The organism is Variovorax sp. 350MFTsu5.1 (assembly GCF_048302515.1).
GTDB classification, from domain to species: Bacteria; Pseudomonadota; Gammaproteobacteria; order Burkholderiales; family Burkholderiaceae_C; genus Variovorax; species Variovorax guangxiensis.
On record NZ_CP157620.1, the window covers coordinates 6259948 to 6314531 of the forward strand.

Below are 54584 nucleotides of genomic sequence, written 5' to 3' on the forward strand. Positions count from 1 at the left end.
GGCTCGAGCTACATCAACGACTTCCCCAACCGCGGCCGCCTGCAGCGCGTGGTGGTGCAGGCCGACGCTCCGGCGCGGATGCAGCCGGACGACCTGCTCAAGCTGAACGCCAGCAACACGCAGGGCCAGCCTGTGCCGCTGTCGGCCTTCGCGACCACCAAGTGGGTCACGGGCGCCACGCAGACGGTGCGCTACAACGGCTATCCGGCGATCCGCATCAGCGGCGACGCGGCACCGGGCTACAGCACCGGCGCGGCGATGGCCGAGATGGAGAAGCTCGCATCGCAGCTGCCCGCCGGCTTCGGCTACGAATGGACCGGCCAGTCGCGAGAAGAAAAGCTCGCCGGCTCGCAGGCCATCATCCTGTACGGCTTCGCGATCCTGGCGGTGTTCCTCTGCCTGGCCGCGCTGTACGAGAGCTGGTCGATCCCGCTGTCGGTGATCCTGGTGGTGCCGCTGGGCGTGCTGGGCGTGCTGGTGGCAACGATGCTGCGCGCCTATTCGAACGACGTGTACTTCCAGGTGGGCCTGATCACGATCATCGGCCTGTCCGCGAAGAACGCGATCCTGATCATCGAGTTCGCGAAGGACCTGCAGGCGCAGGGCAAGGGCATCATCGAATCGGCCCTGGCCGCCGCCCACCTGCGGTTCCGCCCGATCATCATGACCTCGCTGGCCTTCGGCCTGGGCGTGGTGCCGCTGGCGATCGCCTCGGGCGCCGGCTCCGCCAGCCAGCGTGCCATCGGCACCGGCGTGCTGGGCGGCATGGTGACAGGCACCGCGCTGGCCGTGATCTTCGTGCCGGTGTTCTTCGTGGTGGTGCGCAGCCTGTTCAAGGGCAGCGCGCGCCAGCACGAGGCCGACAAGCGGCATGCAGAAGCCGCGGGCATCTCCGCGGAGGAAACCAAACATGACTGAACTCGGGCACACCCCCAGGCTTCGCGCACTGCGTGTCGCTACGCCCACCCCCTTGCAGGGGGCAACACCTGCGGCCCGGCAGAGCCGGTTCCGTGGTGTTTCCCGAACAGGCCGCGCAGTGCGTGCAGCGCGAGCGGCCATGGAGTCGCAATGACAATGACGAAATTCATTCCAACGGCACTGGCCGCGGCAATGCTGCTGGCCGGCTGCTCGCTGATCCCGACCTACGAGCGCCCCGCCGCGCCGGTGCCCACCACCTACCCGGGCGACCCGTCGCAGCCTCCGGGCCAGGCCGCGGCCACCCTGCCGTGGCAGGACTTCTTCACCGACCCGCGCCTGGCGGGCCTGATCCGCACGGCGCTCGCGAACAACCGCGACCTGCGCGTGTCGGTGCTCAACATCGAGCAGGCGCGCGCGCAGTTCCAGATCGAGCGCTCGAACCTGTTCCCCGCGCTCGGCCTGACGGGCACGGGCTCGCGCTCGAGCCCCAACGCCTACCAGGCGATCAACCCGAGCCAGGGCAGCGTTTCGTCGCAGTACGCCGTCAACTTCGGCTTCACCTCTTGGGAGATCGACTTCTTCGGCCGCATCCGCGCGCTGAAGGACCAGGCGCTGGCCCAGTACCTCGCCACGGACGAGACCCGCAAGGCGGTGCAGATCAGCCTGATCGCTTCGGTGGCCAACGGCTGGCTCACGCTGCTGGCCGACGACGAGCTGCTGGAGATCACGCGCCAGACGATGGTCACGCGCGAGGAGTCGGTGCGCCTCACGAAGCTGCGCTTCGACAACGGCGTGTCGTCCGAACTCGATTTCCAGTCGGCGAACTCGGCGCTGGAAACCGCGCGTGCCGCCTATGCGCAGCAACTGCGCGCCCGCACACAGGACGAGAACGCTCTCGCCCTGCTGCTGGGCGCGCCGGTGCCGGCCGATGCCACCGCCGGCGGCGCCAAGGGCCTGGACGGCATCAAGCCGATGCCCGACGTGCCGGCCGGCCTGCCTTCGGACCTGCTGGCCGAACGTCCCGACATCCGCTCGGCCGAGCAGCAGCTGATAGCGGCCAACGCCAACATCGGCGCGGCGCGCGCGAACTTCTTCCCGCGCGTGTCGCTGACGAGTTCCATCGGCACCGCGAGCAGCGAGTTCTCGGGCCTGTTCGACCGCGGCTCCAAGGCCTGGTCCTTCGCGCCCACGGTGACGCTGCCCATCTTCGACGCCGGCCGCAACATCGCCACGCTCGACTCGGCCAAGGCCGGGCGCGAGATCGCGGTGGCGCAGTACGAGAAGTCGATCCAGACGGCGTTCCGCGAAGTGGCCGACGCACTCGCGGGCCGCGCGACGCTGGGCGAGCAGGCGCGCGCGCAGCGTGCGCAGGCCGATGCGGAAGCCGTGCGCTTCAAGCTCTCCGACCTGCGTTATCGCAACGGCATCGCCAGCGCGCTCGACCTGCTCGACGCGCAGCGCTCGCTGTTCACTGCGCAGCAGTCGGCTGTGACGACGCGCCTGCTGCAGCTGCAGAACCAGGTCACGCTGTACAAGACGCTGGGTGGCGGCTGGGCCACGCGCGACAGCAACGACGCGGCGGGCGGCAAGGGCTGAGGAAGCTCCCGGCGTCCCGGAGTGGCCGAGACGCCAAGGCGTCCCATAAGGGAGGTCCCTTGCTCCTGCCGGCAAGGGCTCTCTCTATAATCGCCGGTTGGTTAGGAAAAGCCCCCCGACGAGCCCCCGATAATTGAGGACGCGAATGAGCGCAGACCCGCATTACCAGGCCACAGAAGAAGCCCACACCGGGCCGATCAAGAACCCGAAGCAACTGCTGCTCGCGGTATTTTTTTCCTTCATTGCCCCGATCCTGATCATCGTGGGTCTTGTCTCCTACGTGGTCTCGGGCAACAAGCCCGCCGGCACCGCCCAGGGCGACAACATGGCGCTCTACGGCGTCACCAAGGAGGCGCGAGACCGCGAAGTGGCCGAGCGCCTCAAGAAGGTCGGCAGCATCGAGATCCGTGACGCCAACCGCCCGCTCGCAGCCGGCGAGGCCGTGTTCAAGGCCCAGTGCGTCGCCTGCCACGGAGCGCCCGGCATCCCCGGTGCCCCCCACCTGAACGACGCGGCAGCCTGGGGCCCGCGCATCGGCCAGGGCTACGCAACGCTGCTCGAACATGCCCTGAAGGGCAAGGGCGCCATGCCTCCACAGGGCGGCGGTGACTTCGAAGACCTCGAAGTCGGCCGTGCCGTGGTCTACATGGCCAATGCCGGCGGCGCCAAGTTCCCGGTGCCGGATCGCCCTGCCGCAGCCGCGGCGCCTGCCGAAGGCGCTTCGGGCGCGGCGCCTGCCGCACCGGCGAGCGCGCCAGCCAAGTAAGCGTTTTCCCTAATCAGCCAAAAGAAGAAAGCCGGCCCAGCGCCGGCTTTTTCTTTTCCGCTCAGGTGTGCGGGACGGCTGCGTGGCGTCCGGCCGGGCTCAGCACGTGTCCGAAACGCGCGGGCAGATCGCTGGCCTGCACCGTCTCCGGCGTCCAGATTCCGCGTTCGACAGCCTCGGCTGCGATGCCCACGTCCTGCGTGTGCACCAGCCCGAGCCCCAGCGGCGAGGCCAGATAGAGCCGTCCGTCCTCGTCGAGCAGGCAGCCCGACACCGTGACCGCCGCGCCCGTATGAGCGGTGACGGCGAAGCCCCCGCTCGCATCCTCGGCGACACGCCATACCAGCGGTGCCGCCTCCAGTTCCACGTACACGCGCTGCGGTCCGTTCTGGAAGAACCACTGTCCTTCGTCGTCGTGCTCGTAGTTGCGGTGGATGAATTCGATCAGCTTGTCGTGCCGCAGCATCGAGCCCTTGGCCGTGCGGAACGGGCCCTGCGCCTGGGTGCGGTCGTCGCGCATGTACCAGTTGCCGCGCGCATCCAGGCCCAGCCAGCCGTAGCAATGCGGCACGTTGGGCCATTTGGCGAGCGCCTGCTTGACGATGTCATCCATGGCGTCATTCTCGTCCCGGCGGCAAGCCCCCGCCGTCAGCGGAGGCGCCGCCGTGCAGCTGCAGCCAGCCACCGACCTGTTCCGGCATGCCCCGCACATGCCCTGGCGGCAGCCCCATCGGAAAGCCGACGTGCCCGCCGTGCTCGGGCTGCCACAGCGTGACGTGCGAACCGACTTCGCCAGGCCTTGGCAGGCTGCGCGCCGGAATGAATGGATCGTTGCGCGCATTCACCACCAGCGCCGGCACGCGGATCGAGGCCAGGTGCGGCTTGGCCGAGCCCCGCGCCCAGTAGTCGTCGGCATCGCGAAAGCCGTGCAGCGGCGCGGTGAAGACGTTGTCGAATTCGTAGAGGTTGCGCGTGGACACCAGCCTCTCGCGGTCGAACAGGCCCGGAAACTGCGCCAGCTTGGCCAGCGCCTTGGGCTTCATGGTCGACAGGAACATGCGCGTGTAGACCAGCTTGTTGAAGCCCTTGCCGATGGCTTCGCCGCCCGCGGCGAGGTCCAGCGGCGCGCAGACCGAAGCCACGGCGCTCACCACGCCCGTGGCGGTTTCTCCCGCCTCGGAAGCCCATCGCATCAGCGCATTGCCGCCCAGAGACACGCCCGCGGCCAGCACCGGGCCGCCGCCCTTTTTCACATGCTGCTCGCGAATGCGCGCGAGGATCCAGCCGATCTCCTCGAAGTCGCCCGAGTGGTACGCGCGCGGCGCGAGGTTCATCTCGCCACTGCAGCCGCGGAAATGGGGTACCGCGAAGGCCATGCCGCGCGATGCCGCGAAGGTTGCGAAGGCCTCGGCGTAGTGGCTGCGCGACGAGCCTTCGAGCCCGTGGAACAGCACCAGCAGCGGCCGCGCGCCGGGCATCGGCGCGTCGACGAAATCGACGTCGATGAAGTCGCTGCCATCCGGCGTCGACCAGCGCTCGCGCCGGTAGGCCGGCGCCTGGCCTTCGAAGCGGCGGGCATAGAGCGCGGCCCAGATGGTCTGCAGGTTGCCGCCGGGCAGCCAGCGCGGCGCGGCGTAGTCCATCGGCTGGAGGGAGGTTCCGGCAGAGGCAGCCGGAGAGAAGGAAGCGACCGGAGAAAGCATCAATCGATCAATGCAGGACCTGGGGCGGATCGTTGGCGTCGTCCGGCTCGCGCGCGGTGCCGGGGCTCGCATGGTGCGCCACCATGCGCCAGCCCTGCGCGGTCTTGTGATAGACGTTGGTGGCCAGCACGAAGGCATGGCGCGGGCCTTCGGCAGTGAGCACCTCGATGCGCTCGAGCACGTTGTGCACCGCGCTCGCGAGCGAATCGATCTTGCGCACCCGCGCGGGCATGGCGTGGATCGCGCCGTTGCCGAACATCTGCTCGAAGGCCGCGCGGATCGCCACGGCCCCCACCAGCCTCGGGCCGCCGGGGTGAACGCAGAACACCTCGTCCTCGTCGGCCCAGCAGGCCATCAGCGCGTCGATGTCGCCGCGCTGCAGCGCTTCGTAGAAAGCCGCCTCGACGTCGTCGGCGGTGCCGCCGATGGCCGCGGCGGCACGGAGTGGGGTCTTGGGCATGGCGTGATTTTGCCGCGTGCTCCGTGACGCGGGCGCTGCACCGCTTTGGCCCCGGCCGCACCGCGGTGCCGCAGCCCGGCCGAATCTTCTGCTCCGTTTTGGACCAAATGGTCAAAAGGAAAGCGAGGATTTTCCGTAAGCCATTGATATCAAAGAACTTATTCATCTGGCACGGCGCATGCAAGGAGCCTCCCGAACCCGCAACAGGAGCCCTTCCAATGAACGTCGGCATCTTCATTCCCATCGGCAACAACGGCTGGCTGCTTTCCGAGAACGCGCCGCAGTACAAGCCCAGCTTCGAGCTCAACAAGCAGATCACGCTGAAGGCCGAGCGCTACGGCGTCGACTTCGCGCTGTCCATGATCAAGCTGCGCGGTTTCGGCGGCAAGACGGAGTTCTGGGACCACAACCTGGAGTCCTTCACGCTCATGGCCGGCCTCGCCGCGGTCACCAGCAGGATCAGGCTCTTCGCCACCGCGGCATCGCTGGTGATGCCCCCTGCCATCGTGGCGCGCATGGCCTCCACCATCGACTCCATCTCCAACGGCCGCTTCGGCCTGAACCTCGTCACCGGCTGGCAGCGGCCCGAATACTCGCAGATGGGCATGTGGCCCGGCGACCAGTTCTTCGGCACGCGCTACCAGTACCTGTCCGAATACATTCAGGTGCTGCGCGACCTCTGGGGCAAGGGCTCGTCCGACTTCAAGGGCGACCACTTCAAGATGGACGACTGCCGCCTCAGCCCGCAGCCGCAGGCCGACATGAAGGTGATCTGCGCGGGCCAGAGCGACGCGGGCATGGAGTTCTCGGCGAAGTACGCCGACTACAACTTCTGCTTCGGCAAGGGCGTGAACACGCCCAAGGCCTTCGCCCCCGCGGCCGACAAGCTCATCGAGGCCACCGCGAAGACCGGCCGCAAGGTCACCACCTACGTGCTGATGATGGTGATCGCCGACGAGACCGACGAGGCCGCGCGCGCCAAGTGGGAGCACTACAAGGCCGGCGCCGACCACGAGGCCATCGCATGGCTGGGCCAGCAGGGCGCGGCCGACACGAAATCGGGCGCCGACACCAACGTGCGCCAGATGGCCGACCCGACCTCGGCTGTGAACATCAACATGGGCACGCTCGTCGGCTCCTACGAGAGCGTCGCGCGCATGCTCGACGAAGTGGCCGAGGTGCCCGGCACCGAGGGCGTACTGCTGACCTTCGACGACTTCGTTCAGGGCGTCGAGGCCTTCGGCGAGCGCATCCAGCCGCTGATGAAGAGCCGCGCGCATGTGCAGAGTCCCGTGCCCTCGCAGGCGGTGCCCGAGCGCCTCGCAGCCTGAGCAGGAGCGCCACGTGACCACTCCTGCACGCAACACCACCCTCACGTCGAACACGCCCGTGGGCGCGCCGCGCGCACCCGGTGCGCCCGCGCCGCTGGTACTGCCTGCGCGCCCCGAGCCGCTGGCGCTGCACGCCACCGACTCCGCGCTGATCGTGGTCGACATGCAGAACGCCTACGCCTCCATCGGCGGATACGTCGATTCGGCCGGCTTCGATATCTCCGGCGCGCAGGGCACCATCGCCAGCATCTCGCGCAGCATCGCGGCGGCGCGCGCGGCCGGCATGCTGGTCGTGTTCCTGCAGAACGGCTGGGACGCGAACTACGTGGAAGCCGGCGGCCCCGGCTCGCCCAACTGGCACAAGTCGAACGCGCTCAAGACCATGCGCGCCAGGCCCGAGCTGCAGGGCAAGTTCCTCGCCAAGGGCGGCTGGGACTACGAGCTCATCGAGCAGATGAAGCCCCAGCCCGGTGACATCGTCGTGCCCAAGACGCGCTACAGCGGCTTCTTCAACAGCACGCTCGACAGCACGCTGCGCTCGCGCGGCATCCGCCACCTGGTGTTCACCGGCATCGCCACCAACGTGTGCGTCGAATCGACGCTGCGCGACGCCTTCCACCTCGAGTACTTCGCCGTGATGCTGGAAGACGCCACGCACGAGCTCGGCGGGCCCGCCATCCAGAAGGCATCGGTCTACAACGTGGAGACCTTCTTCGGCTGGGTGTCCACGACAGAGCACTTCTGCAGCACCTTCGCGCCCTCGTTCGCAACCCGATCCGCTCCGGCCGAAGCGGCCGTTGCCTGATTTCCCTTCCCCATCTTCTTCACCAAGGACTTTCCACCATGCCCAAGCAAGCCATCATTCCTCCCGGCACCGGCGTTCCCATCGCTCCCTTCGTCCCCGGCACGCTCGCCGACGGCGTGCTCTACGTGTCGGGCACGCTGCCCTTCGACAAGGACAACAACGTGGTGCATGTGGGCGACGCGAGCGCGCAGGCAAGGCACGTGCTCACCACCATCAAGGGCGTGGTCGAGGCCGCCGGCGGCACCATGGACGACGTCACTTTCAACCAGATCATGCTCAAGGACTGGGCCGACTACGCGAAGATCAACGCGGTGTACGCCGAGTTCTTTCCCGGCACCAAGCCCGCGCGCTACTGCATCCAGTGCGGCCTGGTGAAGCCCGACGCGCTGGTCGAGATCGCATCGATCGCGCACGTGGGCAAGAAGGCCTGAGCTTCATGAGCGCACTGCACTACGAGGTGCACGGACCGTCCGATGCAGCGGCCACGGTGCTGCTGTCGTCGGGCCTCGGCGGATCGGCCGGCTTCTGGCAACCGCAGTTCGGCGCGCTGATCGCCGCAGGGCACCGCGTCATCGCCTACGACCAGCGCGGCACCGGCCGCAGCCCCGCCGCGCTGCCCGAGGCCTACGCCATCGCGCACATGGCGCAGGACGTGCTAGAGATCCTCGACGCCACCCACACCTCGCGGTGCCACTTCGCGGGCCATGCGCTAGGCGGCCTCGTCGGGCTGCAGCTTGCGCTCGACGCGCCTTCGCGCATCGCGAGCCTCGCGCTCGTCAACGCGTGGTCGAAGCCCAACCCGCATTCGGCGCGCTGCTTCGATGCACGGCTCGCACTGCTGGGCGCATGCGGTCCGCGCGCGTACGTCGAGGCGCAGCCGATCTTCCTGTACCCCGCCGCATGGGCCGCCGAGAACGCGCAGCGCGTGGCCGACGAAGTCGACCATGCCTTCGCGCACTTTCCCGGCGAAGCCAACATGCGCGCGCGGATCGCCGCCCTGCGGGCCTTCGACGTGGATGCGCGCCTCGCCGACATCTCTGCGCCCACGCTCGTGGCCGCAGCCAGGGACGATGTGCTCGTGCCCTGGACCTGCTCGCAGCGCCTGGCCGACGGGCTGCGCGACGTCACGCTCGACTTCGTGCCGCACGGCGGCCACGCGCACTGCGTGACCGAGGCCGAAGACTTCAACCGCAGCCTGCTCGACTTTCTTTCGCGGGTCAGCGCACCCGCCGTTCCAGCATGACCACTACCATCGCTTCCACCCTCGACGACGCCGCGCTGTCGCTGCTCTTCACCGGCGCGCGCAGCCACAACGGCTGGACCGACGAACCCGTTACCGATGCCCAGCTGCAACGGATCTACGCACTCGCGAGCCTGGGACCCACCTCGGCCAACTGCTCGCCCGCGCGCTTCGTCTTCGTGCGCACGCCCGAGGGCAAGCAGCGCCTCGCGCCGGCACTCTCCAAGGGCAACCTCGACAAGACCATGGCAGCGCCCGTCACCGTGATCGCCGCGTGGGACCGCAAGTTCTACGACAGGCTGCCCACGCTGTTCCCGCATGCCGATGCGCGTAGCTGGTTCACCGGCAGCCCCGAGGCCGCGCACGAGACGGCCTTTCGCAACGCCAGCCTGCAGGCCGGCTACCTGCTGCTCGCGGCGCGCGCGGTCGGGCTCGATGCGGGGCCGATGTCGGGCTTCGACAAGGCGAAGGTCGACGCGGCCTTCTTCGAGGGCACCGACTGGACCGTCAACTTCCTCATCAACCTCGGCCACGGCGACGCGTCGAAGGTGTTCGGCCGCCTGCCGCGGCTGTCCTTCGACGAGGCCTGCCTGCTGGCCTGAAGGAGTCACGCGAGATGCTGCACAACGCCATGGCCTCGAATCCTGCTCCATCGTCACCCAACCCTGCCCTGCTGCCGCAGGGCCTGCAGAAGGCCGACTACCGCAATGCGATGGCGCGGCTGGGCGCGGCGGTGAACATCATTACCACCGACGGCCCGGCCGGCCGAGCCGGCTTCACCGCATCGGCAGTGTGCAGCGTGACCGACGAGCCGCCGACGCTGCTGGTGTGCCTGAATCGCTCGGCCTCGGTGTACCCGGCGTTCAAGGCGAATGGCGTGCTGTGCGTCAACGTGCTGGCTGCCGGGCACCAGTCGCTCTCGGCGCTATTCGGCGGCAAGACGCCGATGGACGAGCGCTTCGCCGCAGCGCGCTGGAGCAGCAAGAGCACCGGCTCTCCGGTGCTCGACGACGCGGCCGTGTCCTTCGACTGCCGCGTGGTGCACGCGACGAGCGCGGGCACGCACGACGTGCTGTTCTGCGAAGCCGTCTCCATCGCCATCGGCGGGGCGGCGCAGGGGCTCATCTACTTCGATCGCCGGTATCACGAGATCGCTGCGCCACCGCAGCACTGACCCGTTTTGTCCCCTCTCCCCTCGGGGAGAGGGTTAGGGTGAGGGGGGCACCGGCGCTCGCAAGAGCAGCAGTGACTTTCAGGCCGCCACCCTCACCCCAGCCCTCTCCCCAAGGGGAGAGGGAGCAAGACTCAGCGCGGCACGATGCCCTGCAGCACGATGCGCTGAACGTTCTCGACGGTCTGCTCGAAGAACCCTTCGTCCTCCAGCGTATGCCCCGACAGCGCCTGCACCTGCACGCCGAAGTCCGCGTAGTGCTGCGTCATCGCCCACAGCGCGAAGATCAGGTGATGCGGATCGACAGGCGCCAGCTTGCCTGCATCGATCCACGCGCGGATCACTTCCGATTTCTTCTCCACCAGCGTGCGCAGTTCGCGATCGAGCTCGTCGCGCAGCAGCGGCGCGCCCTGGATCATCTCCAGGCAGAAGAGCCGTGACGCGTCGGGCCTGTCGCGCGAGACCACCAGCTTGCGGCGGATGTAGTCGCCGATGGCCTGGGCCGGATCTTGCTCGGCGCTGAAGCCGCGCAGCGGTTCGAGCCACAGTGCGAGCAGGTCGCGCAGCACGTTCACGTAAAGCTCTTCCTTGTTCGCGAAGTAGTAGAGCAGGTTGCTCTTCGACACGTCGGCGCGTGCGGCCACCTGGTCGATGGAGGTGCCGTGCAGGCCGAAGCGCGAGAACAGCCCCAGCGCCGCGCCGAGGATCGCGCTGCGCTTGTCCTCTATCTGACGCAACCGGCGGTTCACCGCGGAAGCGCTTCGCACCGCGGGCTTCGCGCGCTTGCGCGCCGGGCTTTCCTTGCCGGCATTCGCAGCCAGCGCTTTTGTCTTCGGCATCTTCCCTCGCTCTTGATCTGATCGTGAATCGACAAACGCGCACCACTGTAAGGCCACGGTGCATCGCCTTGCGCCGCTACCGCCTTCGCAACGCATTCCCGCGCACCATGCTGACGCGACGGATGCTGTTTGTCCATTTGGTCCAACTGGCACAGACGTTGCATGGCGAAAGGCATGCCAAGCATGAGGAACCTGCCATGACCCTGCTGTCCGTGCCCATCATCGATCTCGCGCCCTACTTCTCCGGCACCGCCGAAGGCAAGGCGGAGGTCGCGAAGAAAGTCGACGAGGCCTGCCGCAGCATCGGCTTCCTCGTCATCACCAACCACGGCATCTCGCCGGAGCTGATCTCGCGCGTGTCGTCGCTCTCGCGCAAGTTCTTCGACATGCCGCTGGGCGAGAAGCGCAAGGTCGATCGTCCGCGCGAGGACGCGGTGCGCGGCTACAGCGCGGTGGGCGAGGAAGGCCTCTCCTACAGCCTCGAGGAAGCGGCGCCTGGCGACCTGAAGGAGTCGTTCTCCATCGGCCCCTCGAACGTGCCCGACGACGACTACCACCGCGGCCCCGCCGCAGGCCCGCACTTCGAGCCCAACAGCTGGCCGCCCATCGAGGGCTTCAAGGAGGCCTACGAGCAGTACTTCGAGGCGATGAGCGATCTCTCGCGCTCGCTGATGCGCGTCTTCGCGCTCGGCCTCTCGCTGCCCGAGACCTTCTTCGACGACAAGATCGACAGGCACATCAGCATGTTCCGCGTGCTGAGCTACCCGCCGCAGCGCGAGCAGCCGCTGCCCGGCCAGCTTCGCGCGGGCGCGCACAGCGACTACGGCAGCCTCACCATCGTGCTGCCCGACGACAAGGGCCTGCAGGTGTTCAACAAGGCCGGCCAGTGGGTGGACGTGCCGCAGGTCGAGGGCGGCCTCGTGGTCAACATCGCCGACCTCATGATGCAGTGGACCAACGACCAGTGGGTGTCCACGCTGCACCGCGTGATCAACCCGCCCTTCGAGGTGGCGAGCACCAACCGCCGCCAGTCGCTGGTGTTCTTCCACCAGCCCAACTACGACGCGATGGTCGAGTGCCTGCCGAGCTGCCTCCCACCGGGCGAAGAGCCGAAGTACGCGCCCATCTCCTCTGGCGACCACCTCACCTCGAAGTTCGTCAAGCAGACGACCTTCGGCGGCACCAAGGTCACGGCTTGAATCGCGCGGATCACATGGCCCACCTGTCCTACGTCAACGTCTTCGCGAAGGACGTGGTCGCGCTCAGCGGCTTCTACCAGCGCGTGTTCGGCTTCAAGGAGATCGAGGCGATCCGCTCGCCCATCTTCCGCGGGCTGGACACCGGCAAGTCGAGCCTCGGCTTCAATGCGCTCGATGCCTACGAGCTTCTGCACCTGGGCGAGTTCTCCGACACGCGCGGCGTGAAGTTCCTGCTGAACATCGACGTCGACAGCCAGGCCGACGTCGACCGCATGGTGCCCGTCGCGCTCGAGGCCGGCGCCACGCTCGTGAAGGCGCCGTACGTCACCTACTACAACTGGTACCAGTCGGTGCTGCTCGATCCCGAGGGCAACGTGTTCCGCATCAATTTCATGATGTAGCGGCGCGCGGCCTTCCTTCCCTCTCTTCTCCCTCTTCCGCTTTCCTCTCCCTCGTTTTCACGCTCCTCACGAAAGGTTGCTCCATGCCGCGCATTTCCTCCAACGGCCCGGCCCTCGGCTTGGCACTGACGCTCGCAGCCTGCGGCGCCTCGTTCTCGCTGCCAGCCGCGGCCGACGGCTTCACGCTGAAGGACAAGCCGAAGATCGCGATGCTCTACTTCGGCCCCAAGAACGACGGCGGCTGGACGCAGGCCTTCGACGAGGCCCGCGTGAAGATCGAGAAGGAGATCGGCCAGAAGATCCAGTTCGTGGAGAACGTGCCCGAGGACGCCTCGGCCATCAAGCCCGCGGCGGAGAAGTTCATCCAGCGCGGCGCCAACATCGTGATCGGCACCGCCTTCGGCTATTCCGACAGCTTCAAGGACCTGGCCGCAAAGTACCCCGACGTGGCCTTCCTCAACGGCTCGGGCACCACCAACGGCAGCAACCTCGAGTCGTTCTACGGCCGCACCTACGAGAGCCAGTACCTCTGCGGCATGGCCGCCGGCGCGGCCTCGAAGACCGGCAAGCTGGGCTTCGTCGCGGCCAACCCCTTCGGCGTGGTGAACTGGACCATCAACGCCTTCGCGCTCGGCGCGCAGAAGATGAACCCCAACGCCACCGTCAACGTGATCTACACCGGCGCGTGGAACGACCCGGTGAAGGAACGCGCAGCGGCGGCCGCGCTCATCGACCAGGGCGCCGACGTGATCGGCCAGCACGTGGACAGCCCCACGCCGCAGATCGTCGCGCAGGAGCGCGGCGTGTACGGCACCGGCCACCACCGCGACCTGCGCCAGTTCGCGCCCAAGGCCACGCTGTGCTCCTCCGTGTGGGTGTGGGACCGCTTCCTGACGCCGGAGCTCAAGAAGATCATGGCCGGCGGCTGGAAGCCCGCGCAGTACGGCGCCTTCATCGAAATGAAGGACGGCGGCACCGACATCGCCGGCTTCGGGCCCGCCGTGCCCAAGGACAAGGCCGCTCTCATCACCGCCGAGCGCGACGCGATCATGAAGGGCAAGCAGGTCTACGCCGGCCCGCTCGCCGACCGCGACGGCAAGGAGCGCGTGGCCAAGGGCGCCGTTCTTTCGGACGCCGAACTCTGGAAGATGGACTGGTTCGTCAAGGGCGTGGTCACGCAGAAGTAGGCCGGGAGCCAAGCACCTCATGCCCAACGCGCTCGAACTCACCGGCATCCGCAAGACCTTCGACGGCTTCGCGGCACTGACCGACGCCCACTTCTCCGCGCGCTGGGGCGAGGTGCATGCGCTCCTGGGCGAGAACGGCGCGGGCAAGTCGTCGCTGATGAACATCGCGGCCGGGCTCTACGCACCCGAGGCCGGGCAACTGCTGGTGGACGACAACCCGGTGCGCTTCGCCGGCCCGCGCGACGCGGCGAAGCACCGCATCGGCATGGTCCACCAACATTTCAAGCTGGTGCGGCCCTTCACGGTGGCGCAGAACATCCTGCTCACGGCGCCGCCGCCGGCGGAGTTCCAGAGCCACGGCGAGCGGCTGCGCGAGATCTCGCGCGACATCCGCAACAAGGCCGCCGAGCTGGGCTTCGACATCGATCCTTCGAAGCGCGTCGATGCGCTGTCCGTCGCCGAGCAGCAGCGCGTGGAGATCCTCAAGGTGCTGCTGGCGGGCGCGCGCATCCTGATCCTCGACGAGCCCACGGCCGTGCTGACCGACCAGGAGGCCGCGCGCCTGCTGCAGACGGTGCAGGGCCTGGCGCGCAAGGGCGCGGCGGTGGTGCTGGTCACGCACAAGATGGCCGACGTGAAGACTTATGCCGGCCGCGTGACGGTGATGCGCGGCGGCCGCACGGTGGCCACGCTGAATCCGCAAGAAGCATCGGTGGCCGAGCTGGTGAAGCTCACGGTGGGCGAATCGATCGCTGCGCAGGGCTTTCAGCCCTCGGCGGCGCCGCGCGGGCCGGTGCGCCTTTCGGTGCGCGGCCTGCGCACGCCCGCATCGCCCGAGGGCCGCCGCGTGCTCGACGGGGTGGACCTCGACCTGCATGCGGGCGAGATCTACGGCCTCGCCGGCGTGGGCGGCAACGGACAGGGCGAGCTGGCGGGCGCGATCATGGGCCTGCAGGGCGAGCCGACCGAGGGTGAGATACGGCTCGAAGGTCACGGCGACCTGAAGACCATGGCTGCATCGGTGCGCCGAGGCATCGGCATCGCGGCCATTCCGGCCGACCGCTACGGGCTCGCGCTCGCGGGCGGCCTTTCGGTGGCCGAGAACTACGCCATCGGCCGTGTGCACACCGGCCGCTACGGCCCCGTGTGGCGCTTGCGCCGTGGCCGCATCCAGAGCGACACGCAGGAAGCGGTGCGCGCCTTCGACGTGCAGGGCGTGCGCTCGGTCGCGCAGAAGGCCGCGCTGCTCTCCGGCGGCAACGCGCAGAAGCTGGTGCTCGCGCGCGAGTTCGGCAAGTCGCCCACGCTGGTGCTCGCGCACAGCCCGAGCCGCGGGCTCGACGTGCGCGCCAGCGCCGAGGTGCATGCGCGGCTGCGCGCCGCGCGCGACAGCGGCGCGGCGGTGCTGCTCATCAGCGAAGACCTGGACGAGGTGCTGCAGCTCGCCGACCGCGTGGGCGTGATGACGCGCGGGCGCATCGCCGGCGAGTTCGCGCAGCCCGCCGACCGCCAGGCCATCGGACAGGCGATGGTGGACCATGGCTGAAGCATCGCTCTCCGCCGACATGGCCCCATCGCACAAGACACGGGCAGCGCAACAGCCCCAGCCGCTCGCCGGCCGCCGCTATGCGCTGGAGATCCGCCAGCACATGGCCTGGCACTGGCAGGCTCTGATCCTCGCGACCGCGCTGCTCGCGGGCTTCGCCATCTCGGCGGCGATCCTCATCGGGGCCGGCGTGCCGGCCGACGAGCTCGCCAACGAGTTCGTGATGCAGACCTTCTTCGACGGCCAGAACTTCCGCGCCGTGTTGTTCCAGGCCGCGCCGATGATCCTCGTCGGCCTCGCGGGCTGCGTCGCCTTCCGCGCGCGCTTCTGGAACCTCGGGCTCGAAGGCCAGATGATCTGGGGCGCCATCGGCGCCACCGCCATCTCGATGTGGCAGATCGGCCCCGAGAACCTGCGCCTGCCGCTGATGTTCATCGCGGCCATCGGCTGCGGCCTGCTCTGGGTGCTGGGCCCCGCGTGGCTCAAGCTGAAGCTGGGCGTGAACGAGATCATCTCGACGCTGATGCTCAACTACATGGCGGCCAACTTCCTGCTGCACCTGGTCTACGGCAGCTGGAAGGACCCGAAGGACAACTTCCCCTACTCACCGCAGTTCCGCGTGTTCGAGCGCCTGCCCGAGCTGGGCGCGGGCATCGGCAGCTCGATCCTGCTCGCGGGCCTCGTCGCGCTGCTGGCGTGGTGGCTGGCGAGCGTGAGCCGGATGGGCCTGTACCTGCGCTTCGTCGACGCGAACCCGCGCGTGGCGCATGCCAGCGGCGTGCCGGTGCGGCGCACGATCTACGGCGCGGTGCTGCTGTCGGGCGCGATGGCCGGGCTCGCGGGCTTCGCTGTGGCGGCGGGGCAGGAGGGCCGGCTCACGCAGGCCTTCTATCAGGGGTACGGCTTCTCGGGCATCCTCATCGCCTTTCTCGCGCGCAACAACCCGCTGGCGGCCACGGTGGTGGCGCTGCTGGTGGCGGCGCTCTTCGTCACCGGCCGCAGCCTGCAGGTGTTCTACCAGGTGCCGTTCTCGATGGTGCAGCTGATCCAGGCGGTGATCGTGGTGTGCGTGGCGTCGAGCGATTTCTTCATCCGCCACCGGCTGCGCCGCGTGGGCGGGGAGGCCGTGCAATGAACGGCGGCATCATCCTCAACTGGCTGGCGAGCACACCCGACTTCGCCGTGCCTTATGCGCTGGCGGCGCTCGGCCTCATCATCTGCGAGCGCGCGGGGGTGCTCGCGCTCGGCGCCGAGGGGCTGATGCTGGTCGGCGCGCTGGCCGGCATCGGCGCGCAGATCGTCATCGGCCAGCCCGCAGTGTCGCTGGTGCTCGCGATGCTGGCGGCCAGCGTGGTGTCGGTGCTGTTCGCGGTGATGGTGATCTGGCTGCGCGTGAACCAGGTGATCGCCGGGCTCGCGCTGGTGTTCTTCTGCCAGGGGTTCACCGCGCTGGTCGGCTCGATGGCCGAGTGGACCAACCATGCGACCGAGGGCATCGGCGCGATGGGACTGTGGCCGCTCTCGCTGCTGCCGGGCGTGGGCAAGCTCTTCGAGCAGAACGCAATGGTGTGGCTCACGCTGCCGATCTTCGGCGCGGTGGCGTGGTTCTTTGCGCGTACCTCGGCCGGCCTGCGGTTGCGCGCGGTGGGCGAGAACCCGCAGGCGGCCGACGCGGCGGGCATCCGCGTCACCGCCTGGCGCTTCGCGGCGGTGCTCGCGGGCTCGGCACTGGTGGGGCTGGCGGGCGCGTACATCTCGGTGGTCAGCACCAAGCTGTGGATCGCGGGCATGACCGGCGGGCGCGGCTGGATCGCGGTGGGCCTCGTCATCTTCGCGCGCTGGTCGCCGTGGAAGGCGCTCGTCGGCGCGCTGCTGTTCGGCTGCATCGAAGCGCTGATTCCCCAACTGGCCGCTGCCGGCGTGCAGCTGCCGCAGTACTTCGTGATGATGACGCCGTACGCGGTGACGCTCGGCGTGATGGTGTGGGTCGCGCTCTCGCGGCGCGGCGCCGACGAAGAGCCCGGCGCGCTGGGACAACCCTATGTGAGAGAAGAACGCCGATGAAGGCCTGGGTCTACAACGAGGAGCGCGAGCTCGACGCAGCGCGGTTCGCCGACTACCTGAATCCGGCCACCACGGCTGTCGTTTCCATCGACATGCACCGCGGCCACCTGGACGACAGCCCCGACTGCCCCTGCCCCGCGCCGCGCGCACGCGACGTGGTGGCGCCCATCGACGGCTTCCACGACGCGGTGCGCGCGCTGGGCGTGCGCATCGTGCACGTCAGGTCGGTGCTGCGGCCCGGCGGCGTGGACGACATCAACGGCATTCCGTCGGCATGGCGGCGCACCTTCCCTCTGCACGTGGGCGAGATTCCGAATGCCGACGCGCATGCCATCGAGGGCTCGAAGTGGACCGAGTGGGTCACGCGCGTGGAGCCCGGCGACATGCGCGTGGACGGCAAACGCCGGCTCTCGGCCTTCTACCCGACCGACCTCGACTTTCTTCTGCGCAACCAGCGCATCGAGACCGTGGTGCTCGACGGCGGCTTCACCGACTGCTGCGTGCTCAACACCGCCTTCGACGCCAGCAACCGCAACTACCGCGTGATCGTGTTGCGCGACCTCGTGCGTGGCACCGATGCGCACCTGGAAGACGCGGCGCTCGCGATGGTGTCGCTGCACCTGGGGCTGGTGATGGATTCAGAAGAGTTGCTGCGGGTGTGGCGCGGCTGAATCTCAGCCCGACACTCCGAGCCAGCGCGCGGCCACGGCCGGCATGTCGCCCTGCGCGGATTCCCACACCAGCTCGGGTGCCGCCACATGCACGCCGGGCGGCGCGATGCGCAGCGCCACATCGACCAGCTCCGCCACCTTCACCGCGCGCACCGGCTGCTCGCTGCTGGGCACCATGAAGCGCACCACCGAAAGCATCCACGCGGCCAGCCGCTCGAAGGGGTTGGCGATCTTCGCGTTCACCGGCTTGCGCGCCGAACGCACGAGGATCACGCGCTCGAAGCCGCAGGCCACCACCGCCTGCTCGTCGAGGCTCGCGAGCCCGCGCTTGAGCGCCTCGGGCAGCCGGCCCTGGTCGTGCGGCAGCACGATGGCCAATGTCTGCACGCCGCAGGCGCGCAGCCAGCGGGCCAGCTCGGGCAGCTCGGAAGGCTCGGGCACCCACAGCGCGCGCTCGCGGTCGTGGTACAGGCGCGGCGGGTCGAAGGCGACGATGGCGGTGTGGGCCGAGGTCAGCGGCCATTGCGCGATCGGCTGGGCCGGGCTCAGGTAGGTCTCGACGCCGCGCAGCCCGTCGCGGATCGGCTCGCGCGCCAGCACGCGGGTGTGGGCATGGCGGTGGCTCCCCGCCAGCCGGCGCAGCAGTTCGGCGCCCAGCGCGCCGGTCGCGCCCGCGATCAGCAGCGTGCCGAAGGCATCGGAGGCAACGGGCATTACCGCACGGTTGGCGGCTTGCAGGGCTTGCAGTGGATCAACGGCCATGGAGCCGCCTATGCTACCTTCCGCATCTTCTGCGGAGGTAATGCAAATGATGATAAAGCGCTGGTTCCTGATTCTCGCGGCGGTCCTGTCCCTGAGCGGATGCGGCTACAACCAGTTCCAGTCCCTCGATGAGGCCAGCAAGTCGGCCTGGAGCGAGGTCCTCAACCAGTACCAGCGGCGCGCCGACCTCGTGCCGAACATCGTGGCCACCGTGAAGGGCGAGGCCAGCTTCGAGCAGGACACTCTCACCAAGGTGATCGAGGCGCGCGCCAAGGCCACCTCGATCCAGGTGACGCCCGAGACGCTCAACAACCCCGAGGCCTTCAACAAGTTCCAGCAGGCGCAGGGCGAGCTCTCGTCGGCGCTGTCGCGGCTGATGGTGGTGTCGGAGCGCTATCCCGACCTGAAGGCCAACCAGTCCTTCCGCGACCTGCGCGTGACGCTGGAAGGCACCGAGAACCGCATCACCGTGGCGCGCAACCGGTACATCGAAAGCGTGCAGGAGTACAACGTGCTCGCGCGCAGCTTCCCGACCAACCTCACGGCCAAGATCTTCGGCTATGCGCCGAAGCCGAACTTCTCGGTGCAGAACGAGGCGCAGATTTCCACGCCGCCTACCGTCGACTTCAGCGCTCCGAAGAAGTAGTTCTCCCCCAGGCTTCGTGCACTTCGTGTCACTGCGCCAACCCCCTCGCCGGGGGCAACACCTGCGGCCCGGCCAAGACGGTTCCGCGGTGTTCCCGGATTGGTGCGCGCCATCTCTGCTATGGGCATTCGCGGCCTTCTGGATGCTGCTGGCAACGGGCAGCGCCTTTGCCCAGGGCCTGCTGCCGATCCCCACGCTCACCGCGCGGGTGATCGACCAGACCGGCACGCTCGACAGCGCACAGCGCAACGGCCTCGAAACCAAGCTCGCGGCCTTCGAGCAGCGCAAGGGTTCGCAGATCGTGGTGCTGATGGTGCCGACCACCGCGCCCGAGGACATCGCCAGCTACACGCAGCGCGTGGGCGATGCCTGGAAGATCGGCCGCAAGGGTGTCGGCGACGGCCTGCTGGTCGTGGTGGCCAAGGACGATCGCAAGATGCGCATCGCCACGGCCAAGGCGCTCGAAGGCGCGGTGCCCGACCTCGCGGCCAGCCGCATCATCGACGAGGAAATGAAGCCGCGCTTTCGCAACGGCGACTTCGCGGGCGGGCTGAACGCGGCAGTGGACCGGCTCATCGGGCTGGTCGATGGCGAGCCGCTGCCCGAGCCGTCGCGCAACACGGGCGGGGGTGGCAACGAGGGCTTCGACTGGGAGAACCTCGCGATCTTCCTGTTCGTCGGTGTCTTCGTCGGCGCGCCGATCGCGCGCGCCATCTTCGGCAAGAAGCTGGGCACGATGTTCATCGGCGGCGGCGTGGGCGTGGTGGTGTTCTTCATCACCACCAGCATCGCCATCGCGGTGATCGCGGCGCTGGTGGCACTGATCGTCTCGCTGGTCGCGGGCACCGGGCGTCCGGGCGGTGGCGGGGGCGGCGGCTGGAGTTCCGGCGGCGGAGGCTGGGGCGGCGGTGGTGGTGGCTTCAGCGGAGGCGGTGGAGGCGGCGGTTTCAGCTCCGGCGGTGGCGGCAATTTCGGCGGCGGCGGCGCGTCGGGGGACTGGTGAACACGATGCAAAGCACCAACACGAAGCCCTCTGGCAGCGAAGCGGGCCTCTTCACCAAGCTGGGCCGCATCTGGCGCCATCGCTGGATCGATGAATCCGAGGTGCGCCGCGCGATTCCTGCGGCAGCGCTGGAGCGCCTCGCGGGCCGCGTGACCGCGAGCGAGCGGCGCCACAGCGGCGAGATCCGCATCTGCGTCGAAGCCGGCCTGCCGATGTCCTACCTGTGGCGCCATGCGCCGCCGCGCGAACGCGCCGTGACGCTGTTCGGCAAGCTGCGCGTATGGGACACCGCACACAACAACGGCGTGCTCATCTACCTGCTGCTGGCCGAGCACGCCATCGAGATCGTGGCAGACCGGGGCATCGACGCGCATGTCGACGATGCCGAATGGGCCGCGATGGCACAGCGCATGAGCGCGGCCTTCCGCGAAGGCCGCTTCGAGGACGGGCTCACGCAGGCGCTGGAAGAGATTTCCGCGCTGCTGGTCGAGCACTTTCCGCTGGCCGAGGGCGAGCTCGACGTGAACGAGTTGCCCGATGAACCGGTGGTGCTCTAGCAGCCATCGCGCGGTGGCACAGCCCACACCGCGTCGCCACCAACCGCATGAAAGCGTCGCCCCGGCGCAGATTCCATCAGCCACCCGCCCGTGAACTCGCCGAAGGCCGGCAGCACGGCCTGCTGCCCGTCGCTCGCGAAGCACGGCAGCCGCACGCTGTCGCGCCCTCGCCCCTGAAGCCTGCAGACCGGATGCAGATGCCCCGCGAGCACGAAGTGCGTGGCATGCACCTGCGGATGGTGGCAGCAGGCGAAAGGGCCCAGCAGGAAAGGCTCGTCGACCACCTCGATGCCGAGTTCCGGCGGCGGATCGCCCGCACGGCTGTCGTGGTTGCCGCGCACCAGGGTCATGGCAATGGCCGCGTGGAGCGAACGCCAGGCCTCTACGGCGGCCAGCACCGTGCGCGCCTGCGCCGCATGCAGGAAGTCGCCTAGGAAAACGATGCGCTGCGGCTCATGCTTCTGGATCAGCACATCGAGCCGCGCGAGGTTCTGCTGCGTGGTCCCGCCCGGCACCGGCTGGCCGAGCGCGCGATAGGTCGCGGCCTTGCCCAGGTGCAGGTCGGCCACGAACAGCACGCGCCGGCCGGGCCACCACAGGGCACGCTCGGGCAGCAGGTGCAGCAGCTCGCCCGCCCAGTGCACGGCGAGCGGCGAGTTGGATGTATCGGGGGATGTCACCCGGCCAGTGTCGCAAAACCTGCGATTGCCTTGCAAAGGCCCTCCAGAGCCCCCATTTGCCTGCCATGACCGAATCGCCCCCGCTGCACATCGTCTGCCCGCACTGCCACACGACCAACCGCGTGCGCGCGGCGCAGCTGGGCAGCGCCCCCGACTGCGGCAGCTGCCACCGCCCGCTGTTCACCGGCCATTCGACGGCGCTGGCGGATGCCGCCACCTTCGACCGCCACATCGCCCGCAACGAGATTCCGGTGCTGGTCGATTTCTGGGCGCCCTGGTGCGGCCCCTGCCGCCAGATGGCGCCGGCCTACGAGCAGGCCGCAGCCCAGCTGGAGCCCTACGTGCGGCTCGCCAAGGTCGACACCGAGGCGGTGCCCGCGCTGGGCGCGCGCTTCAACATCCGCAGCATCCCGACGCTGGCGCTGTTCCGCGGCGGCCGCGAGGTGGCGCGGCAGGCCGGCGCGATGGGCACGGCCGACATCGTGCGTTGGGTGAAGGCGCACGGCGCGGGCTGAGACTAGAGCGGCGGCAGCGGCCTTGACGGCCGCGGCGGCCGCCGGCGGTCGCGCCGCTGGCTCACCGGCTTCGGCGGCTTGCCCGGCCCTTCTTGCCCGAAGGCCAGCGTTCCCTTCACGCGCTCCACGCCGCCGGCCGTGACCGCGCCGCCCGCGGCCTTCTCGAGCTGCTCGACCATGCGCGCGATGCGGTCGGCCACGTTCTCGTTCGACAGCTTCTCGCGGAACAGTTCCACCATCAGCGGAAACGAGAACGGCGTGGGCCGTGCGAGCGGCTTCAGCACCAGCCGCTGCATGGCGATGCGCTCGAGGCTTGCGCGCAGGCGGCCGATCTCGAGCTCCTGCGCGAGCAGTTCCTGCTCGGCCTGCAGCAGCAGCCTGTTGCCGGGATCGTACTTGCGGAACACCTCCCAGAAGAGCGACGACGAGGCCTGCAGCTGCTTGCTGCTGCGCTTCTCGCCCGGATAGCCCTGGTAGATGAGGCCCGAGACGCGCGCGATCTCGCGAAAGCGCCGCTGCGCCAGCTCGCCGGCGTTGAGCGATGCCAGCACCTCGTGCAGCAGCGCCGCGCGCTGGTCTTCGCCCTCGCCCTGCGGCAGCGTCAGCACCCGCGGCAGCAGCGCCGGCCAGTCGACCTCGGTCGCGCTCAGCAGCTCGAAGCCGTAGTCGTTGACCGCGATCGAGAAGGTGCGCGCCTCGTGCTGCGCGACGCGCCACGCCAGGAGGCTCGCGAGCCCCAGGTGCACGTGCCGGCCCGCGAAGGGATACAGGAACAGATGCGATCCCTCGCGCGTGCTCAGGGTTTCGGCCAAGAGCGTCTGCGGCGTGGGCAGCGCCGACCACTGCTGCTGTATCTCCAGCAGCGGGCGCACGCACTTCAGTTCGGGCGAGTCGTAGCGACCTTCGCCGGCCTGCGCGAGCTGCTGCACCACCGCGTCGGCCAGGGTGTTCGACAGCGGCATGCGTCCACCGCCCCAGCGCGGCACCGCGGCACGCTTGCCGCTGGCGCGCCGCACCCAGGCCGTCATGTCGTGGATGCGCACGAGTTCCAGCATGCGGCCGCCGAACAGGAAGCAGTCGCCGGGCTTCATGCGGGCGACGAAGCTCTCTTCCACACTGCCGATCTTCGAGCCGCCGACGTATTGAACCGAGATGCTCGCATCGCTCACGATGGTGCCGATGTTCATGCGGTGCCGCCGCGCGAGCCGCGCATCGGGCACGCGCCAGACGCCCTCGGCATCGGGAACCACGCGCTTGTAGTCCGGGTAGGCCGCGAGCGACGGGCCGCCCTGCGCCACGAACTCCAGGCACCACTGCCAGTTCTCGCGCGCGAGGCTTTCGTAGGCCGCCGTGCCGCGCACTTCCTCGTAGAGGTCGTCGGGCACGAAGCCGCCGCCCAGCGCGACCGTCACCAGGTGCTGCACCAGCACGTCGAGCGGCTGCTCGGGCGAATGGCGCGCCTCGATGTGCCCGGCCGCGATGGCGACGCGCGCGGCCGAGCCTTCCACCATCTCCACGCTGTGCGTGGGCACGAGCGTGATGCGCGAAGGCCGCCCCGGCGCATGGCCCGAGCGGCCCGCGCGCTGCAGCAGCCGCGCGACGCCCTTGGGCGAGCCGATCTGCAGCACGCGCTCCACCGGCAGGAAGTCCACGCCCAGGTCGAGGCTGGAGGTGCAGACCACCGCCTTGAGCTCGCCGCTCTTCAGGCCCAGCTCCACCCACTCGCGAACCTCGCGGTCGAGCGAGCCGTGATGCAGCGCGATGAGGCCCGCCCACTCCGGCTTTGCTTCGAGCATCGCCTGGTACCAGATCTCAGCCTGCGAGCGCGTGTTGGTGAAGACCAGCGTGGTGCTGCTCGCGGCGATCTCCTCGATCACCTGCGGCAGCATCGTGAGGCCCAGGTGGCCGCCCCACGGAAAGCGCTCGGCGACGCCGGGCAGCAGCGAATCGATGACCAGCTTCTTCGGCACCTGCCCCTGCACCAGCACGCCCGCTTCATGGCCCAGCAGCGCATGCATCGCCTCGTGCAGGTTGCCCAGCGTGGCCGACATGCCCCAGATCGCGAGGCCCGGGTTCCAGCGCTTCAGCCGCGCGAGCGCGAGCTGCAGCTGCACGCCGCGCTTGTTGCCCAGCAGCTCGTGCCATTCGTCGACCACCGCCATGCGAACGTGGCCGAGTACCTCGTGCGCATCGGCGCGCGCGAGCAGCAGCGAAAGGCTTTCGGGCGTGGTGACGAGCACCGTGGGCAGGCGCTGGTTCTGCGCGCTGCGCTCGGCGGAGGTGGTGTCGCCGCTGCGCGCGCCGGCGCTCCATGGATGCACCTCGGCGCCGAGGGCTTCCAGCGGCTGCTGCAGTGCGCGCAACGTGTCGGCCGCCAGCGCGCGCATCGGCGTGAGCCACAGCACGGTGAGCGGCTCGGCAACAGGCCGTGCGTTCGTCGATGCGGCCGCCTTGCGCGCCCGCACGAAGGCCTGCAGCGCACCCAGCCACACGGCGTAGGTCTTGCCAGCGCCGGTGGTGGCATGCAGCATGCCCGAGCGGCCATCGGCGATTGCCTTCCAGACCTCGCGCTGGAATTTGAAGGGCTTCCATCCGCGCGCGGCGAACCATGCATCGAGCGCGGCCTTGACCGCCTTGCTCCTTCCCCCTCTGGGGGAAGGCGGGGATGGGGGCACGCGACCTTCAACAGACTGCTCCCCCGAGATACGCCGCGTGCCCCCACCCCTGCCCTCCCCCAGAGGGGGAGGGAGCGAAGCGGGATCCTTCGGGCTGGTCATGCGGGCAACAACGCAGCGAGCGTCTGCAAGGTATCGGCCTCCTCGACCGGCTTGTCCTCGCGCCATCGCAGCATGCGCGGAAAGCGCACCGCGATGCCGCTCTTGTGCCGCGTGCTGCGCGCGATGCCCTCGAAGCCGAGCTCGAACACCAGCGTGGGCTTCACGCTCTTCACTGGCCCGAAGCTCTCTACCGTGGTCTTGCGGATGATCGCGTCCACGCGCGCCATCTCGGCATCGGTGAGGCCCGAGTAGGCCTTGGCGAAGGGCACGAGCCTGCGGTCCTCCTGTCCGGGCGGGCCGTCCCACACGGCGAAGGTGTAGTCGCTGAAGAGGCTGGCGCGCCGGCCGTGGCCGCGCTGCGCGTAGATCAGCACCGCGTCGATGCTCAGTGGATCGATCTTCCACTTCCACCAAACGCCCACGTCCTTGGTTCGGCCCACGCCGTACTGCGCGTCGCGGCGCTTGAGCATCATCCCTTCCACGCCCATGGTGCGTGCCGCTTCGCGCTGGCGCGCGAGGTCGGGCCAGTCGGCCCCGGTGAGCATCGGGCTGGGCAGCAGCGAGGGGTGGCCCATGCGCGCCACCAGCTCGTCGAGCAGCACTCGGCGCTGCGACTGCGGCAGCGCGCGCAGGTCGCGCCCCTCCCATTCGAGGATGTCGTAGACCAGCAGCACCACCGGTATGTCGCGCAGCAGCTTCGCACCCAGCGTCTTGCGGCCGATGCGCTTCTGCAGCTCGGCGAAGGGCTGCACGCGGCCCTCGCGCCAGACGACGATCTCGCCGTCGAGCACCGTGCCGTCGGGCAGCGCCTCGCCGAGCGTGGCGAGTTCGGGGAAGCGCTCGGTCACCAGTTCCTCGCCGCGCGACCACACCCACGCCGCGCCCGCGCGCTTGACCAGCTGCGCGCGGATGCCGTCCCATTTCCATTCGACGATCCAGTCCGAGGGCGGCCCCAGCACCGCGTCGAACTGCTCCAGCGGCAGGTTGAAGGGATGCGCAAGGAAGAAGGGGTAAGGCTGGCCGCTGGTCTTCTGCTCCTGCTCGCTGCCCGTCTCGGGTGCGATGAGCGCCTGGTAGTCGGCGGCCCGGGGCCGCCCGCCGATGTGCGTGTAGCCCATGAGCCGCTGCGCCACGCGCTTGGCGTCGATGCCGCCCACGGCCGCGAGCGCCTGCGTGACCTGAAGCTTCGACACGCCGACGCGGAACGCGCCGGTGATGAGCTTGAAGTACACCAGCCGCTCCTCGAGCGCGAGCTGCCGCCACTGCGCGCGCAGGCGGTCGGCCAGCTCGTCGGGCGCGTTCTTCGCGGCATCGCGCAGCGGCAGCAGGTGCTGCTCGACCCATCCGGCAAGGCCCAGGTCGTGCGCGTCGGTGGGCGGCGGCAGCAGCAGCGCGATGGTCTCGGCCAGGTCGCCGACCGCGTCGTAGCTCTCGTCGAACAGCCACTCGGGCAGGCCCGCCGCCTCCTGCGCGAGCAGCCGCAGCAGCTTGACGGGCACCAGCTGGCGCGGCTTGCCGCCGGCAAGGAAGTAGACGGCCCAGGCGGCGTCAGCCGCATCGGCTTCTCGCAGGTAGCGCTGCAAGGCGGCCTGCTTGGCGAGGTTGGAGGTGCTGGCGTCGAGCTCGTGGTACAGCGCGGCGAAGGCCTTCATGGCATCTCTCCTTCCCCCTCTGGGGGAAGGTTGGGATGGGGGCTCTCGGCCTCCCCATCGAGCGCCGCCTGCCCCCTCCCCTGCCCTCCCCCAGAGGGGGTGAGAGTCTCTTGATCATCTTCATCGCCGTACTCGGTTTTGAACGACTGCGCATCGAGGCCGTTCTCGCTGAGCCACCGCACCATCACCTGCACGCTGCCATGGGTGACGAAGACCCGCTCGGCACCCGTGCCGGCGATGGCCTGCTGCAGGCCGGGCCAGTCGGCATGGTCGGACATCACGAAGCCCCGGTCCACGCCGCGCCGCCTGCGCGTGCCGCGCAGCTGCATCCAGCCGCTGGCGAAGGCGTCGGCGTAGTTGCCGAAGCGCTTCATCCACGGCGAACCCTGTGCCGAGGGCGGCGCGAGCACCAGCGAACGCTTCAGCAGCGCGGCATCGACGCCTTCGTCTCCCACGCGCAAGGTCGGCGGCAAGGCCACGCCGGCCGCCCGGTAGACGGCGTTGAGCGGCTCCACCGCGCCGTGCACGACGATGGGACCGATGCTCGCGTCCACGCCGTGCAGGATGCGCTGCGCCTTGCCGAAGGCATAGCAGAACAGCACCGATGCGCGGCCGGCTTCGGCGTTGGCGCGCCACCATGCGTCGATCTGCGCGAACAGCACCGGCTGCGTCGGCCAGCGGTAGACCGGCAGGCCGAAGGTCGACTCGGTGATGAAGGTGTCGCAGGGCACCGGCTCGAACGGCGGGCAGGTGCCGTCGGGCTCCGTCTTGTAGTCACCCGAGGCCACCCACACGCGCCCGCCGTGCGCGAGCCGCACCTGCGCCGAGCCCAGCACATGGCCCGCAGGGTGCAGCGAGACGCGCACGCCGTGGTGCTCGATGGCTTCGCCGTAAGGCAGCGTCTGCAGCGCGATGTCGCGTCCCAGGCGCGCGCGCAACGTGCCGGCGCTGTCGGTGTGGGCGAGGTAGTGCCCGTGCCCGGCGCGCGCGTGGTCGGAATGCGCATGGGTGATGACGGCGCGCGCCACCGGCCGCCACGGGTCGATGTAGAAATCGCCGGGCGGGCAGTACAGGCCCTCGGGCCGGGCGACGACGAGGAGGTCTTCTTCCTGCTTTGCGGGAGGCATGGCATGCCATCGTAGGCGCTGCCGGGGTTTGGCGCCGCCGAACGACGGGCGCAAAGCGTTGTGGGCGGGCTCCTACCCTAGGGTCGCTTCGGACGGTTCTTCGCCATGTCGAGCACATTCATCTTCATGCCGTTGGGCATGACCATGTCGCCCGGCTTCTGGTCGGCCTTGCAGGGGCCGATCCATTTGGCCTCCATCACGCTGTGGCCCTCGGCGCGGCCCATCAGCGGCGGGCTGTAGCTCGACTTGCTCTCCATGCGATAGGCGGTGCCGAAGTCACCGCTCATCACCGCGTGCGATGTGGCGACGGTGTTGCCGATCTTGCAGACCGAGTCCATGACCAGCTTGCCGCCGTCCGAGCTCAGCTCCTGCTTGGAGCACAGGTCCTTGCCCATGCCCTGGCCCATGTCGCGCAGCGCCTTGTCGCTGGCCGCGTCGATGCATTGCTGCATGGTCTGGCCTGCTGCGGCGTCCTTGCCGCCGCTGCCGTCCCCCGTCCGGATCTCCCAGAGGCCTGGCTTGCGCGCGGGAAAGTCGAGCGCGAGCGCCGGCACTGCGAGGGCACCGGCCGCCAGGCAGGCCACGGCGGCGGAAAGACGGATGTTCATGGCGGGCTCCCCCGGCGGTGTACGGCGATGCCCGGTTTTTACCGCGCGCGCCGCCGCGGCGGTATATCGCGATCGGCCTACGCCGGAACAGCCGCCGTGCCGCGCCGCCTCGTGGCGGCGCCGAACGCCACCCCCAGGGCGAAGCCGCCGAGCACGTCGATCAGCACGTGCTGTCGCACCGCCATCGTCGAATAGACGATGGCGGCGGCCCAGGCCACGTTGACGGCGCGCAGCCAGAGCGGCGCCCCCACCGCCCGCAGTTGCCGCGCCAGCACCACGCAGCTGAACACCGAGAACGACACATGCAGCGAGGGAAAGGCGTTGCCGGCCGAGTCGACCATCTTGAGGAACTGCAGCGAGGTGCCCGGCGTGGTCTCGACCACGAAGTTGGGAATCGCCGTGGGCATGAACCAGAACACGAGCAGCGCCAGCAGCGTCATGGCTGCGCAGCCCAGCGAGAAGCCGGTCAGTTCGCGCATGTCCCTGGCCAGCAGCACCGGCAGCGCGATGTAGCCCCATAGCGATAGATACACCGGCAGCAGCCACGGCCAGAAGGCGATGAGCCGGTCGACGGGCGTGAGGGGCAACACCCAGGCCTGGCCCGCGTTCTTCATGATCCAGAAGTACAGCGGGAAGAAACCGAGCGTGGCGACGGTGTTGCCGACCAGCTTCAGGGGGAACAGCGTGATGCTGCGCTTCCACAATGCCGCGAGCCATGGCGGCACCATCGAGGAAGACGATGCGGAAGAAGACGAGGATGTTGCGTCGGACGCGGGAGGTGTCATGGAGGCCTGGGCAGCGCGCCGCGCGCTACCAGGGCGTCCACTTTAATTCGCTTTTCGCCGAAGCCACCGTGCGCTCGATGAAGCGCACGCCGCGCGCGCCGTCCTCCACGCGCGGATAGTCGGCCGCCAGCGGGTCGGCCACGCGCCCTTCGAGCCTTGCGCGGATGTCCGCCGCCACGCCCGCGTACACGTTCGCGAAGGCTTCGATGAAGCCCTCTGGGTGCCCGGCCGGCAGCCGGCTCGCGCGTTTCGCGGCTTCGCACAGCCAGGAAGCGCCGCGCGTGAGCACCTGCAGCGGCCCGTCGTGCGGCAGATGCACCAGCCGGCTCGGTTGCTCCTGGTGCCATTCGAGCGTGCCAAGCGTGCCCGACACGCGCAGGCGCAGGTCGTTCTCCAGGCCGGTGTTGATCTGCGAAGCGATGAGCACGCCGCGCGCGCCGCCCTCGAAGCGCAGCAGCAGGCTGCCGTCGTCGTCGAGCATGCGGCCCGGCACCAGCGCGCCGAGGTCGGCGCACAGGCTCTCGATGCGCAGCCCGGTGACGGTGGCCACGAGGTTCTCGGCATGCGAGCCGATGTCGCCGATGGCGCCGGCCGCGCCGCTGCGCGCGGGGTCGGTGCGCCAGTCGGCCTGCTTGTTGCCGCCGCTGCCCTCGACGTGGCTCGCAAGCCAGCCCTGGTTGTATTCGACGACGACCTTGCGCACCTCGCCGATGAGGCCCGAGCGCACCATCTCGCGCGCCTGCCGGACCATCGGGTAGCCGGTGTAGTTGTAGGTGACGCCGAACACCGTGCCCTTCTTCGCGACCGTAGCGACCAGCGCGTCGGCCTGCTCGCGCGTGTGCACCAGCGGCTTGTCGCACACCACATGGAAGCCCGCCTCGGCGAAGGCCTGCGCTACCGGGAAGTGCACATGGTTGGGCGTGACGATCGACACGAAGTCGATGCGCTCGCCCTCGGGGCGCTTCAACTCGTCGGCCAGGAGCGCCTGCCAGTCGCCGTGGTTGCGATCGTCGGCCAGGCCGAGGTCGCGGCCCGAGGCGCGCGCCTTCCCGGGGCTGGACGAGAGCGCGCCCGCGACGAGCTCGATCTGCCCGTCGAGCGCCATGGCCTTGCGGTGCACGGCGCCGATGAAGGCATCGCGGCCGCCGCCGACCATGGCGTAGCGCAGTTTGCGAGGAGGTGTGTCGCTCATCAATCGTCTCGGTGTTCGTGGTAACTGTCCCTCTCCCTCTGGGAGAGGGCTGGGGTGAGGGCATCGGCGGTTGCACGCGCACAGCCTTTGCCATCGCCGTCGACCCTCACCCCAGCCCTCTCCCCGAGGGGAGAGGGAGCAAGACGCCTCAGAAAGGCGAATTGGGGTGGTAGAAGTCCTTGGCGTTTTCCTTGGTGATGAGCACCGAAGGAATGATCGTGGTCGCCGGCAGCTTCTCGCCCTTCAGGCGCGCTTCTGCCGTGAGCTTGATCGCGTCGTAGATGAACTTGGGCGAGTAGCTCACGTCGGCCGTGATGCGCTTGTCCTTGCCGTCCATGATGGTCTTGACCATGCCCTTGGCGCCCGCGCCGCCGAAGATGATCTTGATATCGTCGCGCTTGGCCTGCTCGATGGCCTTGAGCACGCCCACGGCCATGTCGTCGTCGGCGGCCCAGATGGCGTCGATGCTCTTGAAGCGCGTGAGGTAGTCCTGCGTGACCTTGAAGGCGTCGTCGCGGTTCCAGTTGGCGTACTTGGCGTCGAGCAGCTTGATGTCAGGGCTGTTCTTGAGCACCGCGTTGAAGGCATCCATGCGCTCGTTGTCCAGCGTGGTCGCGATGCCGCGCAGCGCCACCACGTTGCCCTTGCCGTTCAGCTGCTTCACGATGTATTCGGCCGGAATCTTGCCGAAGGCCGTGTTGTCGCCGGCCACGTACGCATCCTGTGCGCTGGTGTCGGTGAGGCCGCGATCCACCACGGTCACGTAGGCGCCCTTGGCCTTGACCTGTGCCACGGGCTTGGTCAGCGCTGCGGATTCGAAGGGGAACACGACCAGCGCGTTGATCTTGGTGACCGTCGAAAGGTCCTGCAGCTGGTTGGCCTGCTCGGGCGCGTTGGCGGCCGTCTTGATGGTGATCTTCAGGTCCTTGTGTTCCTTCTCCAGGTCCTTCTTCGCCTGGTTGGCCCAGTAGTTGATGCCGCCCATGAAGCTGTGCGTGGCGGCCGGAATCGAAACGCCGAGGTTGACCTTCTCCGCGGCGAGCGCGGGCAGGCTGGCGAACGCGGCGGCGGCAACCGCCGTGAGTGCGAGGCGTCGGGTGAAAGTCGTCATGCTGGATGTCTCCTCTTGGTTGATGGAACGGAACGGGAAAGAACTAGCGCCGGCCGCGCTGCAGGAACGCGACGATGATGATCACGAAGCCCTGCACCGCGGCGTTGAGGTACACGCTGATGATGCTGGTGAGGTTCAGGATGTTGCTGATGACCGAGAGCAGCACCGCGCCCACCACCGTGCCGGTGATGCTGCCCGCGCCGCCCTTGAGCGCCGTGCCGCCCACGATCACCGCGGCGATGGCTTCGAGCTCCCACAGCAGGCCGGTGGTCGGCGAGGCCGAGCCGAGGCGCGGCACGTACAGCAGCGTCGCGATGCCCACGCACACGCCGAGCAGCACGTAGGTGAGGATCTTCACGCGGTCGACGTCCACCGCCGCGTAGCGCGCCACCTGCTCGTTGGAGCCGATGGCCTGCACGTAGCGTCCGTAGGCCGTGCGGTTGAGGATGATGCCGCCCACGATGGCGACGATCACGAACACCCACACCGGCACCGGGATGCCCGCGAGGCTCGCGTAGTACACGGGCGCGTAGAGGTCCGACAGCTCGTTGTCGAGCGTGAGCGCGCCGCCATCGGCGAAGTACGTGAGGTACGCGCGGAAGATGCCCAGCGTGCCCAGCGTCACGATGAAGGGCTCGATGCGCCCCTTGGTGATGAGCAGGCCGTGCGCCAGCCCGAACACCGCGCCGAGCACCACCGCCAGTACCGCGCCCATCACCACCGCCAGCAGCGGCGAGCCCGAGGCCGGGCCGGCCCAGTTGATGAACATGATCACGCTGCCCGCGATGAGCGCGGCCATCGAGCCCACCGACAGGTCGATGCCGCCGGAGATGATCACGAAGCACATGCCCACCGCGATGATGCCGATGAAGGCCGTGCGCGTGAGCACGTTCATCGCGTTGTCGACGGTTGCGAAGTCGCCGTTGAGCAGCGTGCCGGCGATGCACAGCAGCACCAGGCCGATGACGGGGCCCAGGCCATGCAGGCGCTCTGTCCAGCGCGGCGCGGTCTCGCTGCGGTGCTGCTGCTGCGCGGCTTCAAGCGTGCGCGGCGGAGGTGGTGTCTGCTGTTCCGGTGGCATGAGCTATCAGCTCCTCTTCTGTCAGATGGTCAGCGTCGAGCGTGGCGACGATGCGGCCTGCCCGCATCACCGCGACGCGGTGGCACAGGCCGATCAGCTCCATCAGCTCCGACGAGACGACGATCACCGCAAGCCCTTCGCGGGCGAGTCGCTGGATCAGGAAATAGATGTCGCGCTTGGCGCCCACGTCGACGCCGCGCGTGGGCTCGTCGAGCACCACCACCTTCGGCCTGGGCTGCAGCACCTTGGCAAGCGCGAGCTTCTGCTGGTTGCCGCCCGACAGCGACGAGGCCTTCACGTCGAGCGAGCCTGTGCGGATGCCGTAGTCCTTCACCGCCTCGGCCAGCGCGCCGCGTTCGGCCTCGGGCTTGAGCCAGGGTTGCGCGTAGCGCTCGAGCGCCATGAGCGTGAGGTTCTGGCGCAGGCCGAAGTTGACATGCAGGCCCTTGCCCTTGCGGTCTTCGCTCAGGTAGGTAAGGCCGTGCCGCGCCGCGTCGCGCGGATTGCGCCAGCCCTTGCCGTGGGGCACGGGCTTGCCCAGCATCTCGACGCTGCCGCCGCTGGCGGGCCGCAGGCCCAGCAGGCCCTCGAAGAGCTCGGTGCGCCCCGCGCCGACGAGGCCCGCGAAGCCGAGGATCTCGCCGGGGCGCACCTCGAAGCTCGCGTCCTGCGCCCAGCCGGGCACGCTGAAGCCTTGCACGCGCATGGCGGGCTCGCCGGACGTCGTCACCGCATCGCGCGGCGGGTACAGGTCGGCCAGTTCGCGGCCCACCATCAGGTTGGCCATCTGCTGGCGCGTGACATCGGCCGTGGGCGCGCGCGCCACGAAGCGGCCGTCGCGCATGACGATGACTTCGTCGGTCACCTGCTCCACCTCGTCGAGCTTGTGCGAGATGTAGACGATGGTCACGCCGTCGGCGCGCAACTGGGCGATCAGCTTGAAGAGGCGCTCGGTCTCGCCGGGCGTGAGCGTGGCGGTGGGCTCGTCCATGACGAGCAGGCGCGCGCGGCGGGCGATGGCCTTCGCGATTTCCACGAGCTGCTTCTCGGCGACGATGAGCTTGCGCACCTTGGTGCGCGGGTCGATGTTCAGGCCTACGGCCGCGAGCGCGGAGGCGGCGTCGCGCTCCATGGCGGCATCGTCGAGCAGCCAGCCTTTCTTCTTTTCATGGCCGAGAAAGATGTTCTGCGCCACGTTCAGGTCTTCGGCGAGGTTGAACTCCTGGTGGATCAGCACGATGCCCAGCGCCTCGGCGTCGCGCGAGCTCGCGAACTGCCGCGGCTGTCCGTTTATCTTCAGAGCGCCGCCGGTGGCCGACTCGTAGCCCGACAGGATTTTCATCAGCGTGGACTTGCCCGCGCCGTTCTCGCCGAGCAGGCCGTACACGTGCCCGGGCGCGAGCGCGAAGCTCACGCCGTGCAGCACCTGCACCGGGCCGAAAGCCTTCACGATGCCGTCGAACTCGACGGCGACGCTGCCTTTGCCGCTCATGCTCGCATCGGTCACGGCGCCACCCCGCGTGCCTTCAGCGTTTCCTGCATCGCGAGCACGCCCGCGCCGATCAGGCCGCCCTGCATGCCCAGCGGCGTGTACTGGATCTCCAGGTGCCGCGTGGAAAGCGCCAGCGAGCGCTGGTACACGCTCTGCCGCACGGCAGCGAGGAACAGCGGCCCGATGCGCGTGATGCCGCCGCCGATGAACACGTGCGACGGATTGAAGAAGTTGACGACCGAAGCGAGCATCTGCCCGATCAGGCTGCCGGCGCGCTGGATGATGGCGTTGGCAGCCGTGTCGCCGCCGCGGCTGGCCTGGCCCACGTCGATCGCGTCGATGCGGCCGTGCTGGCGCAGGACTTCGGCCAGCGCGGCGCTCTCGCCGGCCTCGGCGGCCTGCACCGCCATGCGAGTGATCGCCGGGCCGGCGGCCATTGCCTCGACGCAGCCGAGGTTGCCGCAGTGGCAGCGCGGGCCTTCCTGGTCGACGCAGATGTGGCCCACGTCGCCGGCCGAACCGGCGGCGCCGCGGTACACCTCGCCATGGCAGACGATGCCGCAGCCGATGCCCGTGCCGATCTTGATGACGAGGAAGTTCTGCAGCGAGCGCCTCAGACGCCACAGCTCACCGAGCGCCATGAGGTTCACGTCGTTGTCGACGAAGACGGGGGCGGCATAGTCCTCGCGCAGGTAGTCGCGGATCGAGAAGCTGTCCCATGCCGGCATCAGCGGCGGGTTCACGAGCTGGCCGATCTCGAAGTTGACCGGGCCGGGCACGCCGATACCGATGCCGAGCACGTCCTTGGGGCCGTGGCCACAGCGGGCCAGCAGCTCGCGCATCAGCACGCGCACACGGGCCAGCACGACCGCTGGGCCCTCTCGCACGTCGGCGGGTTCGTCGTGCTGGGCGAGCACGCTGAGGTCGGGCCGCAGCACGGCCACGTCGAGGCTGGTGGCGCCGATGTCGACGCCGACGAGCACGCCGAGTGCGGCATGCAGCTGGAGGTTTTCGGGGCGTCGTCCGCCCGACGAGCGCTGCAGGCCGGCTTCCGCCAGAAGGCCCTGGTCGACGAGGCCGGCGATCAGCCCGTTGGCCTTGCTCTTGGAAAAGCCCAGCTGCTCCGCCATGGCATGGCGCGAACCGCCGGCCGACCAGAAGGTCGTTTCCAGCAAACGCATTTCGTCCGCAGTGATGCCACTCCAGGGTGCCACGCGCCTTGTCTCCGGTGTTCTTTGTCTTGCGCCAGCGGTCATTGCCGCTGGACGAAGGCGAATACTAGGTGGCGGGCTTCAGCCGGACAAGGCCGAACTTCGACCTAATTCAGGCCAAATTACAACGATGCCAGGCGCACGGTGGACGAAAAAAAGCCGCCTCGAAGGGCGGCTTCTTGTGCTCCGACGAAGGAGCTTATTTTTTCTGACGGTACTTGCGCAGCGCCGCGATCTGGGCGGCCATCACGGCCAGCTCGGATTGGGCCATCGCGATGTCGATGTCGCTCTTCGCGTTCTTCAGCGCTTCTTCTGCTGCGGCCTTGGCCTGGTTGGCCTTCTCGTCGTCGAGGTCCTTGCCGCGGATCGCGGTGTCGGACAGCACGGTGACTGCGTTGGGCTGCACTTCGAGAATGCCGCCGGCCACGAAGACGAACTCTTCCTTGCCGTCGGCGGTTTCGATGCGCACGGCGCCGGGGCGGATGCGCGTGATCAGCGGGGTGTGGCGCGGGAAGATGCCGAGCTCACCGGCTTCACCGGGCAGCGCGACGAACTTGGCTTCGCCCGAGAAGATCGACTCTTCCGCGCTGACCACGTCCACATGGATGGTGCCTGCCATGGTGATTCCTTCTTAAGCGACCTTCTTGGCCTTCTCGAACGCTTCGTCGATGGTGCCGACCATGTAGAACGCCTGCTCGGGCAGGTGGTCGGCCTCGCCGTTCACGATCATCTTGAAGCCGCGGATGGTTTCGGCCAGCGGCACGTACTTGCCGGGCGAGCCCGTGAACACTTCGGCCACGTGGAACGGCTGCGACAGGAAACGCTGGATCTTGCGGGCGCGGGCCACGGCCAGCTTGTCTTCCGGAGCCAGTTCGTCCATGCCCAGAATCGCGATGATGTCGCGCAGTTCCTTGTAGCGCTGCAGGGTGCCCTGCACGGCGCGGGCCACGTTGTAGTGCTCTTCGCCGACCACGTTCGGGTCGAGCTGGCGCGAGGTCGAGTCCAGCGGGTCCACGGCGGGGTAGATGCCCAGCGAGGCGATGTCACGCGACAGCACCACGGTGGAGTCCAGGTGGGCGAAGGTGGTGGCAGGCGACGGGTCGGTCAAGTCGTCGGCGGGAACGTACACGGCCTGGATCGAGGTGATCGAGCCGACCTTGGTCGACGTGATCCGCTCCTGCAGGCGGCCCATTTCCTCGGCCAGCGTCGGCTGGTAGCCCACGGCGGAAGGCATGCGGCCCAGCAGCGCCGACACTTCGGTACCGGCCAGCGTGTAGCGGTAGATGTTGTCCACGAAGAACAGAACGTCACGGCCTTCGTCGCGGAACGACTCGGCGATGGTCAGGCCGGTCAGCGCCACGCGCAGGCGGTTGCCCGGGGGTTCGTTCATCTGACCGTAAACCATCGACACCTTCGAGTCCTCGAGCTTCTCGAGGTTCACGACGCCGGAGTCGGCCATCTCGTGATAGAAGTCGTTGCCTTCGCGGGTACGTTCGCCCACGCCTGCGAACACCGACAGACCCGAGTGAGCCTTGGCGATGTTGTTGATGAGTTCCATCATGTTCACGGTCTTGCCCACGCCGGCGCCACCGAACAGGCCCACCTTGCCGCCCTTGGCGAACGGGCAGACAAGGTCGATCACCTTGATGCCGGTTTCCAGCAGGTCCTGCGAAGGCGACAGTTCGTCGTACGCGGGAGCCTTGCGGTGGATGGAAGCGGTGAGCTCCTGGCCCACGTCGCCGCGCTCGTCGATCGGGCGGCCCAGCACGTCCATGATGCGGCCGAGGGTGGCCTTGCCGACCGGCACGGTGATGGGAGCGCCGGTGTTGGTCACGACCAGGCCGCGACGCAGGCCGTCGGACGAGCCCAGTGCAATGGTGCGCACCACGCCGTCGCCGAGCTGCTGCTGAACTTCGAGGGTCAGCCCGCCGCCTTCGAACTTCAAGGCGTCGTAGACCTTGGGCATCTGGTCACGCGGGAACTCCACGTCGACCACGGCGCCGATACATTGGACAATTTTTCCTTCAGCCATGGCGTTTCCTTCTGGATGGATCTCAATAAATTTGCGACAGGTTCTTGCAGAAGCGTCCTGCTGCCAAAACGGGCCGCTTTTGCAAGAAAGCCGGACAGGCCGGCATCCTTGAATTTCTCTTTGCAGTCTTCGCTGTCAGTACTTCATCAGCACTTCATGGCCGTCGCCTGTGCGGCGAAAGCGTCCGAAGCAGCCTTGCAGGCCTGGCCCAGTGCAGCCTTGTCGGCGCCCATCGAAGCCCAGGTGGCCTTCGTCTGGTCGAGGCTTGCCTTCATGGCGTCGGCAGCAGCACCGCTTTGCGAAGCGACGCAGGTCTGCACCTTGGCCAGGTAGTCGTTGCATTCCTGCGGCAGATCGGCGGCGGATGCCGTCGGAGCTGCGGCGGGAGCAGCCGCCGGCGCTGCTGCAGGAGCGGGCGCGGGTGCCGGAGCGGGCGCAGCAGGTGCAGCGGCGGGAGCCGGTGCAGGCGCGGGCGCCTCTTCCTTCTTGGAGCAGGCGGTCAGAGCGGCAGCAACAGCCACCAGAGCAAGCATCTTCTTCATTTTGCGCAGAGTCCCCTAAAAAAGGCCTTGGGTTATCAGGAGCGCGGAACGCCCCTGATCAGCAACGCGGCCTGTTGCATTGCCTCGATCAAACGCCCGCGGCGGCGGCCGCGCCGGACACGATTTCCGACAGTTCCTTCGTGATGCCGGCCTGGCGGGTCTTGTTGTAGACCAGCTTCAGCTCGTTGATCACGTTGCCTGCGTTGTCGGTCGCGGCCTTCATGGCCACCATGCGCGCCGAATGCTCGGACGCCATGTTCTCTGCCACGGCCTGGTACACCAGCGATTCCACGTAGCGCACCAGCAGCTCGTCGATCACGCTCTGCGCATCGGGCTCGTAGATGTAGTCCCACGAGTGATGCGCCGGATCGGCCTGCAGCGTCTCGGCCTTCAGCGGCAGGAGCTGTTCCACCATCGGCTCTTGCTTGATGGTGTTGATGAACTTCGTGTAGCACAGGTACACCGCCGACAGCTTGCCTTCGGCGTAGGCGTCCAGCAGCGTCTTGACCGGCCCGATGAGCTTGTCCAGATGCGGCGTGTCGCCCAGCTGCGTCACATGGGCCACCACGCGGGCGCCGATGCGGTTCAGGAAACCCAGACCCTTGTTGCCGATGGCGACCGACTCCACCACGTTGCCTGCGGACTGCGCTTCGCGCAGCTTGCTGGTGACAGCACGCAGCAGGTTGGTGTTCAGGCCGCCGCACAGGCCCTTGTCGCTGGTCACGATGATGAAGCCGACGCCCTTGGCGTCGTTCGTCTTCATGAAAGCGTGGGTGTACTCCGGGTTCGCCTTGCCGAGGTTGGCTGCGATGTTGCGGATCTTTTCGCTGTAGGGGCGAGCGGCGCGCATGCGATCCTGCGCCTTGCGCATCTTGGAAACCGAGACCATTTCCATGGCCTTGGTGATCTTCTTGGTGTTCTCCACCGATTTGATCTTGCCGCGGATTTCCTTACCAGCTGCCATGAGAGCTCCTTCTTGCGTCGGTCAAGGCGTCGATCAGGCGAACGACTTCTTGAACGAGGTGACGGCGGCCAGCAGTTCGGCTTCCGATTCCTTGTCCAGAGCCTTGGCCTTCTCGATCTTGTCGAGCAGCGCGGCGTGGCTGGACTTCAGGAACTGGTGCAGGCCGTGCTCGAAAGGCAGCACCTGCTTGATTTCGAGGTCGTCCATGAAGCCCTTGTTCACGGCGAACAGCGACGCGCCCATCAGCGAGATCGACAGCGGGCTGTATTGCGGCTGCTTCAGCAGTTCGGTCACGCGGGCACCGCGGTCGAGCTGCTTGCGGGTGGCTTCGTCGAGGTCGGAAGCGAACTGCGCGAACGCAGCCAGCTCACGGTACTGCGCCAGGTCGGTACGGATACCGCCGGACAGGCCCTTGATGATCTTCGTCTGGGCCGACGAACCCACGCGCGACACCGAGATACCGGCGTTGATGGCGGGGCGGATACCTGCGTTGAACAGGTTGGTTTCCAGGAAGATCTGGCCGTCGGTGATCGAGATCACGTTGGTCGGAACGAAGGCGGACACGTCGCCGGCTTGCGTTTCGATGATCGGCAGCGCGGTCAGCGAACCGGTTTTGCCCTTGACTTCACCCTTGGTGAAGGCTTCGACGTAGTCGGCGTTCACGCGGGCTGCGCGCTCGAGCAGACGGCTGTGCAGGTAGAACACGTCGCCGGGGTAGGCTTCGCGGCCCGGGGGACGGCGCAGCAGCAGCGACACCTGGCGATAGGCAACGGCCTGCTTCGACAGGTCGTCATAGACGATCAGCGCGTCTTCGCCGCGGTCGCGGAAGTATTCGCCCATCGTGCAGCCCGAGTAGGCCGCGACGTATTGCATGGCTGCCGATTCCGAAGCGGAGGCCGCGACCACGATCGTGTAGTCCATGGCGCCGGCTTGTTCCAGGGCGCGCACCACGTTCTTGATCGACGAAGCCTTCTGGCCGATCGCGACGTAGACGCAGGTCATGTTCTGACCCTTCTGGTTGATGATCGCGTCGATCGCCACGGCGGTCTTGCCGGTCTGGCGGTCGCCGATGATCAGCTCGCGCTGGCCGCGGCCCACGGGCACCATCGAGTCGATGGACTTCAGGCCGGTCTGCATCGGCTGGTCGACCGACTTGCGGGCGATCACGCCCGGTGCGACCTTCTCGATCACGTCCGTCATCTTGGCGTTGACCGGACCCTTGCCGTCGATCGGCTGGCCCAGGGCGTTCACCACGCGGCCGACGAGCTCGGGGCCCACCGGCACTTCCAGGATGCGGCCCGTGCACTTGACGGTGTCGCCTTCGGAGATGTGCTCGTACTCGCCCAGAATCACGGCGCCGACCGAGTCGCGCTCGAGGTTCAACGCGAGGCCGAACGACGGGACGCCGTCGGCAGTGGCCGGGAACTCCAGCATTTCGCCCTGCATCGCGTCGGACAGGCCGTGGATGCGCACGATGCCGTCGGTCACCGACACCACGGTGCCTTCGTTGCGGATGTTGGCGCTGACCCCGAGGCCCTCGATGCGGCTCTTGATCAGCTCGGAAATTTCTGCGGGATTGAGTTGCATGACTCTTTCCTTCTTTCTTTGTAAGGGGCCGGGAGCCGTCAGGCCACCAGCGCAACTTTCATTTGTTCAAGGCGCGCTTTGACGGAGGTGTCGAGCACCTCGTCGCCGACCACCACACGGATGCCGCCGATCAGTTCAGGCTCTTGGCGAACCGTGACCTGGAGCTTGCGACCGAAACGCTTCTCGAGCGCGGCAGACACGTTGGCCAGTGCAGCGTCCTCGATCGGGAAGGCGCTGTAGACCACTGCGTCGGACGAGCCGCTCTGCGCATTGGCGAGTGCCCGGAACTGCTTCGCAATTTCCGGCAGCACCGAAAAGCGCCCGTTCTCGAGGAGTGCGGACAGGAAGTTCTGGGCAGGAGCGGCCAGCGGTGCACCGAATGCACCGGCGACCACGCCGATCACCTGTTCGGCCGTGGCCTTGGGGTTGTCGGCGAACTGCTGGAGCTCCGGATTGGCCGCGATGGCGGCAATCTTTTCGAGCCAGGCGCTGGTTCCGGCCACGTCGGACGACGATGCCTTGAAGAGCGCCTCGGCGTAGGGGCGTGCGATGGTGGCGAGTTCTGCCATGGCTTCTATCAGAGTTCGGTCTGCAGACGGGCGAGCAAATCGGCGTGAACGCCCGCATTCACTTCCTTGCGCAGAATCTGCTCCGCGCCCTTGACTGCCAGTGCCGCGACCTGCTCGCGCAGGGCTTCACGGGCCTTCAGTGCCTGCTGTTCGGCTTCGGCGCGTGCGGCTGCAACGATCTTGTTGCCTTCCTCGGTCGCGCGGGCCTTGGCCTCTTCAACGATGGCCTGGGCGCGACGTTCGGCGTCGGCAAGACGTTGTGCGGACTCGTTGCGGGCCTGGCCCAGTTCGGCTTCCACGCGCTTGTTGGCGGCGGAAAGCTCGGACTTGGCCTTGTCGGCTGCAGCGAGGCCTTCGGCGATCTTGGCAGCGCGTTCGTCCAGCGCCTTCGCGATCGGCGGCCACACGTACTTCATCGTGAACCCGACCAGGATCAGGAACACGATCATCTGAACGATCAGGGTACCGGTAATGCTCACTTTTCACCCTCTCTATGGGATTGAATCGAAGCCATTCGCTAGCAGGCTAGAGAACGACGACGCAGGTCCGACGAGAAAGACTTACTTCGGCAGGTTGGCGATTTGCGACAGGAACGGGTTGGCCGTTGCGAACCACAGGGCGATACCGGTGCCGATAATGAACGCGGCGTCGATCAGACCGGCCAGCAGGAACATCTTGGTCTGGAGTTCACCCATGAGTTCGGGCTGACGTGCGGCCGACTCGAGGTACTTGCTGCCCATGATGCCGATGCCGATACATGCGCCCACAGCGCCCAGACCGATGATCAGGCCGGCGGCCAGTGCAACAAAGCTAATAACTTCCATGATGACTCCTAGAGGACTTTGGTTGAAGAGAAAAACAAAAACAAGAACGAAAGCGGCTGATCAGTGGTGATCGTGGGCCTGGCCGATGTAGACCAGCGCCAGCATCATGAACACGAAGGCCTGCAACGTGATGATCAGGATGTGGAAGATGGCCCAGGCCGTGCCCGCGATGATGTGGCCGATGGCCAGGCCGATGCCGGTGGCCGAGAGCGACCAGGCACCGCCCATCAGGGCGATCAGCAGGAAGATCAGTTCGCCGGCGTACATGTTGCCGAACAGACGCATGCCGTGCGAGACCGTCTTGGCGACGAACTCGATCAGCTGCATGGCGAAGTTGAAGGGGTACAGCGCCCAGTGGTTGCCGAAGGGCGCGGTGAACAGCTCGTGCACCCAGCCGCCCAGGCCCTTGATCTTGACGTTGTAGTAGAGGCAGACCAGCAGCACGGCGACCGACATGCCCATCGTCACCGAGAGGTCGGCCGTGGGCACGACGCGCAGATAGGCGTGATGCGGATCTTCACCGGCGAGGTGGAAGATCTTGGCCCAGATCGCCGGGAACAAATCGACCGGGAACAGGTCCATTGCGTTCAGCAGGAAGATCCAAACGAAGATCGTGAGCGCCAGCGGGGCCACGAACTTGCGGCTGGTGGCGTTGTGGACGATGCCCTTGGCCTGCTGGTCGACCATTTCGACGAGCAGTTCGACAGCCGCTTGAAAACGGCCGGGAACACCCGAAGTGGCCTTGCGGGCAGCCAGCCAGAGCAGCCAGCAACCCAGGATACCGAGCGTGATCGAGAAGAAGAGAGAGTCGAAGTTGAAAACCGAGAAGTCGGCCACACCTCCGGGCTTGGAGCTTTGCAGGTGCGTCAAGTGGTGAATGATGTATTCACCAGCGGTCTGACCATGTTCCGCAGCGTTTTCAGCAGCCATTCGGTTACTCGTCTCTCAGTTTCCGGCGCCGGGGCGAGAACATCACCGCCAACCAGGCCGCCTTCATTGTCACCACCAGGCCGACCAGCATTGCTGGCCAGCTCAGCGCCGTAATCAGCCTTGGCGCAGCAATCAGCATTGCCACGGACAAGGCCATCTTGACCATTTCCCACAGGAAGAACCCGAACACCGCAGTGCCCGGATTCAGGGAGGAAAACCGGCCGGTCAGCCCGCGCGCGAAGACCGCCGATGGAACAACCACCGCGATCGCGCCATATGCGGCGGACCATCCCAGATTTTGCCTCCCCGTCAGCCCCCAGGCGGCCAGAGCCACCACCAGACCGACAACCAACTGACCCGCGATCACCCGCCACGGGGAGATCGATGGGTTCTTTGCACGCAGTTCACGCGCCTCATCGGCAGTCAACGGCTTGAATTCTGTATCAAGGCCTTCAGTGGCCTCCGAGTCACGACGGGCGATTGTTTTCATTTCGAATGAAGCCCGGATGACGACCCAGAATTTCTACAAAGCCATTGATTATAAGTAAAAACCCAGCCTGTCCCGCCACCCGCGCTGTCGCGCACGCAAAACGGCGCCGCATTCCCTGACGGGAGCCCGACGTGGCGCGCGCAACCATAATTCCGGCATGCACCCTATCACCGACGCCCTGCCCGCCACGCTTTGTTACCTCGATGGCGAATACACCGCGCTGCGCGACGCGAAGATCAGCGTCCTCGATCGCGGCTTCATTTTCGGCGACGGTGTGTACGAATACGTCCCCGTCTACTTCGGCCAGCCCTTCTGCTTCGAGGAGCACATGGCCCGCCTCGACCGCTCGCTTGCCGAGCTGCAGATCGAGAACCCGCTCTCCCTCGCGCAGTGGCGCGAGATCGTGATGCGCCTCGTAGCGCCCGCAGGCGACGCACCGCAGTCGGTGTACTTCCAGGTGACACGTGGCGTAGCCCCGCGCGACCACGCAATGGTGCGCGGCCTGCGCCCTACCGTGTTCGTGATGGTGAACCCGCTGCCACCCATTTCCGACGCGATCCGCGCCAAGGGCGTGGCCTGCGTTACCGCGGCCGACTTCCGCTGGCAGAAGGCGCACATCAAGAGCACCAGCCTGCTGGGTGCCGTGCTCGCTCGGCAGATCAGCGTGGAGGCCGGCGCGGCCGAGACCATCATGTTCCGCGACGACTGGCTCAGCGAGGCCTCGTCGAGCAACGTGTGGATCGTGAAGGACGGCAAGCTGATGGGCCCACCAAAGAACAACCTCGTGCTCACCGGCATCCGCTACGGTCTCTTCGAGCGCATGAGCAAGACGCTCGGCATTCCCTTCGAACTGCGACCCATCTCGCGCGAAGAAGTGTTCGCCGCCGACGAAGTGATCATCTCCTCGGCCAGCAAGGAACTGCTGCCGGTCGCCACGCTCGATGGCAAGCCTATTGGCAATGGCCGCCCCGGCCCCATCTACGAGAGCTTGTACAAGGCCTACCAGGAGGCCAAGGTACACAACGCTCGGAAGCAGCAAGAGCAGAAACACGGAGCCCCGGCATGACCGACAGCAACACCCCCGCCACCGAAACCACCTCGATCCCCGATCCACGCAAGGAATCGCTGATCGAGTACCCCTCGCAGTTTCCGATTAAGGTGATGGGCGCCAAGGTCGATAGCTTCGTGCACGCCGTCACGCAGATCGCCGAGCGCTTCGACCCGACCTTCGACGCCACCACCGTCGAGTTGCGCGACAGCAAGGCCGGCAACTACCTCGGCGTGACCATCACCGTCACGGCCACCAGCCGCGAGCAGCTCGACGACCTGTATCGCGCGCTGTCCTCGCACCCGATGGTCAAGGTCGTGCTCTGATGCCCGGACTCTCGGCGCGGCAGGCCCTGCGATGACCGACACCGCCGCCGCAATCGCCGCCGCCATCGAGCTGCGCCCGCTAGGCCGCGTCGACTACGCCGACACCTTCGCTGCGATGAAGCAGTTCACGCTCGAGCGCACGCCCGACACGCCCGATGCGCTATGGATTTGCGAGCACGACCCGGTCTTCACGCAGGGCATCGCGGGCAGGCAGGACCACATCCTAAACCCCGGTGCGATTCCGGTCGTGCAGACCGACCGTGGCGGCCAGGTCACCTTCCACGGCCCCGGCCAGGTGGTGGCCTACCCGCTGATCGACCTGCGACGCGCGGGGTACTTCGTCAAGGAGTACGTCTACCGCATCGAGGAATCCGTGCTGCGCACGCTGGCCCACTTCGGCGTCACGGGCCACCGCGTGGCGGGCGCTCCAGGCATCTACGTGCGCCTGGACGCCCCGTTCTCCCACGCCGCGCTGACCGGCCCCATGCCCGCGGCCGACCCGTTCCGAGGGCTCGGAAAGATCGCCGCGCTGGGCATCAAGGTGAGCCGCCACGCCACCTATCACGGCGTGGCGCTCAACGTGCGGATGGACCTCGAACCCTTCTCGCGCATCAACCCTTGCGGCTACGCGGGGCTGCAGACGGTCGATCTTTCTACAATCGGCATCCAAACCACATGGGAAGAAGCCGCCACGGTGCTGGGCCAGAAGCTCTGCACCTTCCTGGCGCCTTGACACACCAATGAGCACCACAGAAGTCGTCCCCGCACCCGTAGTGAGAGAGGCCCAGAGCGCCGAAACCTACAACCCCCTGGCCAAGCAGAAAGCGGCGGCCAAGCTGTCGCGCATTCCCGTCAAGGTGGTGCAAAGCGGCGAAGTGCTCAAGAAGCCCGACTGGATCCGCGTCAAGGCCGGCAGCCCCACCACGCGCTTCTACGAGATCAAGCAGATCCTGCGCGAGAGCAACCTGCACACCGTCTGCGAAGAGGCCTCCTGCCCCAACATCGGCGAATGCTTCGGCAAGGGCACGGCCACCTTCATGATCATGGGCGACAAGTGCACGCGCCGCTGCCCGTTCTGCGACGTGGGCCACGGCCGCCCCGACCCGCTCGACAAGGACGAGCCGATCAACCTCGCGAAGACCATCGCCAAGCTGCGCCTGAAGTACGTGGTCATCACCAGCGTGGACCGCGACGACCTGCGCGACGGCGGCAGCCAGCACTTCGTGGATTGCATCCGCAACATCCGCGAGCTCTCGCCCACGACGCAGATCGAGATCCTCGTGCCCGACTTCCGCGGCCGCGACGACCGCGCCCTCGAGATCCTCAAGGCCGCGCCGCCGGACGTGATGAACCACAACCTGGAAACCGCGCCGCGCCTCTACAAGGAAGCGCGCCCCGGCAGCGACTACCAGTTCAGCCTGAACCTGCTGAAGAAGTTCAAGGCGCTGCATCCCAACGTGCCGACCAAGAGCGGCATCATGGTCGGCCTCGGCGAGACCGACGAAGAGATCCTGCAGGTCATGCGCGACATGCGCGCCCACGACATCGACATGCTGACCATCGGCCAGTACCTGTCCCCGTCGGGCTCGCACCTGCCGGTGCGCCGCTACGTGCATCCCGACACTTTCAGGATGTTCGAGGAAGAGGCCTACAAGATGGGCTTCAGCCACGCGGCGGTGGGTGCGATGGTGCGGTCCAGCTATCACGCTGATCAGCAGGCAGGGCACGTTCTGGCCGGCGCGCCGGCGCTCGATTGACCCCTCCGGAGGGCGCCTCCACTCCGGACTCCACGCAGTCCGGCAAGCCCCTGCACATCCTGCTGGCGATGTGCTACCTGCTGCATCGCACGGGCGCAGAGATGTTCACGCGCGACCTGGCGATGTGGCTGCGCCGCCGCGGACACGCCGTCACCGTCTTCGCGACGGCCTTCGGCGACATGGCGAACGAACTGCGCTTCGCATCCATCGCCTGCGTCACCGACCTGGTCGACATCGGCGCGCGGCCGGACGCGATCGTCGGCAACACGCACCAGGAGACGGTGCGCGCACTGATGCACTTCCACGACGTGCCGGTCATCACGATCTGCCACGACCGCAGCGACGACCACGGGCGCCCGGCGCAGTTCGCGCAAGTCGTGCGCCACGTGGCGGTCGACGAGAACTGCGCGGAACGGCTGGTGCATGAGTTCGGCATCGAGCGCGAACGCATCGAGCTGATCCAGAACGGCGTCGACCTTGCACGCTTTCCCAGGCGTGGCGAGCTGCCCTCTCGCCCCCGAACGGCGTTGGTCTTCAGCAACTACGCCTCCCACAACGACCAGCTCGAGGAAATCCGCGCCGCCTGCGTGCAACGCGGGCTGTCGCTGGATGTGATCGGCAGCGGCACGGGCAACCACCTGCCCGATCCGGCCGAGGCACTCGGGCGCTACGACATCGTCTTCGGCAAGGGCCGCTGTGCCACCGAGGCGCTGTGCACGGGCAATGCAGTGATGGTGCTAGACCCGGTCTGGGGCATGGGAGAAATGGTGACCGCGGCGAATGTGGAGCATTCGCGACGCTGGAATTTCGGCCGGGCACTGCTGGTGCGCCCCATCACGCGCGAGAACGTTGGCGCCGAGCTCGACCGCTACGACTCGGAAGACGCGGCCAAGGCCGCCGGCTGGATGCGCTCCACCGGCGGCCTGGACGTCACCCTGGGCGCGCTCGAAGACTGCGTGCGGCGCATGGTGCGGCAGCACCCCGTGATCGAAGTGCCCGCGGGCCAGCGGTCGGACGAAGCCGCGCGCTACGTCGGAGACTGGGTCCGCCGGGGCTATCCGTCGGCGGCGCACCTGAGCATCGCGTCCCTGCACCAACAGGTCGCGTGGATGCAGCAGTCCTTCAACGAACATCAGCAGATGTATCAGGCACGGATCGAACAGCTTCAGGTGGAGGCTGCCCGGCAGCAGGCGGAAGCTGCGAAATGGCAAGCCGAGACGCAGCGGCAGCTCGAACAGTCGCGCGCCGACGCCGATGCACGCGCAGCCGAAGCCCAGCACCAGACCCATCAGGCGCGCGCCGAGCTCGCGCAGCTCCAGGCCCAGTTGCGCGAGGTCTACGCCAGCCGCTCGTGGCGCGTGACCGGCCCGCTGCGCCGTATTTCCACCCTCGTGCAGCCCAACGGGCCCCGCTCATGAAATCGCTTGTGATCGCCGCCCACTCGGGCCACGAGTTGCTGCTGTGGAAATGGCTGCGCAACGAGCGGCCCGACTTCGTGGTGCTGACCAACGGCGCCGGATCGACCGGCGTGCCTCGGCTCGAGCCCACGGTGGACAACCTCTCGAAGGCAGGCGCCAACTGGATTCCCGGCGTGGTGCAGCCGGTGGCCGATGCCGACATCTACCGCTCGCTGCTCGAAGGCGACTCCAGCCTGTTCACGCAATGGGTCGAGGCACTGACCACGCACGTCGTCGAGCAGGGCATCGAATGCCTCGTCGCCGACGAGGCCGAGGACTACAACCCGTCGCACGACCTGTGCCGCCTGCTGGCCAACCAGGTCGCCGCGCACGCGTCGGCACGCGGCCGCGCGGTCGTCTCGTTCGGCTATCCCACCGTGGGGCATCCCAGCCCGCCGGCGCGGATGGCGGCCGAGCGCCACGTCATGGTCGAGCTCGACGAGCGCGAACTGCAGGCCAAGCTCGACGACATGCACGGCTACGCGCGCAGCTTCGGCGGCCAGCTCGAAAAGGAGCTGGCGGGCTTCATCGCCGAGTTCGGCGCCCAGGCCTATGGCCGCGAATGCCTGTTCGCCGCGCAGCCCACGCGCTACGAGCAATCGGAGCCGTCCGCGACCATGCCGGCCTTCGAGATCTTCGGCGAGCAGCGCGTGGCCGAGGGCGTCTACAGGCACGTGATCCGGGGTGCCCATCTGCAGGCAGTGGCAGACCGGCTGCGCGGCGCACCTCGATGAGCTTCACCACGTTTGCCAGCGACGACAGCGCGACCGCTATCGCAGCCGATGCGGCCGCCCCGCTCGCGCTCGACGACGCCACCCTGGCCCATGCGGTAGTCGGCCTGGGCCGCTTCGGCTGCGTGCACGCGCGCAAGCTGCTGGCGCTCGACGGCTTCCGGCTGAGCGCCCTGGTGGATTGCTCGTCGTCGGCCCGCATTGCCGACGAGCTCGCCATGCTGCCGATGATGTCCAGCCTGGACGAACTGCCGCCCGGCATCGAATCGGCCACCATCGCCGCCAGCGACGACGCGCATGCCGGCCTCGCGCTCGCACTGATGCGCCGCGGCTGCCATGTGCTGGTCGAGAAGCCGCTTTGCGTGGACCGGCACGACGGCCCGCTGATGATCCGGACGGCGCTCCAATGCGGCGTGACGCTGGCCACCGGCCACATCGAGCGCTTCAACCCGGTGTTCGATGCCACCGTGCTCGGCCGGCTGCGGCATGCGGCGGCAAGGCACCGCCAGGGCTCGCGCGCCTTCATGCGGTTTCGCCGCTATTCGACCCGCGCCGCAGCGGCCTCCGACAGCGTGCTCGACCTGATGGTGCACGACCTCGACCTGTTCGCCTGGCTGTGCGGCGTTCCCCCGGAGACGCCGATGGAAGTGCTCGAACGGCACATCGGCGAGCAGAACGTGCGGGCGCGCGTGCGGCTGGGCACACTGGTCGCCGACTTCGAGAGCGGATACGGCAGCACGGCGAGCGCCCGGCTGCAGCTGTTCGAGGCCAGCCGGGAACATCTGCTCGACCTTCGCGCCGACGCGCGCTCTTCTTCGCAGGCGAACGGCGACGACGCCCTCGCGCGGCAGTACCAGGGCTTCAGGAATGCCATCCTGGGCCGGCCCAGCCGCATCGCCTCGGGCGCCGATGGCCTCGCGGCGGTGACGCGGGCCTGCCAGGTGCTGCGCGCATGAAGATTCCGCTGTTCCGGCCCGCCACGGCCGATGAAACGGAAGCGGCGCGGCTGTCGCAGGCGCTGGCCGCGGTGCTGCGCAGCGGCGTCTACATCCTGGGGCCGCAGGCCAGGGCCTTCGAGACGCGTCTGTCGGACCTGCTCGACGGCCGCGAGACCGTGGCCGTAGGGTCGGGCTCGGAGGCGCTGCTGCTGGCCTTCAAGAGCCTGGGCGTCGGAAGCGCGGGCGGAGGCGATGCGCTCGACGAAGTGCTGCTGCCCGCCTACACCTTCGTCGCATGCGCCGAGGCGGTGATCGCAGCCGGCGCGCGCCCGGTCTTCGTCGACAGCGCACCCGGCGATTTCCTGCCCGCGCTCGCAGACTTCCGCAACGCCCGCACTCCTCGCACGCGCGCAGTCCTCGCAGTCGGCCTTTTCGGCGACGCGAGCGGCCTGCCCGAGCTGGCCGCCTACTGCCGAAGCGAAGGCCTGCTGCTGATCGAGGACGTGGCGCAATGCCTCGGCGCCCACGCCACCGATGGCGCGCGCACCGGCAGCGCCGGCACCTGGGGCGACGCCGCAGCGATGAGCTTCTATCCCACCAAGACCCTGGCCGCCGCCGGCGACGCCGGCGCGCTGGCCTTCAGGGATCCGGAGCGCGCGCGCAAGGCAAGGCTGTTGCGCAACCACGGCTACGACGACGGCCTGCACCACTGCCTGGGCCACAACAGCCGTATGGACGAATTGCAGGCCTGTCTGCTCAATGCCGCGCTGGACGATTTCGCACGGCACATCGAGCGGCGGCGCGACATCGCCGCGCGCTACCTCGCGGCCTGGGCGGACCTGCCGATGCGCCTGCCACGGGATTCCGCTGGCCATGCGTGGAACTACTTCGTCGTCGGACTCGAAGGTTCGCGCGAACGCGAGGCCTTCGCGGCACGGCTGACAGAGGCCGGCGTCGCAAGCCGCGTCTACTACGAGCAGCCGCTGCACCGCCACGAGGCGTTGCGCCCCTTGCATGGCACCAGCAGCCTGCCGCACAGCGAGAAGCTGGCCGTCTGCTCGATCGCGCTGCCGCTCTACCCGATGCTCGACGACGACGAGGCCAGGTACGTCATCGACACAGTGCGGCGAGCCTTCCGCGCCTGAGTCGACGGCCCCACCGGCTCAGGGCAGATCCAGCCTGTACCCCACCCCATAGATCGACCGTATCAGCTCCTGCCCCTCGCCCACCGCATCGAGCTTGCGGCGCAGGTTCTTGATGTGGCTGTCGACCGCGCGATCGGTCACGGCGCGCTGGTCGGCGTGCACGTGGTCGAGCAGCTTGTCGCGCGAGAGCACGCGGCCGCGCGCGTCGGCCAGGGCCTTCAGCAGGCGGAACTCGATGGGCGTGAGCCCCAGCGGGTTGCCGTGCAGCGAGGCCTTGTAGGCCTGCTCGTCGATCTGCAGCGGCGACGAGGCTCCGCGCGCGGCGTAGCCGCTTCGCCGCAACAGCGCCTTCACGCGCGCCACCACTTCGCGCGGGCTGAAGGGGGTCTTGCAGATGTAGTCGTCGGCGCCGAGCTCCAGGCCCATCAGGCGGTCGGCCTCCTCGACGCGCGCCGTGAGCATGATGACGGGCACATCGCTGAACAGCCGCAGCTCGCGGCACACGCTCATGCCGTCCTGGCCGGGCAGCATGACGTCGAGCAGCACCAGGTCGGGCCGGCGTGCCTTCACCGCCGGCACCGCTTCCAGCCCGTTGGCGAGCCATTGCGAGCTGTAGCCCGAGGCCTGCAGGTAGTCGGCGAGCAGGGCCGCCATGCGCGGCTCGTCCTCGACGATCAGGATGTGCGCGGGGGCGGCCGCGCCGGGAGTGTCGTTCATCTTCCTCGTTCTCCTCTCCTCAAACCTTCGGCAGGCGGATCGCGATCCACACGCCGCCCAGCGGCGAGGCCTTGGCCTCGATGGTGCCGCCGTGCGCCTCCACGATGCTGCGGCAGATGGCCAGGCCCAGCCCCGCGCCGCCGCTGGCGCGGTTGCGCGAGCCCTCTCCGCGGAAAAAGCGTTCGAACAGGCGCGGCAGCAGCGCGGCGTCGATGCCCGGTGCCGAATCCATGAAGTCGATGGCGACCTCGCCGCCTTCTTCCCGTGCCTCGATGCGCAGCACGCCACCCGCGTCGGTGTAACGGCAGCTGTTGAGCACGAGGTTGCTGAAGAGCTGGTGCATGCGCCGCTCGTCGGCGAACACCGAAAGCGGTTGCGCCGGCAGCGCCAGATCCAGCCGCAGGCCCGCCGAGGCGAGCCGCTCGCGGAACGCGTCCACGCACGGCTCCAGCAACTCGCGCACGTCGGCGTCGGCCTTGCGGTACGCGAGTGCGCCCACGTCGGCCATCGACAGGTCGTAGAGGTCGGTCACGAGCTGGTTGAGCATGCCGACCTCGTGCTGCAGCGACCGCACGGCCTGCGCGTCGAGGCGGCGCACGCCGTCTTCCATGGCCTCCAGCTCGCCGTGCAGCACGCCCAGCGGCGTGCGCAGCTCGTGCGACACGTCGGCCATGAACTCGCGGCGCATCTGCTCGTTGCGCTGCAGCGTGTTGGCCAGCGAATTGAAGTCGCGCGCGAGCTGCCCCACCTCGTCCTGCGAGGCCACGGCCACGCGGCTTGCGTAGTCGCCCGCCGCCAGCCGATGCGTGGCCGCGGCCACGCGCTTGACGGGCGCCAGCAGCACCCGCGCGATCCACCACGCGATGCCCGCGGCCAGCAGCACGCAGAGGCTGCCGATGACCCAGCTCGCGCGCAGCTGGTTCTGCTGGAAGCGCTGGTCGCCGGCCTCGCTCACGCTCTGGAAGGGCATCATGACCACCCAGCCCACGGTCTTGCCGTCGACCGCCACGGCACGCTCGACGGCGCCCTTGCCCACTTCCCTGAAGCCGATGATGACGCGCCGGTCGGTGTCGAGCAGCGAAATGCGCAGCACGGCGCCCGTCAGGTCCGACACCAGCGCCGGCGAACGCCCCGGCTCGAAGTGATCGCCCAGCACGGAAGGCGCGGGCCGCATGATCTCGAACCAGGGGCGAGGGTTGTCGCGCAGGAAGTCCCAGTTGCCGTGCTCGCGGTAGGCAGCCACTGCATTGGGCACCACCGCGTCGAGCCGCTCCAAGCCCTGCTCGTTGAGGTAGCCGACGAAGCCGCGCTCGAAGTTCCAGCGCGAGGCCGCGCCCATCGCGACCACTGCCAGCACGGCGGTGGCCAGCACGGCAAGAAAGAGCTTGGTGGTGATGCTGATCTTCTTCATGAAGGCCCACAAGATAAGCCAGATGCCGTCCGCGCGGTGCACTGCGCGCCCATGGCCGCGCAGGCCCGGGGACCTTCAAATTGGCTCCACATTCGCTGAAGACCATGGGTTCCAACCTGATTGGAACCCCTCTGAACATGTCTTCCCGCTTCATCCGCACCGGCCTCGCGTGCGCCCTGGCCGCTGGCCTGCTGGGCGCCATCGCGGGATGCTCCGGCTCATCCGCTTCTTCATCGTCCGCCCCGCCCCAGGGCGCTCCCGCCGCTCAGGTGAGCGTGGTGACGGTGCAGCCCCAGAACCAGCCCGTGACCACCGAACTGTCTGGCCGCACCCGCGCCCGGCTGAGCGCGGAGATCCGCCCGCAGGTCGGCGGCATCGTGCAGCAGCGCCTCTTCGAGGAAGGCGCGCTGGTCAAGGCCGGGCAGGTGCTCTACCAGATCGACCCCGCCACCTACAAGGCCGCCTACGCGAGCGCGCAGGCCAGCGTCGCGAAGGCTGAAGCGACGGTCAACGCCGCGAAGGTCACGGCGCGCCGCAACGCCGAGCTCGCGAAGATCGAGGCCGTCAGCCAGCAGACCAGCGAGGACAGCCAGGCCACGCTGCAGCAGGCCGAGGCCGACCTGGGCGTGGCCCGCGCGGCGCTCGACACGGCGCGCATCAACCTCGGCTTCACGCGCATCACCGCGCCCATCGCCGGACGCATCGAGGCCTCCACGGTCACGCCGGGCGCGCTGGTCACGGCCAGCCAGACCACGGCGCTGACCACGGTGCAGCAGCTCGATCCGATCCACGTCGACGTGACGCAGTCGACCACCGAGCTGCTGCGGCTGCAGCGCGAACTCGCGGCCGGCACGCTCAAGAGCGGCGGCGAGAAAGGCGAAAGAGGCGAAGCCTCGGTGAAGCTGCTGCTGGAAGATGGCACCGCCTACGCCCATGCCGGACGGCTGCAGTTCTCCAGCGTCACGGTGAGCGAAAGCACCGGCGCGGTCACGCTGCGCATCCTGGTGCCCAACCCCGAACGCACGCTGCTGCCCGGCATGTACGTGCGCGCCGTGCTCGAAGAGGGCGTGGCCGAGCAGGCGCTGCTGGTGCCGCAGCAGGGCGTGACGCGCACGGCCAGCGGCGACGCTTCGGCGCTGGTGGTCACGGCCGACAACAAGGTCGAGAAGCGCGCGCTGAAGGTGTCGCGCGCGGTCGGCAACCGCTGGCAGGTGACCGAGGGCCTGAAGGCGGGCGAGCGCGTGATCGTCGAGGGCTCGCTCAGGGTGAAGCCCGGCGACACGGTGAAGCCCGTTGCGGCCGACGCCACCACGGTGGCCGCGGCGGCAACTGCGACGGCGCACTGAGGAGGCCCGCGCATGGCACGCTTCTTCATAGACCGGCCCATCTTCGCGTGGGTCATCGCCATCGTCATCATGCTGGCCGGGGCGATGTCCATCGGCACGCTGTCGCTGGAGCAGTACCCCGACATCGCGCCCACCAAGGTCAGCATCAACGCGACCTACACGGGCGCGTCGGCCAAGACCATCGAAGACTCGGTCACGCAGGTGATCGAGCAGAAGATGAAGGGCCTCGACCGGCTGGTGTCGATGTCGTCGAGCAGCACCTCGTCGGGCACGGCGCGCATCGAGCTCACCTTCGAGGCCGGCACCAACGCCGACGTGGCGCAGATGCAGGTGCAGAACAAGCTGCAGCAGGCCGAGTCGCAGCTGCCGCAGTCGGTGCAGAGCCAGGGCGTGACGGTCACCAAGTCGGGCACCGACTTCCTGATGATCGTCTCGCTGGTCTCCGAGGACGGCAGCGCCTCGGCCACCGACATCGGCGACTACATCTCCAGCAGCCTGCTCGACGTGGTCAGCCGCATCGACGGCGTGGGCGACGTGCAGGCGCTGGGCTCGGGCTACGCCATGCGCATCTGGCTCGACCCGGCCAAGCTGCAGAAGTATTCGCTGATGCCCTCGGACGTGACGAGCGCGCTCACCAGCCAGAACACCGAGGTGTCGGCCGGCCAGCTCGGCGC

At 68.1% G+C, this 54584-nt stretch carries 58 protein-coding genes (2 of these 58 only partly in view); 30 read left to right on the top strand and 28 right to left on the bottom strand.

Features of this window, described 5'->3' with window-relative positions; translation table 11 throughout:
- From ABL843_RS28425 to ABL843_RS28435, 3 genes are all read left to right on the top strand, one after another.
- Positions 1–918, top strand: the 3' end of a protein-coding gene (locus ABL843_RS28425; RefSeq protein WP_126025098.1) for an efflux RND transporter permease subunit. It extends 2250 nt beyond the left edge of the window; 918 of the gene's 3168 nt are visible here — the last part of the coding sequence; the start codon falls outside the window, past its left edge; the stop codon is at positions 916–918.
- 156 nt (positions 919–1074) lie between these two features.
- Complete coding sequence (locus ABL843_RS28430) at positions 1075–2514, top strand: efflux transporter outer membrane subunit (RefSeq protein WP_418120533.1); 1440 nt, start codon at positions 1075–1077, stop codon at positions 2512–2514.
- A 145-nt stretch (positions 2515–2659) separates the two neighbouring features.
- Positions 2660–3280: a c-type cytochrome gene (locus ABL843_RS28435; RefSeq protein ID WP_126025099.1), complete on the top strand. Its 621-nt coding sequence runs from the start codon at positions 2660–2662 to the stop codon at positions 3278–3280.
- A 61-nt stretch (positions 3281–3341) separates the two neighbouring features.
- Here the strand turns inward: ABL843_RS28435 and ABL843_RS28440 are convergent, their stop codons facing one another.
- The 3 genes from ABL843_RS28440 to ABL843_RS28450 all read right to left on the bottom strand — a co-directional run bounded on the left by ABL843_RS28440 (position 3342) and on the right by ABL843_RS28450 (position 5443).
- Positions 3342–3893 carry a DUF2946 family protein gene (locus tag ABL843_RS28440; RefSeq protein WP_369660608.1) on the bottom strand — a complete coding sequence of 184 codons (552 nt, stop codon included), beginning with the start codon at positions 3891–3893 and terminating at the stop codon, positions 3342–3344.
- 4 nt (positions 3894–3897) lie between these two features.
- Entirely contained in the window at positions 3898–4923 is a 1026-nt protein-coding gene (locus tag ABL843_RS28445; RefSeq protein ID WP_418118158.1) for a YheT family hydrolase, read from the bottom strand.
- Positions 4924–4990: 67 nt separating this feature from the next.
- Positions 4991–5443 carry a YybH family protein gene (locus tag ABL843_RS28450; protein ID WP_093206406.1) on the bottom strand — a complete coding sequence of 151 codons (453 nt, stop codon included), beginning with the start codon at positions 5441–5443 and terminating at the stop codon, positions 4991–4993.
- 218 nt (positions 5444–5661) lie between these two features.
- Between ABL843_RS28450 and rutA the strand changes: the two genes are divergently transcribed.
- From rutA to rutF, 6 genes are read left to right on the top strand one after another with little or no spacing between them, the layout of a single operon-like run.
- A complete protein-coding gene (rutA, locus tag ABL843_RS28455) occupies positions 5662–6774 on the top strand; it encodes a pyrimidine utilization protein A (protein ID WP_126025102.1) in 1113 nt (370 codons plus the stop codon).
- Between the two features lie 13 nt (positions 6775–6787).
- Complete coding sequence (gene rutB / locus ABL843_RS28460; RefSeq protein WP_418118159.1) at positions 6788–7579, top strand: pyrimidine utilization protein B; 792 nt, start codon at positions 6788–6790, stop codon at positions 7577–7579.
- Between the two features lie 38 nt (positions 7580–7617).
- Positions 7618–8010 (top strand): pyrimidine utilization protein C, encoded by a 393-nt coding sequence (gene rutC / locus ABL843_RS28465; RefSeq protein WP_019657601.1) that lies wholly within the window; start codon positions 7618–7620, stop codon positions 8008–8010.
- Between the two features lie 5 nt (positions 8011–8015).
- Positions 8016–8822, top strand: coding sequence for a pyrimidine utilization protein D (gene rutD / locus ABL843_RS28470; RefSeq protein WP_418118160.1), 807 nt, complete (start codon positions 8016–8018; stop codon positions 8820–8822).
- Complete coding sequence (locus ABL843_RS28475) at positions 8819–9421, top strand: malonic semialdehyde reductase (protein ID WP_418118162.1); 603 nt, start codon at positions 8819–8821, stop codon at positions 9419–9421. Before rutD ends, ABL843_RS28475 begins: the two co-directional genes overlap by 4 nt.
- 14 nt (positions 9422–9435) lie before the next feature.
- Positions 9436–9993 (top strand): NADH-dependent FMN reductase RutF, encoded by a 558-nt coding sequence (rutF, locus tag ABL843_RS28480; protein ID WP_369660602.1) that lies wholly within the window; start codon positions 9436–9438, stop codon positions 9991–9993.
- 131 nt (positions 9994–10124) lie between these two features.
- On the opposite strand, the gene rutR is transcribed toward rutF, so the two are convergent.
- On the bottom strand, positions 10125–10829 hold the full coding sequence (gene rutR, locus ABL843_RS28485; protein WP_418118163.1) for an HTH-type transcriptional regulator RutR: 705 nt from the start codon (positions 10827–10829) through the stop codon (positions 10125–10127).
- Between the two features lie 197 nt (positions 10830–11026).
- On the opposite strand from rutR, the gene ABL843_RS28490 reads away from it, so the two are divergent.
- The 7 genes from ABL843_RS28490 (at position 11027) to ABL843_RS28520 (ending at position 17897) form a co-directional block, all read left to right on the top strand.
- Positions 11027–12028, top strand: a complete 1002-nt coding sequence (locus ABL843_RS28490) for an isopenicillin N synthase family dioxygenase (RefSeq protein WP_418118164.1) — start codon at positions 11027–11029, stop codon at positions 12026–12028.
- A gap of 14 nt (positions 12029–12042) precedes the next feature.
- Complete coding sequence (locus tag ABL843_RS28495; RefSeq protein WP_418118165.1) at positions 12043–12429, top strand: VOC family protein; 387 nt, start codon at positions 12043–12045, stop codon at positions 12427–12429.
- 83 nt (positions 12430–12512) lie between these two features.
- Positions 12513–13616 (top strand): BMP family ABC transporter substrate-binding protein, encoded by a 1104-nt coding sequence (locus ABL843_RS28500; RefSeq protein ID WP_369660598.1) that lies wholly within the window; start codon positions 12513–12515, stop codon positions 13614–13616.
- A gap of 19 nt (positions 13617–13635) precedes the next feature.
- Positions 13636–15162 carry an ABC transporter ATP-binding protein gene (locus tag ABL843_RS28505; protein ID WP_418118166.1) on the top strand — a complete coding sequence of 509 codons (1527 nt, stop codon included), beginning with the start codon at positions 13636–13638 and terminating at the stop codon, positions 15160–15162.
- Positions 15155–16297 carry an ABC transporter permease gene (locus ABL843_RS28510; protein ID WP_418118168.1) on the top strand — a complete coding sequence of 381 codons (1143 nt, stop codon included), beginning with the start codon at positions 15155–15157 and terminating at the stop codon, positions 16295–16297. Before ABL843_RS28505 ends, ABL843_RS28510 begins: the two co-directional genes overlap by 8 nt.
- Positions 16294–17226 (top strand): ABC transporter permease, encoded by a 933-nt coding sequence (locus ABL843_RS28515; RefSeq protein WP_418118170.1) that lies wholly within the window; start codon positions 16294–16296, stop codon positions 17224–17226. Before ABL843_RS28510 ends, ABL843_RS28515 begins: the two co-directional genes overlap by 4 nt.
- Positions 17223–17897 (top strand): cysteine hydrolase family protein, encoded by a 675-nt coding sequence (locus ABL843_RS28520; RefSeq protein ID WP_418118171.1) that lies wholly within the window; start codon positions 17223–17225, stop codon positions 17895–17897. The genes ABL843_RS28515 and ABL843_RS28520 overlap by 4 nt, the downstream gene beginning before the upstream one ends.
- A gap of 3 nt (positions 17898–17900) precedes the next feature.
- Here the strand turns inward: ABL843_RS28520 and ABL843_RS28525 are convergent, their stop codons facing one another.
- Positions 17901–18659 carry a hypothetical protein gene (locus tag ABL843_RS28525; protein ID WP_418118172.1) on the bottom strand — a complete coding sequence of 253 codons (759 nt, stop codon included), beginning with the start codon at positions 18657–18659 and terminating at the stop codon, positions 17901–17903.
- Positions 18660–18705: 46 nt separating this feature from the next.
- Here ABL843_RS28525 and ABL843_RS28530 point away from each other — a divergent pair, with 46 nt between their 5' ends.
- From ABL843_RS28530 to ABL843_RS28540, 3 genes are all read left to right on the top strand, one after another.
- Entirely contained in the window at positions 18706–19305 is a 600-nt protein-coding gene (locus tag ABL843_RS28530; protein ID WP_418118173.1) for a LemA family protein, read from the top strand.
- 142 nt (positions 19306–19447) lie between these two features.
- Positions 19448–20308: a TPM domain-containing protein gene (locus tag ABL843_RS28535; RefSeq protein ID WP_418118174.1), complete on the top strand. Its 861-nt coding sequence runs from the start codon at positions 19448–19450 to the stop codon at positions 20306–20308.
- 5 nt (positions 20309–20313) lie between these two features.
- The gene (locus ABL843_RS28540) at positions 20314–20865 is read left to right on the top strand and encodes a TPM domain-containing protein (protein ID WP_184642105.1); all 552 of its coding nucleotides are present in this window, start codon (positions 20314–20316) and stop codon (positions 20863–20865) included.
- Here ABL843_RS28540 and pdeM read toward each other — a convergent pair.
- On the bottom strand, positions 20862–21464 hold the full coding sequence (gene pdeM / locus ABL843_RS28545; RefSeq protein WP_418120534.1) for a ligase-associated DNA damage response endonuclease PdeM: 603 nt from the start codon (positions 21462–21464) through the stop codon (positions 20862–20864). The two genes, ABL843_RS28540 and pdeM, sit on opposite strands and share 4 nt — an antisense overlap.
- Positions 21465–21610: 146 nt before the next feature.
- On the opposite strand from pdeM, the gene trxC reads away from it, so the two are divergent.
- Positions 21611–22060 carry a thioredoxin TrxC gene (gene trxC / locus ABL843_RS28550; protein ID WP_126025119.1) on the top strand — a complete coding sequence of 150 codons (450 nt, stop codon included), beginning with the start codon at positions 21611–21613 and terminating at the stop codon, positions 22058–22060.
- A gap of 2 nt (positions 22061–22062) precedes the next feature.
- Here the strand turns inward: trxC and ABL843_RS28555 are convergent, their stop codons facing one another.
- From ABL843_RS28555 to ABL843_RS28650, 20 genes are all read right to left on the bottom strand, one after another.
- Positions 22063–24837, bottom strand: a complete 2775-nt coding sequence (locus ABL843_RS28555; RefSeq protein WP_418118176.1) for a ligase-associated DNA damage response DEXH box helicase — start codon at positions 24835–24837, stop codon at positions 22063–22065.
- Positions 24834–26489, bottom strand: a complete 1656-nt coding sequence (locus ABL843_RS28560) for an ATP-dependent DNA ligase (RefSeq protein ID WP_418118177.1) — start codon at positions 26487–26489, stop codon at positions 24834–24836. The genes ABL843_RS28555 and ABL843_RS28560 overlap by 4 nt, the downstream gene beginning before the upstream one ends.
- Entirely contained in the window at positions 26486–27616 is a 1131-nt protein-coding gene (locus ABL843_RS28565) for a ligase-associated DNA damage response exonuclease (RefSeq protein WP_418118179.1), read from the bottom strand. Before ABL843_RS28565 ends, ABL843_RS28560 begins: the two co-directional genes overlap by 4 nt.
- Before the next feature lie 77 nt (positions 27617–27693).
- The gene (locus tag ABL843_RS28570) at positions 27694–28224 is read right to left on the bottom strand and encodes a DUF3617 domain-containing protein (protein ID WP_418118180.1); all 531 of its coding nucleotides are present in this window, start codon (positions 28222–28224) and stop codon (positions 27694–27696) included.
- Between the two features lie 77 nt (positions 28225–28301).
- Positions 28302–29009, bottom strand: coding sequence for a phosphatase PAP2 family protein (locus ABL843_RS28575; RefSeq protein WP_418118182.1), 708 nt, complete (start codon positions 29007–29009; stop codon positions 28302–28304).
- A 25-nt stretch (positions 29010–29034) separates the two neighbouring features.
- A complete protein-coding gene (locus ABL843_RS28580; RefSeq protein ID WP_418118183.1) occupies positions 29035–30201 on the bottom strand; it encodes a Gfo/Idh/MocA family protein in 1167 nt (388 codons plus the stop codon).
- Between the two features lie 148 nt (positions 30202–30349).
- Positions 30350–31312 (bottom strand): substrate-binding domain-containing protein, encoded by a 963-nt coding sequence (locus ABL843_RS28585; protein WP_126025125.1) that lies wholly within the window; start codon positions 31310–31312, stop codon positions 30350–30352.
- 43 nt (positions 31313–31355) lie between these two features.
- Positions 31356–32393, bottom strand: a complete 1038-nt coding sequence (locus tag ABL843_RS28590; RefSeq protein ID WP_418118184.1) for an ABC transporter permease — start codon at positions 32391–32393, stop codon at positions 31356–31358.
- On the bottom strand, positions 32350–33885 hold the full coding sequence (locus tag ABL843_RS28595; RefSeq protein WP_418118185.1) for a sugar ABC transporter ATP-binding protein: 1536 nt from the start codon (positions 33883–33885) through the stop codon (positions 32350–32352). Before ABL843_RS28595 ends, ABL843_RS28590 begins: the two co-directional genes overlap by 44 nt.
- A gap of 11 nt (positions 33886–33896) precedes the next feature.
- Positions 33897–35066, bottom strand: a complete 1170-nt coding sequence (locus tag ABL843_RS28600) for an ROK family protein (protein ID WP_126025128.1) — start codon at positions 35064–35066, stop codon at positions 33897–33899.
- Between the two features lie 229 nt (positions 35067–35295).
- A complete protein-coding gene (locus ABL843_RS28605) occupies positions 35296–35715 on the bottom strand; it encodes a F0F1 ATP synthase subunit epsilon (RefSeq protein WP_019657634.1) in 420 nt (139 codons plus the stop codon).
- Positions 35716–35727: 12 nt separating this feature from the next.
- On the bottom strand, positions 35728–37128 hold the full coding sequence (atpD, locus tag ABL843_RS28610; protein ID WP_126025129.1) for a F0F1 ATP synthase subunit beta: 1401 nt from the start codon (positions 37126–37128) through the stop codon (positions 35728–35730).
- 146 nt (positions 37129–37274) lie between these two features.
- Positions 37275–37670 (bottom strand): hypothetical protein, encoded by a 396-nt coding sequence (locus tag ABL843_RS28615; protein ID WP_126025130.1) that lies wholly within the window; start codon positions 37668–37670, stop codon positions 37275–37277.
- An 88-nt stretch (positions 37671–37758) separates the two neighbouring features.
- Positions 37759–38634 (bottom strand): F0F1 ATP synthase subunit gamma, encoded by an 876-nt coding sequence (gene atpG / locus ABL843_RS28620; RefSeq protein ID WP_126025131.1) that lies wholly within the window; start codon positions 38632–38634, stop codon positions 37759–37761.
- Positions 38635–38667: 33 nt separating this feature from the next.
- The gene (gene atpA / locus ABL843_RS28625) at positions 38668–40221 is read right to left on the bottom strand and encodes a F0F1 ATP synthase subunit alpha (protein WP_418118187.1); all 1554 of its coding nucleotides are present in this window, start codon (positions 40219–40221) and stop codon (positions 38668–38670) included.
- A 38-nt stretch (positions 40222–40259) separates the two neighbouring features.
- The gene (locus tag ABL843_RS28630; protein WP_019657639.1) at positions 40260–40790 is read right to left on the bottom strand and encodes a F0F1 ATP synthase subunit delta; all 531 of its coding nucleotides are present in this window, start codon (positions 40788–40790) and stop codon (positions 40260–40262) included.
- A gap of 8 nt (positions 40791–40798) precedes the next feature.
- Positions 40799–41269 (bottom strand): F0F1 ATP synthase subunit B, encoded by a 471-nt coding sequence (locus tag ABL843_RS28635; protein ID WP_019657640.1) that lies wholly within the window; start codon positions 41267–41269, stop codon positions 40799–40801.
- A gap of 81 nt (positions 41270–41350) precedes the next feature.
- Positions 41351–41614 carry a F0F1 ATP synthase subunit C gene (gene atpE / locus ABL843_RS28640; RefSeq protein WP_019657641.1) on the bottom strand — a complete coding sequence of 88 codons (264 nt, stop codon included), beginning with the start codon at positions 41612–41614 and terminating at the stop codon, positions 41351–41353.
- Positions 41615–41674: 60 nt separating this feature from the next.
- Positions 41675–42544 (bottom strand): F0F1 ATP synthase subunit A, encoded by an 870-nt coding sequence (gene atpB, locus ABL843_RS28645; protein WP_019657642.1) that lies wholly within the window; start codon positions 42542–42544, stop codon positions 41675–41677.
- Positions 42545–42548: 4 nt separating this feature from the next.
- Positions 42549–43034, bottom strand: a complete 486-nt coding sequence (locus ABL843_RS28650) for an ATP synthase subunit I (protein WP_126025134.1) — start codon at positions 43032–43034, stop codon at positions 42549–42551.
- A 157-nt stretch (positions 43035–43191) separates the two neighbouring features.
- On the opposite strand from ABL843_RS28650, the gene ABL843_RS28655 reads away from it, so the two are divergent.
- The 8 genes from ABL843_RS28655 to ABL843_RS28690 are packed head-to-tail and all read left to right on the top strand — an operon-like array spanning position 43192 to position 50436.
- Positions 43192–44100: a D-amino acid aminotransferase gene (locus tag ABL843_RS28655; protein ID WP_418118188.1), complete on the top strand. Its 909-nt coding sequence runs from the start codon at positions 43192–43194 to the stop codon at positions 44098–44100.
- Complete coding sequence (locus ABL843_RS28660) at positions 44097–44408, top strand: YbeD family protein (protein WP_418118189.1); 312 nt, start codon at positions 44097–44099, stop codon at positions 44406–44408. Before ABL843_RS28655 ends, ABL843_RS28660 begins: the two co-directional genes overlap by 4 nt.
- 31 nt (positions 44409–44439) lie before the next feature.
- The gene (gene lipB, locus ABL843_RS28665; RefSeq protein WP_418118190.1) at positions 44440–45141 is read left to right on the top strand and encodes a lipoyl(octanoyl) transferase LipB; all 702 of its coding nucleotides are present in this window, start codon (positions 44440–44442) and stop codon (positions 45139–45141) included.
- Between the two features lie 7 nt (positions 45142–45148).
- Positions 45149–46165, top strand: coding sequence for a lipoyl synthase (gene lipA, locus ABL843_RS28670; RefSeq protein ID WP_418118191.1), 1017 nt, complete (start codon positions 45149–45151; stop codon positions 46163–46165).
- Positions 46162–47583, top strand: coding sequence for a glycosyltransferase (locus ABL843_RS28675; RefSeq protein ID WP_418118192.1), 1422 nt, complete (start codon positions 46162–46164; stop codon positions 47581–47583). The genes lipA and ABL843_RS28675 overlap by 4 nt, the downstream gene beginning before the upstream one ends.
- Complete coding sequence (locus ABL843_RS28680; protein ID WP_418118193.1) at positions 47580–48356, top strand: hypothetical protein; 777 nt, start codon at positions 47580–47582, stop codon at positions 48354–48356. Before ABL843_RS28675 ends, ABL843_RS28680 begins: the two co-directional genes overlap by 4 nt.
- Positions 48353–49309: a Gfo/Idh/MocA family protein gene (locus tag ABL843_RS28685; protein WP_418118194.1), complete on the top strand. Its 957-nt coding sequence runs from the start codon at positions 48353–48355 to the stop codon at positions 49307–49309. The genes ABL843_RS28680 and ABL843_RS28685 overlap by 4 nt, the downstream gene beginning before the upstream one ends.
- A complete protein-coding gene (locus ABL843_RS28690) occupies positions 49306–50436 on the top strand; it encodes a DegT/DnrJ/EryC1/StrS family aminotransferase (RefSeq protein ID WP_418118195.1) in 1131 nt (376 codons plus the stop codon). Before ABL843_RS28685 ends, ABL843_RS28690 begins: the two co-directional genes overlap by 4 nt.
- Positions 50437–50454: 18 nt before the next feature.
- Here ABL843_RS28690 and ABL843_RS28695 read toward each other — a convergent pair whose 3' ends face one another.
- Both ABL843_RS28695 and baeS read right to left on the bottom strand, forming a co-directional pair.
- Positions 50455–51153 carry a response regulator gene (locus tag ABL843_RS28695; protein WP_418118196.1) on the bottom strand — a complete coding sequence of 233 codons (699 nt, stop codon included), beginning with the start codon at positions 51151–51153 and terminating at the stop codon, positions 50455–50457.
- Positions 51154–51172: 19 nt separating this feature from the next.
- On the bottom strand, positions 51173–52564 hold the full coding sequence (gene baeS, locus ABL843_RS28700) for a sensor histidine kinase efflux regulator BaeS (RefSeq protein ID WP_369660578.1): 1392 nt from the start codon (positions 52562–52564) through the stop codon (positions 51173–51175).
- Between the two features lie 137 nt (positions 52565–52701).
- On the opposite strand from baeS, the gene ABL843_RS28705 reads away from it, so the two are divergent.
- Both ABL843_RS28705 and ABL843_RS28710 read left to right on the top strand, forming a co-directional pair.
- Positions 52702–53910, top strand: coding sequence for an efflux RND transporter periplasmic adaptor subunit (locus tag ABL843_RS28705; RefSeq protein WP_418118198.1), 1209 nt, complete (start codon positions 52702–52704; stop codon positions 53908–53910).
- Positions 53911–53922: 12 nt separating this feature from the next.
- On the top strand, positions 53923–54584 hold the beginning of the coding sequence (locus ABL843_RS28710; RefSeq protein WP_418118199.1) for an efflux RND transporter permease subunit. 2473 nt of this gene lie beyond the right edge of the window; 662 of the gene's 3135 nt are visible here — the first part of the coding sequence; it begins with the start codon at positions 53923–53925; its stop codon lies beyond the right edge, outside the window.

Excerpts from the sequence above, each read along its gene's own strand:
- ABL843_RS28525 (WP_418118172.1), bottom strand. The coding sequence starts at position 18,659 with ATGGCCGTTGATCCACTGCAAGCCCTGCAAGCCGCCAACCGTGCGGTA.
- ABL843_RS28590 (WP_418118184.1), bottom strand. The coding sequence starts at position 32,393 with ATGCCACCGGAACAGCAGACACCACCTCCGCCGCGCACGCTTGAAGCC.
- atpG (WP_126025131.1), bottom strand. The coding sequence starts at position 38,634 with ATGGCAGCTGGTAAGGAAATCCGCGGCAAGATCAAATCGGTGGAGAAC.
- atpE (WP_019657641.1), bottom strand. The coding sequence starts at position 41,614 with ATGGAAGTTATTAGCTTTGTTGCACTGGCCGCCGGCCTGATCATCGGT.
- ABL843_RS28585 (WP_126025125.1), bottom strand. The coding sequence starts at position 31,312 with ATGACGACTTTCACCCGACGCCTCGCACTCACGGCGGTTGCCGCCGCC.
- ABL843_RS28690 (WP_418118195.1), top strand. The coding sequence starts at position 49,306 with ATGAAGATTCCGCTGTTCCGGCCCGCCACGGCCGATGAAACGGAAGCG.
- lipB (WP_418118190.1), top strand. The coding sequence starts at position 44,440 with ATGACCGACACCGCCGCCGCAATCGCCGCCGCCATCGAGCTGCGCCCG.
- ABL843_RS28510 (WP_418118168.1), top strand. The coding sequence starts at position 15,155 with ATGGCTGAAGCATCGCTCTCCGCCGACATGGCCCCATCGCACAAGACA.
- ABL843_RS28445 (WP_418118158.1), bottom strand. The coding sequence starts at position 4,923 with ATGGACTACGCCGCGCCGCGCTGGCTGCCCGGCGGCAACCTGCAGACC.
- ABL843_RS28555 (WP_418118176.1), bottom strand. The coding sequence starts at position 24,837 with ATGACCAGCCCGAAGGATCCCGCTTCGCTCCCTCCCCCTCTGGGGGAG.
- ABL843_RS28515 (WP_418118170.1), top strand. The coding sequence starts at position 16,294 with ATGAACGGCGGCATCATCCTCAACTGGCTGGCGAGCACACCCGACTTC.
- ABL843_RS28570 (WP_418118180.1), bottom strand. The coding sequence starts at position 28,224 with ATGAACATCCGTCTTTCCGCCGCCGTGGCCTGCCTGGCGGCCGGTGCC.
- ABL843_RS28440 (WP_369660608.1), bottom strand. The coding sequence starts at position 3,893 with ATGGATGACATCGTCAAGCAGGCGCTCGCCAAATGGCCCAACGTGCCG.
- ABL843_RS28695 (WP_418118196.1), bottom strand. The coding sequence starts at position 51,153 with ATGAACGACACTCCCGGCGCGGCCGCCCCCGCGCACATCCTGATCGTC.
- ABL843_RS28535 (WP_418118174.1), top strand. The coding sequence starts at position 19,448 with ATGCTGCTGGCAACGGGCAGCGCCTTTGCCCAGGGCCTGCTGCCGATC.
- ABL843_RS28575 (WP_418118182.1), bottom strand. The coding sequence starts at position 29,009 with ATGACACCTCCCGCGTCCGACGCAACATCCTCGTCTTCTTCCGCATCG.
- ABL843_RS28595 (WP_418118185.1), bottom strand. The coding sequence starts at position 33,885 with ATGAGCGGCAAAGGCAGCGTCGCCGTCGAGTTCGACGGCATCGTGAAG.
- ABL843_RS28505 (WP_418118166.1), top strand. The coding sequence starts at position 13,636 with ATGCCCAACGCGCTCGAACTCACCGGCATCCGCAAGACCTTCGACGGC.
- rutR (WP_418118163.1), bottom strand. The coding sequence starts at position 10,829 with ATGCCGAAGACAAAAGCGCTGGCTGCGAATGCCGGCAAGGAAAGCCCG.
- atpA (WP_418118187.1), bottom strand. The coding sequence starts at position 40,221 with ATGCAACTCAATCCCGCAGAAATTTCCGAGCTGATCAAGAGCCGCATC.
- ABL843_RS28530 (WP_418118173.1), top strand. The coding sequence starts at position 18,706 with ATGATGATAAAGCGCTGGTTCCTGATTCTCGCGGCGGTCCTGTCCCTG.
- ABL843_RS28560 (WP_418118177.1), bottom strand. The coding sequence starts at position 26,489 with ATGAAGGCCTTCGCCGCGCTGTACCACGAGCTCGACGCCAGCACCTCC.
- lipA (WP_418118191.1), top strand. The coding sequence starts at position 45,149 with ATGAGCACCACAGAAGTCGTCCCCGCACCCGTAGTGAGAGAGGCCCAG.
- ABL843_RS28680 (WP_418118193.1), top strand. The coding sequence starts at position 47,580 with ATGAAATCGCTTGTGATCGCCGCCCACTCGGGCCACGAGTTGCTGCTG.
- ABL843_RS28655 (WP_418118188.1), top strand. The coding sequence starts at position 43,192 with ATGCACCCTATCACCGACGCCCTGCCCGCCACGCTTTGTTACCTCGAT.
- atpB (WP_019657642.1), bottom strand. The coding sequence starts at position 42,544 with ATGGCTGCTGAAAACGCTGCGGAACATGGTCAGACCGCTGGTGAATAC.
- rutA (WP_126025102.1), top strand. The coding sequence starts at position 5,662 with ATGAACGTCGGCATCTTCATTCCCATCGGCAACAACGGCTGGCTGCTT.
- rutC (WP_019657601.1), top strand. The coding sequence starts at position 7,618 with ATGCCCAAGCAAGCCATCATTCCTCCCGGCACCGGCGTTCCCATCGCT.
- ABL843_RS28500 (WP_369660598.1), top strand. The coding sequence starts at position 12,513 with ATGCCGCGCATTTCCTCCAACGGCCCGGCCCTCGGCTTGGCACTGACG.
- atpD (WP_126025129.1), bottom strand. The coding sequence starts at position 37,128 with ATGGCTGAAGGAAAAATTGTCCAATGTATCGGCGCCGTGGTCGACGTG.
- ABL843_RS28520 (WP_418118171.1), top strand. The coding sequence starts at position 17,223 with ATGAAGGCCTGGGTCTACAACGAGGAGCGCGAGCTCGACGCAGCGCGG.
- rutD (WP_418118160.1), top strand. The coding sequence starts at position 8,016 with ATGAGCGCACTGCACTACGAGGTGCACGGACCGTCCGATGCAGCGGCC.
- ABL843_RS28475 (WP_418118162.1), top strand. The coding sequence starts at position 8,819 with ATGACCACTACCATCGCTTCCACCCTCGACGACGCCGCGCTGTCGCTG.
- ABL843_RS28435 (WP_126025099.1), top strand. The coding sequence starts at position 2,660 with ATGAGCGCAGACCCGCATTACCAGGCCACAGAAGAAGCCCACACCGGG.
- ABL843_RS28565 (WP_418118179.1), bottom strand. The coding sequence starts at position 27,616 with ATGCCTCCCGCAAAGCAGGAAGAAGACCTCCTCGTCGTCGCCCGGCCC.
- ABL843_RS28650 (WP_126025134.1), bottom strand. The coding sequence starts at position 43,034 with ATGAAAACAATCGCCCGTCGTGACTCGGAGGCCACTGAAGGCCTTGAT.
- ABL843_RS28660 (WP_418118189.1), top strand. The coding sequence starts at position 44,097 with ATGACCGACAGCAACACCCCCGCCACCGAAACCACCTCGATCCCCGAT.
- ABL843_RS28540 (WP_184642105.1), top strand. The coding sequence starts at position 20,314 with ATGCAAAGCACCAACACGAAGCCCTCTGGCAGCGAAGCGGGCCTCTTC.
- ABL843_RS28600 (WP_126025128.1), bottom strand. The coding sequence starts at position 35,066 with ATGCGTTTGCTGGAAACGACCTTCTGGTCGGCCGGCGGTTCGCGCCAT.
- ABL843_RS28705 (WP_418118198.1), top strand. The coding sequence starts at position 52,702 with ATGTCTTCCCGCTTCATCCGCACCGGCCTCGCGTGCGCCCTGGCCGCT.
- rutF (WP_369660602.1), top strand. The coding sequence starts at position 9,436 with ATGCTGCACAACGCCATGGCCTCGAATCCTGCTCCATCGTCACCCAAC.
- ABL843_RS28495 (WP_418118165.1), top strand. The coding sequence starts at position 12,043 with ATGGCCCACCTGTCCTACGTCAACGTCTTCGCGAAGGACGTGGTCGCG.
- ABL843_RS28685 (WP_418118194.1), top strand. The coding sequence starts at position 48,353 with ATGAGCTTCACCACGTTTGCCAGCGACGACAGCGCGACCGCTATCGCA.
- baeS (WP_369660578.1), bottom strand. The coding sequence starts at position 52,564 with ATGAAGAAGATCAGCATCACCACCAAGCTCTTTCTTGCCGTGCTGGCC.
- ABL843_RS28605 (WP_019657634.1), bottom strand. The coding sequence starts at position 35,715 with ATGGCAGGCACCATCCATGTGGACGTGGTCAGCGCGGAAGAGTCGATC.
- ABL843_RS28450 (WP_093206406.1), bottom strand. The coding sequence starts at position 5,443 with ATGCCCAAGACCCCACTCCGTGCCGCCGCGGCCATCGGCGGCACCGCC.
- trxC (WP_126025119.1), top strand. The coding sequence starts at position 21,611 with ATGACCGAATCGCCCCCGCTGCACATCGTCTGCCCGCACTGCCACACG.
- ABL843_RS28430 (WP_418120533.1), top strand. The coding sequence starts at position 1,075 with ATGACGAAATTCATTCCAACGGCACTGGCCGCGGCAATGCTGCTGGCC.
- ABL843_RS28580 (WP_418118183.1), bottom strand. The coding sequence starts at position 30,201 with ATGAGCGACACACCTCCTCGCAAACTGCGCTACGCCATGGTCGGCGGC.
- ABL843_RS28490 (WP_418118164.1), top strand. The coding sequence starts at position 11,027 with ATGACCCTGCTGTCCGTGCCCATCATCGATCTCGCGCCCTACTTCTCC.
- ABL843_RS28630 (WP_019657639.1), bottom strand. The coding sequence starts at position 40,790 with ATGGCAGAACTCGCCACCATCGCACGCCCCTACGCCGAGGCGCTCTTC.
- ABL843_RS28615 (WP_126025130.1), bottom strand. The coding sequence starts at position 37,670 with ATGAAGAAGATGCTTGCTCTGGTGGCTGTTGCTGCCGCTCTGACCGCC.